The following is a 57671-nucleotide window of genomic DNA, read 5'->3' as shown; positions in this document are numbered from 1 at the left end:
TAGGAAGGGACTCCAAGAACTCGTTTGTGCACTGGTGGATTGGAATGGACAAGCAGGGACAGGCGGGCTTTCAGTTGATCGATGCGGTTTTTGAAGAAAAATACACAGGCAATAGCGGTCCCAAGTTGAACGACGGAAAGTGGCACCAGGTGGTGGCCGTGCGCAACAATGCCTCAAATTTGAACAGTCTGTATGTGGATGGCGAGCGTGTGGCGGAAAAAACTTACCGCTACACAGGGGGCTTCGAGTCGCTGGCCGCAGTGAACATGGGCTATATGAACAGGGAAGCAGGCTATCGCTTTGAGGGCGACCTGGATGAAGTGAAGCTGTACGGCAGGGCTTTGTCAGCGGAAGAAATCAGGAACCGCTACGCAGCCGTGTTTGACGCCTACACCGAACTGATTAGCTTTGAGGCGGAGTACGTCATCAACGCCGTCGACCTTACGTGGGCCACTGCCTCGGAATATAACAACAGCTACTTCGCAATTGAGCGGGCTTCGGCTGACGAAGTGTTCACCGAGATCGGGAAGGTGGATGCCTCCGGAACGACGAACGTGAAAAGCTCCTACTCCTTTAAAGACATACAGCCGCTGGACGGCGTGAACCTGTACAGGCTGCGAATAGTAAAGGGCGATGGGTTGTTTACTTACTCTCCCATTGTGCGGGTGGAGAAGTTCGGGCCTTCCGGCTCCATGTTTTTAGTCTACCCCAATCCGGTTTCGGGGGGGGAAGTGAACGTGGACATCACCAATCTTGATGAGGGCGAAAAAGTCGTCTTCCAACTATCTGATATGGCCGGCCGAAAGTTGCTGGAGCAGCACCTGGAAGTCGGTTTGTACGGAAATCTGCAGTTCAGCCTGCCAGTTCCCGAGAAGCTGCGGTCGGGGATCTATCACCTGACCGTGATCACAAGCAAGAAGTCGTTGAGCCGAAAGCTGATGGTGGTGAGGTAGGAGCGGGTATTTATATATAATATAGGGCCTATATAAATCTATTCGCCTGATTACGGCGCATTCAAACGGGCCACGCATGTACAGCCGCTAGCGGCTGTACATGCGTGGCCCGTTTGATTTTTTCACTGGTAGGTTGTGCTGGTTTACGGGCGACCAGGGCTTGACAACAACCCGTTTCTATTGTGACCTTCTACAGCTTGCTGACTGATCTGCCAATAGGTTCTATATATGGATTTTATTCCTGAAGTGTTCATCAACCCTTGGACACCCAGTAAGACTGATACAGATACCGGTACGGCTTGGCCACGAGATAAAGCAATATGTTCTTGAGATAGGAGCGCTTTTCACTTCTCAGCCCTTTGTCAGAGATTCGCGAAGCGATCACCGCCTGCCCACTAAAACGGTCTGTTCCCCCCTCGAAATGGTTGAACAGGATTTTTAAATTATATTCCTGCTCGTACTGATAGGCAAGTGCCGTAAAAATGCTCTGATCATGCCTGTTGCCCACAAACCGTGGGCTTTCTTTGCTCCGTTCGCTTTCCGGCACATCCATCACAAGGTCCGGCCGGTTGAGCATGATATCCTGCCATCTGCTGATGAATTCTACTGTCGAGGCGGTTTTCTTGATGAGGAAAAAGGTGGCCGCGATCTGGTATCGTTTCTTCCAGTGCTTCCCGATACCCGAGAAGTGGTCGATGATACTGCTCCTGGAATACTGCTCGTTTGTGCCGTTAATCAGGAACACGATCCCGTTGTATTTTTCCAGAAGGCCAAAGTATCTGTTCCACTCCTCGTCTTTAAAAACAGAGCACCCTGAATCAGCATATACCAGGATGTCTCCCTCTTTCATTTCCTTTAGCGTATTCCCGACCACATTGGGTTTCCAGATCCAGTAACCGCCCCCTTTCTTGTTGTTAAACAGGGGCGAGGTGGCGACATCATCAGAGACATCCTCTCTGCCGTAGACAAGTATCTTATCAAAAAAACCGGTTTCTGACGCCTGTTTCGCTATCCTCTTTTTGCTGTTCTCATAAGCCTTATCCCCGTAGGTAACAAAGTATCGCATTGTGATTCGTTAGATTATTTTATAATACTGTCTGATTTTACTATACCTATCTTTTGCAGGATCAACAGGAAAAGATGGTTGAACGGCCTTCTTTCCTCTTTGTTGAACCCAATCAGATAAAGGCTGAGCAGAAAAGTAGCCGAGCTACAAAGGACCGTCTCAAAAAGGCGCAGGGTGCCGGCGGGCATGATATAGAAGGGGACCAGGCTGAAAATAAAGATGAAGGCAAAGGACAGGCTGCATCTGAGCGCCACCCTGTTCAGGTAATCAGCTATCTCCAGCCCGCATATCCGGTTTGCAAAATAGAGGTTCAGTGCAAAGGAGAACACAGAATAGACGATGAACACGACGTAGATGGTATAAGCCGGGTATCCGTTCAGGAATAAAATGTATGCCACCGGCAGGGGTAAAATAGTGAGCAGCGAGTTATAGGTCTCGTACTTGCGGATATTGCCGACCGCCATGATCGAGGAGCTCAGTGTGACATACAACTGGTCGATCAGGATACGGATCAGGTATAAACGGCAAAAGACGACGGCATAGTCCGGCACATCCTTCAGCCACAGGTTCAGAACATACGGCATCTCGATCAGCACCGGAACACAGAAGAACGTCCATAAAAAGAAAGAGATCTTGCTTCCCATAATCGAAGCCCGCAGCATCAGCTTTCTGTCCCCGCCTCCCTCGCTTTTGGCTATAACAGGGTTCAGCGCCCGCAACATGGTGGCAGCGAAGGCGCCCAACTGGCCGCTCACCTGGCTGGCGATTCCCTGGGCCGCGTTAACCACGGTACCAAAAAACACATTCAGTACAATGCCCTGTCCGTATGCAGAGATCATGCTGGTGGAGGAGCCCATAAAAGACCAGCCGGCGAAACTGGTCATCTCTTTCATCAGTTTTTTGTCGTAGTTTTCCCGAATGCTGATCTTACACTCCGGGTATTTTTTCTGGCAGTAGAAGACGCGGAGGAGCAAGAGGAAAATGGAGAGGGCCGCCATCAGAACGCCATATACCACGAGCTTGTCTTCCGTCGTTTGTATCACATAAAAAGCGATCAGCAGCTTCATCACCGACTCCACGATGCCTAAAATGGCGAACAGCAGCATGTTTTCGTGTGCGTTGATCACCGCATCGTAGGGCACTGAGAAAACAGTGAAGATCGTGCTCACCACCATAAAGTGGTAAACCAGTTTGGCTGCCTCCACTCTGTCGGCGGGGATCGTTAGCACCCCGTTGAAAAAGATATACCCGGCGATCTCTAAGACCACGATGAGTAAAGCCGCAATCAGAAGGTGCAGCACGAGGCTCACATTAAAGATATGTTTGGACTGGTCTGTGTTTCCTGCGCCTTCGGCATAGGACATAAAGCGTTGGGTGGCTCCGGCCATGGCGGCGTTCAGGAAGCCCAGCATCGCAATGGTGCCCCCCACCAGGTTAAAGATACCGAAGTCCTTCGCCCCTAATGCCTCCAGTATTAATCGGGTTGTATAGAGAGAGATTAATACGGTTACCGCCATTCTGGCGTAGAGTATACCCGTATTCACCGCTACACGTTTTGCTGCTTGCATCGCTTGTTTAGGTATTGAAAAGGACTTTAGAAACAGGGGATGAACAGGCTGTCATGGTACTTCTAAAATAAGCACAAGCTGTGGTTTGCGGTTTCACTTGATAAGAAGGGTTCAGGATAATTGCTTTAATATATGAAAAGTTGATTATACGCCTGCCTGCCCTTTTAGTTATCTTTTAAAACCTCCTCCCAGGGCTGTTCCTGCCGGAGATCGGTCCCATTCGTTTCGTTGCGGGACTCTGGCCAGGCGCGACGCGGTTTTATACTGTAATTTGAGGTTTTATATACCCCGCGTCAGACCCGCTTGCTTGGCGTCTTCCGGCATTCCTGCAAGTTAAGTAAGTTCGCTGATTGTTTCTCCAAGATTGTCAACTATCCCTCCCGCGGCACCAATAAAGCTCTCTGGGCATCCCATACCCTTTGCGGCTAAATAAGTACAGCAAGTCCATATATATCCTTTGTTATAAAAAGCGTTGAGGTATGTTGCCGCAGCTTGCCTGGCTCCTGCACGGGGAGTACAGAGGGTAGGGTATGGATTACTCCTGCCAATTTCTATATACCCGCTTGTGCAATTGCTTGACTTGTTTTATAAGTGTTTGCAACCACCCGGCACATGTTCCGGCAATGCGACTACCTTCGCCCACGGCTTGCCTTGCTCCCTGCAAAAGGTACAAAAACGGGTGTTATATGTTAGGCCTTTTGCTTTGCAAAACGCGCGGGTTTATATGCCTTAATGCCGCTTCCTTTACTGCTTTATATATAATGTATTGCTAATATATATTTATAAATAATTTATTTTCAATAAGTTGGGTCGTTACGTTTTAAGCTGATGATACGCAGGTATTCCAAAACGGAACAATAAAAAACAACGCCTCGTATGAACCTGTGTTTATAGGCATATCTATATATTATACACATACATCCTAAACTGCTCCCCTTATAAGAGCATATCCATCAACACTTTTACCTACATATGAATCACCTTTATTCACCAGAACCACGATTACCCTTATGTCATTTCCGTGCTAAAAAGAGGGTCGGTAACGCCTTATCATTTTCAGTTTCCAGTAACGTTAAGCGGTTTTTTAGTCTGCTGCTCCTGCTTTTACTTGTACAGGTAACGGTGAAGGCACAGCTTCCTCCGGGCTTTGTGGAAGAACAGGTTGGAGGCGAGTGGAACGCAGCCGTGGGGCTTACCTTTTCGGAGGACGGGCAGAACATGTTTGTGTGGGAGAAAGGCGGGAAGGTATGGGTTGTGAAAAATGGCGAGAAAGCCCCGCAACCGCTGATCGACCTTACCAACGAGGTGGGGGACTGGGGAGACCACGGGTTGCTTGGCTTTGCCCTCGACCCGGCTTTTGCTAACAATGGTTACATCTACCTGCTTTATGTAGTGGACAGAAACTACCTGATGACCGGTGGCACGGGCAGCTACGACCCCGCTGTGACGAGCCAGAGAGAAGCCACCATCGGCCGCGTAACGCGGTATAAAGTAGTGACCCGCAATGGTGACCTGGCTGCAGATTTGGGGAGCCGCAAGGTTTTGCTCGGGGAGACGCCCGCTACCGGTATTCCCATCCTTTACGAATCGCATGGGGTAGGCTCGCTTGCCTTTGGGGAAGACGGCTCGCTGCTGATCTCAGCGGGTGACGGCGCGTCTGCCGGCCTGGTGGATGGCGGTTACCGCGAGGACGATCCGAAGGATATGATCCCGGTTGACACGTATATACCACAGGCACTGGCAGACGGTATCATCACCGAAGCCCAGAACATTGGCGCCTACCGGTCGCAGCAGCTCAGTTCGCTCAATGGCAAAATCCTGCGCATCGACCCGGCTACCGGTAACGGACTCCCATCAAATCCTTTTTATGATGCTTCGAAGCCAAGAGCAGCCTCTTCCAGGGTATGGTCATTGGGCCTCCGCAACCCCTTCCGCTTTACTGTAAAACCCGGAAGCGGCAATGCTACCTCTCCGGGTACAATTTATGTGGGAGATGTGGGCTGGCTGCATTGGGAAGAAATAAATGTGGCGGATAAAGCCGGTCTGAATTTCGGCTGGCCATTCTATGAGGGGCTGGAAGAGCTGCCTGTCTACACCAACCGAAGGATAGATAACCTGGATGCCCCGAATCCGCTTTACGGAAAGGGGAACTGCGATATGCCATACATCGCCTACAATGACCTGATTTATCCTCCCAAGCGCACCGAAGCAGTTTATTTCGGCAATTTCTGCGACTGGACTGTTCCTATTCCGGCGGACGTGCCAACCTTTGTGCATACCCGACCCATTCTGGAGTGGGTGAATGCCGTGGCCAAGGATGGCGTCGCGCCAACCCCCATCACCAGGACAGGTACTTTTGACGGAGAGGATGCCGCTGTGGTAAACGTGGGAGATGCAGACTCGCCCGTTACGGGAGCCCCTTTTTATGGCAGCTCGTCCACGGGCGGTATATGGTACTTTGGGGATGCCCTTCCGGAAGAGTACAGGAACACCTACTTTTTCGGCGACTATGGCGCCGGGTGGATCAAAAACCTGACGATTGACGGAGATAATAAACCAAAGAAGATAAACAACTTCATAGACGAAAACGCCCGTGTTACTGCCTTTGCCACAAATCCGGCGACAGGTGAACTCTACTATGTAAACTACGCTGCTAAAATAATGAAGGTGGCCTTTTATGACGGAAACACTCCTCCTGTAGCAGTTGCCGAGGCCGACAAATTATTTGGGCAGAGCCCGCTGCGGGTAAGTTTTTCCGCTGCTAAATCCACGGATGCAGAAGGGAAGGCCCTGACGTATGAGTGGGACTTTGGCGACGGATCCGAGAAAGCCACTGGGGTGACAGTGCAGCACACCTTTACGGCAACCGGTGCGAAGGCCTTCGAAGTCACGCTGACGGTAACGGACGCTGAAGGGCTTACCGATACCGAGAAGCTGACCATCACAGTGAACAACACCCCGCCTGCGGTTACGATCGTGAGCCCCACCGCAGAGACCAAATACCCCATGGATGCGATCACGACCTATCAGTTGAAAGCAGACGTGACAGACGGAGAGGACAGTGACGCGGAACTCACGTATGAGTGGCAGGTGGCGTTGCATCACAACACCCACAACCACCCGGATCCTGTAATGAACGAGCAAGAGGCAAGTGCGACTTTAACGCCGATAGGTTGCGACGGAGAAACTTACTTTTACAGGGTGAGCCTGAAAGTGACGGATACCGGTGGCTTGTCTGCTTCAGACTTTGTAGATGTTTACCCCGATTGCAGTGCCGGGGTAGTGGCGGCCGTAGCGATGGCCAGCCCCGCTAACAACGCAGCCTTTGACATAAATGAGCCGGTGGAGCTGAAAGTGAATTTTGCAGATGCGGCCAGACAATGGGAAAAGATAGAGTATTTCCAGGGTACAAGTCTTATCGGAACCGTAACTTCAGCCCCATATAGTTTTACATGGCGTAATGTGCCTGCCGGTGTTTACAATATAACTGCTAAAGCCACCGACATCAGCGGTCATAGCGTCACTTCCGGAGCCGTGAGCATTGCGGTCGGCGACGGCGGCATCGTCGAACTGGCGGATTGCCTGCCCGGCTTAATCCACTACTTTGGGTTTGATGAGACAGAAGGCACCACGTTTGATGACTTTACATCGGGCGTTAATGCTACTTGTGAGAACTGCCCAGAGCCCGTTGAAGGCAAATTCCTGGGAGGAGCAAGGTTTAGCAGTACTGCTACCGGTATAGATATAGGGGATGCCAACAGCTTTAACTGGGGCGCGGGTGATAGCTTTAGCATGGGGTTCTGGATCAAGACGGATGCCACGCCGGCTGAAAATGCGGTGATCATAGGAAGAGACGCTTCTGCCGCCGGTTCAGGCCTGCATTGGTGGATCGGCTTAACACCGGAAGGGAAGGCAGTTTTCATGCTGAAGGATATAAACCACGCCGGTGTGCAGGTAGGCGGCGAGCAGGGGCCAAAGCTGAACGATGGCACCTGGCACCATATACTGGCCGTGAGAGATGGGGCAAGCAACATGAACAGACTCTTTGTGGATGGTGCCTTGCTGAAGGAGGAGGCTTACCAGTACAGCAATGGTTTTGAAGGACAAGCGGCTGTTAATGTTGGTTATTTAAACCGCGCGAGCGGCTATCACTACAGTGGTGACTTGGACGAGTTCAAAGTATATGACAGAGCTGTGTCACAAGCAGAGATAGCAGGCATATATAACGGAGGAAGCGGCACCTACTGTGGCCTCACGCCGCTTGGCATGACGGACAACCAGACTTTTGCGGGCACCTATGAAGTTTTCCCGAACCCGGCTTTTGGCGATCAGTTACATTTATATGTTTCAAAACTCTCCCCGGGTGAGGACGTGACACTGATGTTGGTCGATATAACGGGCAAAAAGGTGCTTGAGCATCATACCACGGCGCGTCCTGATGGTATCATACAGCTCTCTCTCTCCCTTAGAGAAGATATAGCGATGGGGTTATATAATCTCCTGCTACTATCAGAGGAGAGAAAGCTCAACCGAAAAATTGTTATTAAGAAATAGAGGCGATCACGCGCCCTTCCATCAAAAAGCCCCGGCCATATGGCCGGGGCTTTTTGATGGAAGGGCGCGTGGCTTACTGCTTTATCACCTTGATTGACTTAGCGTTTCCGGCAGCGTCGTTGTACCTGAGGAAGTACAGTCCGCTCGTCAGGCCCGCGTCTGAAAGGTTGATCGCGAGCTTGTTGTCTTCCGGCAGCAGGTCCTGCTGTTTGTAAACAACTCTACCCGTCTGGTCCAGCAGCACAACCTCCTTCAGTTCCGCGTTCAACCCTGCCGTGTTCATGGTGAGTACATCGCTGAAAGGGTTAGGGTAAGCGGTAATCTCGGTGATGAAAGACGCCGTTTCAGATGTTTCTGCCGCCTGTAAATTACTGGTGCTGGCGAATGTATTGCTGATCGGGGAGAGCCTGCCGCCGGCGATCGGCATTTCCTTGGCGCCGTTCGGCAGCTGCCAGCCCACGGCCAGGTTGTCGCCGCCGCCCATCTCCAGGTGCAGGGCCTCGATGTAGTAGCGCCTGCCCGCCTCCAGGGGCACCTTCACCGACTGCTGGGAAGTATACTTCGACCACTCGCGGGAGTAGGTCCAGCCGTTCACGTAGGCGATCTGCTTTTTGTCTGTGGGGTTATCAGAAGTACTCAGGTAAAGTACTGCGTTGTCGTCGCCGGCGATCCAGAAGGTATACTCGCCGCTCACAGGGGCGGTGACGTAGCCGCGGATGCGCTGGCCGTAGTTGTCGGCCACGTTCGTGGGGGCCTCAAACAGGGTCAGCTCGCCGGCGCTGGTCGGGGCCTTGGTAACCGGCACCGCCGAAAGACCGGATCCCGTCACGGCTGCCCAGTACTCACGCGTTATCTTGCCAGCGACAGGTTCAGAAGGGGCTGGCAGCAAGCTGATTGTCTCCAATTTCGTAATAGTGATACTGACGGCAGCAGAAGTTGTGGCAGCGCCCTGCTTATCAGTCGCTTTGGCCGTCAGGACATAACTTCCGGCTAACAGGTTGCTGCATGCAAAGCTGAACGGGCTGGCTAATGCTTCTCCAAGCTTAGTGGTTCCGTGGTAAAACTCTACTTTGGCTACCGACCCGTCGGCATCCTGCGCGGACACAGTAATCTCCAGAGTGGTGTTTTCAGCCAAAGAAGCACCGGCCTTCGGTGAGGTAATAGCCACCGTCGGGGCCTGGTTGGCTGGCGCAATGCTGGCGCTGGATACAAATGGCCCGAGTACAATCCCATTCTGGCTCAGCTTGCCCTGCCATATCTGGTACTCCTGCTGCTCGTGGGTTTTGGTGATGGTTCCCTGTGGGAGGGTGGCGTTGTCGTAGGCTGCCACGGTGCCGTCGGGGAAGTAGGGGGCGTCGTTGCGCTGGTGGGCGTAGGTGCCCATCACCCCTGTCAGGTTGTGGTGCACGGCGTTGGAGTGGGTGGCCCCGGTCTTGTAGTAGTCGTAGCCGTAGAGGCCGATGTTGTGGGTGCTCACCGGGGTGCCGTCGGGCAGCAGGGCCGAGGTGACGGCGCGGTTGTTGTAGATCTCGATGTTGTTGCCCCCGGCGATGGCGTAGTTGTAGTTGCTCAGGTTCACCGTCTGGTTGCCGTAGACCTTGACGTGGGCCGTGGCCACGTCCGAGGGGTCGCCCATGCCCTGCTGCCACCAGGAGTCGGCGATAATGCCGCCGCCGGAGTAGGTGCCCGACCTGGGGTCCAGGGGGTGGGCCCCCTGGATGTAGTTGTCGTGGACGCGGATGGGGGAGTCGGGGGTGCCGCGGGAGTTGGACAGGTTGATGTTGTCCTCCACCACGGAGTTGCCGGGCTCGTTGATGACCTGGTTCCAGGCGATCTCGGCGTGGCGGACGGGGTTTCGGAAGTTGAGGCCCACGAAGCAGACGCCGGCCACCCCGCCGTAGATGCGGCCGTCGATGTTCCTGGCCTTGTTGTAGCGGATGCGGATGCTCTGGGCGGGGGTGCCGTCGCCCAGGTAGCGGCCGCCCAGGTTGATGCCGGCGGCGCCCTCGATATAGCAGTTCTCGACCACGATGTTGGTGAACTCGTCGACTGCCACGAAGTAGCGGGTGCGCTTGTAGTCGTGCCAGGGGGTGGGGGCCAAGCCGTAGGCATTGGTGTTGCGGACGGTGATGTTGGCGGCCCCGTGGCCGGCGGATCGGATCATACGGCCGGCGCCGCGGATGTTGGAATTCTCGATGATGACCGGCTCGGAGGTGGTCACCTCGACGGCCGAGACGTTGGAATCGCGGGACTCCCAGTTGCCCGTGTAGGTGCCCCGCTTGGTGATGACGATAGGGCCTGAGTATACGATTTGCTCCTTTTTTTGAACAGGCACCTTTCTTTCCGGTAACCCGACATATATGGCAACAAAGAATGCACTCAAACACACAAACGCTGCAAGCCCTGAAATCATCAAATACCTGGATCGTCTGTTACTGGTTTTTTGCATTGGTTTCGTCCATATAGGAAAGGCTACTTAAGAAAATAACCGAATAGCCTGCGTGCGTACCCATTAGCCAGGTGGTAAGGCACATACGGGGGTGGGCAGTTTTTTAAGGTGAATCGTGTGAAGTCCCTCAGGTTGCCCCCACCCTTTATATCGAAAAGGTGCTTGTAATAGTTTTTGAAGGTTTTCGAGCTCCTGATTTGCCTTTCCCCGCTTTCTTCCGGGTAGGTCAGTATTTTTGCATCATAATTCACGAATAACTCGAACCCGGCTCTGCGCGCCGTGTGCGTGTAGTCATAGTCAGCTATATAGTGCGGGAAGCGTTTTTGGTCCAACAGCCCGATTCTATCAAATACAACCCTTGGGATAAGCAGGCCACGGCCGGGCAAGTGGGTCACGGGGTGCAGCCCTTTGCGTTCAGCGTCAGGCAGCACGTGCAGAAGGTGTTCTATGGTGTTGAGTTTCCAGTTCAGGCGCTCGCCGCCAAAGATCGGTTTTTTGTTTGAAGCATCCAGTTCCAGGGCGCCGAGCAATGCCTGCGGCTTTTCCCGGTGCCAGCGATACATCTGCGCTATCATGTCGCTGTCAACCACCACGTCGTTGTTCATGGTCATGATCAGTTCCGCTCCCTGCTCCAGCGCATAACGGATGCCCATATTCACCCCCGCCGTCCAGAAGAGGCCGCCGTCCCCTTTCAGGACCACCACCTCCGGGAACTCGTCGCGGAGCATGGCTTCGGTCCCGTCCGTAGACCCGTCGTCTACGATCACTACGCTGAAGCCTTGGTTTGTCTGAGCCCTTAAAGACTCAAGGCACTCTTTTGTATATTCCTTTCTGTTGAAAACAGGTATAACGATATAGATCATGTTGGGTTGAAGGGTAGGTTGTGACTGAGCAGTGATCCGCTGTCTTGTAGCATATATGCATCAGCGAAGTTGCACTGCTATAAACTGATGCCGAATATGCTTTTCAGTTTTGCGCTTACTTTATTACGCAGCAGGTGGTTGAAATTCCGCTTGTCTGATTCGATGTCCCGGATTACAAACCTGGGATGTCGGAGCGGGATAGAAATTTCCTGCTCGCTTACAAAGGCGCTTTTGTCGTGCATGTTAAAGGTATGGGTGGCGTCTTCCCCGAAGCCTATGTTTCGGACCAGGTTTACCTCCGGTATAACGCACAAGCCGGAGTTGCTGTAAACCGTGAACTCCCACTGATAGTCCCACACATCTCCTTTCGCGATATTGGCAAACGTATCCTCGAGCTTGCTAAGGCGGTAGGCCTCTTCAAACTTGTTCAGGAAGATGCCGCTTAAGTAGCCTTTCTCCTTCAGCTCGGGGTAGCTCGGTATGTTGTAGTCGAAAAGCTGCCAGGCCCTGCGCCAGGTTGCCCAGCCCCATGCATTCACCTTGTCCGAAAAGTAATAGGAGTAGTCGCTGTCGCGGCGCCAGCCGTTCAGGTAGTTGTTGCCGCTCACGTGCATCACGCGCGTGTCGTGCCGGTAGCGCTCCAACACCTCCTGGCAATACCAGAAAAAGCTCCTGGAAGGCACGCAGTCATCCTCCAGGATAATGCCTGTCTCTTCGTGCTCAAAAAGCCACGTGATGGCCTTGGAGGGGCCTATCCCACAGCCCAGGTTGTCCGCATGAAAGAGCGTTTTAACCTCACATTCCCAGTCAACCTGCTCCACAATGCGCCGGGTCTCCTCGCAGCGTTCCGAATCTGTTGCAACATGCGGCCGCGGGCCATCGGCGGCTACGTATAATTTCTGCGGCTTTACCTGCCTGATGCGTTCGAATACCTTCTGGGTGGTGTGGGCTCTGTTAAACAGTATCAGCAATACCGGGGTATGCAGTGGTTCTATTGGGGTACTCATAAAGGCGCTAAGGAGTTAATATATTGTTGTACTGCTATTCTTAGAAGAAGTTTATACTTATATATAAGATTTACTGATACGAAAGAGGCGGATGCAACTGCTGCGTCCTTCTTCTGGCAAGCATGCGCTGCGACGACTGCTTCAGGTAACTCTGATAAGCGTTGTTCTTCTGCTCCAGGATCGTGATGCACCACCCCAGTATCCCGAAATAGAAGGGCGGGAGAATGTACGAGATCCCATACACAAACCCGGTGGAGATAAAGGTCAGGAGGATGATCTGTATGATCGTAAGCTGCGGCTTGCCAAAAGACTTACGGATGGGATGCACCATGGTTAAGAAATAGATCAGCATCCCGGCCATGCCGACATAAAACAGAATGTCCACATAAAAGCTGTGAAAGAAGTGCCCGTTCCCATCCTCAAACACGGGCTTGTCTATATCCTCCTGGTAAAACTGAATGGGCAGCTCAAAACCCTCAAAGCGCATGCCTACCATCAGGTTGTCCTGTATAAAGGGCAGGTAAGAAAGAAACTGCAGGTAGCGCCATCCGCCGGTGCCCTGCGAATTGTAGTTCTCAATATCAGTGAAGTTCTCCTGGAACTTGGCCAGGATATCCGGGTTCATCGAAAAAATGAAGGCACTGGAAATGACACTGACAACGGCGATGATAAAGACCACCGGCAACAACCTGCCAACCAGGTTTATCGGTTTATCTGATTTAAACCTGATGTAGAGGTAGAGGACGCCTATGGCGAAGGCAGAGCAAATCCAGACGGTCCGGTGCTGGAAGAAAATGATCAGCAGCAATACAAAAAAAGTGCCTGCCAGGTTAATGAACTTCCCCTCATACAGGTAACTGCCCAGGAAGTACAACAGGGGAATCATCAGCATATAGACGGAAGTGGCAACGGCTCCACGTTCGTGGCTGGTGAAGGACGACACGCTCAAAGAGTCCGGGTGTACGATGAATATATGGAGCACAAAGCCAATCAATATAAAATAGACGATGTGCTTGAAGTTCAGGTATGGGTTCTTTTTATAGAAGGTATAGATAAAGAAGGTGTGGCTAAGCAGGAAAAGCTTAAGAAACACGTGCGGATACACCAGGAAGGTGCTGTACTTGTAATAGGACTCAAACACCAGGCAGAACACGTAGAGTGTCAGCAGGAAGAAGGCAAACCGCATATAGGGCGACATGCGCTGAAAATTCAAAATGCTGTAAGTGAAGGAAAGCACCGCCGAGCCTTTTATCAGCAGATTAAAAAGGGTGATCTGGAAATCCACATTTTCAGGGGCCAGCAGCTTCACATACATCTCATCCATCATCAGGACGAGCATCAGGGGGAAAGCAAATATGATGGTATAGTTAAACTTCATATCAATTCATACTTAAAAAAAGGCAGGGCATTAATACGCCTTTGCCTCTATAACAGGTGCTGCCTTGCCCTCGGAGCGGTATAGCGACCTTACAGCTTCATACAGCTTTATATGCTGCCCGATTACTACCTCCTCAGAGAAGTTGTCCTGCACAAACCGGTAAGCGCCATCCGCGGTTTTGGTGGCGAATGCATCATCCGTGAGAAGCTTCGCAACCGCCGCCGCTATATGATCGGGTGAAGACACATCACACAGCACACCTGCTTTCCCATTATCCAGCAGGAATGGAACGAAGCCACTCTTATTGCCCCCTACGACCGGCGTTCCGACAACCATCGACTCCAGAACCGCCATGCCGAACGATTCTTCCACAGAAGGATGGAGCAGCACTTTCGCATTGGCTACTTTCTGGATGAGTTCATCGTGGCCCAGCGGGCCAATAAACGTAACGCCCTGTTCCAGGCCGTGTTGCATTGCATAGGTGTTGGCAAGGCCGCCCGGTTCCATGTCTACACCAAGCAGGTGGTACTCTAAGGCCGGGAAGTCTTTGCGAAGCCTTGCAAAAGCCCGGAGGGCCATGGGAATGCCTTTTCGCGTGTTAAAACCGTTCGTTACCGACACGATCACATTTTCCTTCCGCAAGGGTTTGTTTACTTTTTGCTCTAAATCAGGAGTGAAGAAATTATTGATGATGACGCTCTTCTCTTTCAGGCTGGCCGATAGCTGGTTGTAGGTATAGCTGGAATTTGCGACAAGGTGCCGTGCTTTCCAGGTCACCACCTTGTTCATGAGCAGGCGCACAAACCGGAATACATCGCACTGTGTGAAGAAGATCTTTCGTGCGATATCATGTATGCTGACGATCGAGGGGATGCCGCTGTTGAGGGCCGCCCAGGCATACTCGTAACTCCAGAAGGCATAGATGACATCGGCCGGGTGCTGCTGCATCAGGCTTGCCAGTTCCTGAATCTCGTAGCGGAAGAAACGGCGGCCGGGCTGGGGTTTTGTTGGCGCTATGCATACTGTTATATTAGTGCCCCGCAAAATTACCGGCTCCTCTATATGGCCGGAGTTGGTGTAGGCGATCACTTTATACCCGCGCTTTAATAGGGCATTCACTAAATGGGAAACCAGGGGGAACCCGTTTGTATCAGGTAAATCGACAGTACCTAAGTCACATGCAATCAAATTTAAGTCAACTGGCCCGGAAATACCTATCGTCATAAAAAGCTCTTTCTTAAATCTTGATAAAAGTTAAACGACATCTGTCTGGTGTTTCATCCATCAAACTTTCTTCGCTTACTGCCTGCCGTCTTGCGCGCTTCACCATGTACTCTTGTCTAAATCCGCAGCGGCAGCAATCACACGCTGCTATGTAACGGCAATTGTGTGCATGGATATGTGTTCTGCAATAGATGTGTCGGTATAACCGATTTGCAATTAAAGGCCATATATAGCCATTACAAACAACAGCAATATTTTAGCAAGGTACCTTTCCCCCCTGAGGCAGCACCCTGCCTACAGAGGCACCCCATATGGGGACAACTATATAGGAACAGCTAATGTTAAGTCAGCAAGCTAAAACTGCTTCTGAAAATGAAAGCTCAGGGATAGTACGTTCGATAAGACCTTCTGGTTAATACCGATGAACAACATGGCCTGTGTCTAATGGCAACCAGCCGCTGCAGCTAATGCTGAATAAACCCGACTTTTGAACCCGGCATTTGGCCTGTTGAATGAGCCAGAGCGTCTGTCCTCAATCTGTACATCCACTAAATCCGCACCGACAGGTACTGTTATTACATTGTTATCAGGCTTGTCAAGCAAGCGCTTCAATCGGTAAACGCATTTAAGCCGGTCAAATTTCAGGGGCTTGAATGACACGCCTCCAAAATCAGACGTAACGCTCCTTCAGGACTCCATCTACAATCATTTGGGTTATCCGTATTCAGCTTTGATGTTGTACGGAAGCAGCGTCGGGTGGCGAAAATCAGCATTCGCTTCATCAAAATGAAGCGAATGCTGACCCTGATCAATGAGGATAAAGTTTTTGGTGGTGAACTTACAGAAGCCTTATTCTTCCCTGGTAAACCGCCACGTGTACTTTCCTACTTTGGAGGTTTTTTTGTCTTTGTCCTCCACATGTATAGGATAACCGGCCCAAGCCTCCTCGTCTTCCCAAACCATGGCGGTGTCTGATATAGACAGGATCAGGTAATCAGTGGTCCGGCTGCCCTGCGTAAAAGTGATATAATTCGGTTTGCTTTCATCGGGCATCGCATACGTCCATGCCTCCTGCGTAGTATTTCCAGGAGTAGAGATCAGCATCTGATCGCCTTTAAATTCGAAGAAAGCCTGTATGTTAACTGAATCAGCATACACGATCGTATCGGCGTCTCCATAGTACTCCCTCTTAACGAAGTTGTTTATCCACTTTCCCTGGAGTTGATGACTGATTTCACCATCAGGGATCAATACAGGGGCTGGTGTGGGTGTTTCCTCGTCTTTGCATGATAAAAGGAAGAAGAAGGGTACCAGGAATAATAATGACTTTTTCATTTTGATTTGAGTAAGGGTGGTAGATGAATATTTATTCAAAAAGTAACAGTGAATGAACGGTTTAAAATAAAATCACCAGAAAGGTTAGGGTTTGGTTCGGTGCTGAAATTCAGCTTTATAGCAGTATATAGATTTAAGCAACTTTGTAAGCTCAGGTGTCATCATTCTTGGTTACAGCAGGGGGTGGTTCGTACCTGCCCCCTGCTCTATATGACTTTGTGTGGCAGCCGGATTTAAGCGTAATAGTAGCTGCCCTTTTTCTTGTACCCGTATTCGTACGTCTTGTTATAGTTGAGGTCGTTGATGACCATATAGATGTTCTTCATCTTCTTATCGGCATACAGCTCGTTTATCTGGTTCAGCAGGTTTCTCTCCGTGTACTTGTGCTTCACCACGTAGAGCTTCACATCCATGTGCTGCATCAGGATAAAGTACTCTGACACGTAGCCAACCGGCGGCGTGTCGATCACCACGTAGTCATACCGCTCCTTCAGCTGCTCTATCAGCGCATGCATTTTAGGTTGCTCCAGTAACTGCACGGCACTCTCTGGTATCGGCCCGCAGGAGATCAGGTCCAGGTTTTCGACCTCCGTGTGCTGTATGACTTCGTCCAGCGACAGCTCGGGCTGCGACAGGTAAGAAGAGAGCCCGTAAACGTCGGCCACGTTAAAGTACTTGCTGAAAGTAGGCTTTCGCATATCCGACTCGATCAGCGCCACGCGCTTGCCAGACATCGCGAGCTCGGTGCTGAGGTTGACAGAGCAGAACGTTTTACCCTCTCCGGAGATGGACGAGGTAATACCGATCACCTGAAAGCTCTGGTTCCCCATCAGGTACTGCAGGTTAATGCGGAGCGAACGGAAAGATTCGGCGATGGCAGAACGCGGGTTGTGGAGCACCGCCAGCTTATCTGACTTGTTGCCGTGCGCCACCACGCCAAGAAAGGGAATATTGGTGATACTGCTAAGATCGTCTTTCCCCTGTATGGTGTTGTCCACATTGCTCATCAGTATAACAAGACCGGCCGGTATGGCCAGGCCAATCAGCAGGGCCAGCATGTAAATCATCTTCGGCTTCACGTTCACGGGTGCATTGCCTGCCATCGAGGCATGGTCTATGATCTTCTTGTCGGTTGTGTTGGTGGCCAGTGAAATGGCCGCTTCGGCACGCTTCTCCAGCAGGAATTCATACTTTTTGTCGATAAAGGCCGACTGGCTTTGCAGGTCCGCCAGGCGCCGCTCATTCTCAGGCATCTGCGCAATGTCACTCTCTAATTTGGAGATGCGCTCATCTGCATCGGCAATGGATATATCAGCAGAGCGGATCAGGTTCTTCAGGTTCGCCTCAATCGCCTTTCGTGTGCTGTTGATTTCGCTCTCCAGCTTCACCAGCTTCGGGTTGTTCTCCGTCGCGTTCACCTGTATACCGGCTTTCTCCTGGTTCAGCTGCGAAAGCTCAAGGAACAGCGTGCTCAGAATCGGGTTCTGTATGCCCGCCACTGAAGGCGAGACAGACTGCGCTATGCCGTTTCCATTCTGCACCTGGTCTAATATCGTAGCGAAATAAGACCTGTCCGTCTTCAGGCGCGCCTTCTCCGATTCCAGCAATGACAGTTTCTGGAAGTTGAGGTTCGACTGCATGCCCACATCAGAGATGCGCTTGTTGGAGCGGAAAGAGGAAAGGGCCTGCTGGCTCTGGTTGAGAGAGTCCGACAAAGTGGCCAGCTGGCTGTCGATAAACTCCAGCGTTTTCCTGCCGTTTCGGTTTTTCTCTTCCAGGTCGTTAGCCACATACTCGGCCATCAGGGTGTTCAGAAAGTTGATCTGCTTCTCCGGGATGCTTCCTTTGCTCGTAACCCAGAGCATCCGCGACTCCCGTTCGATAGGGGCTACCTGCAGGCTGCTCTTATATTGGTTCACGAGGCTTTGCAGGCTGTTAATCACAAAGTAATATTTTTTGCCCGGCGCCATATCCCCTGCGTCGCTGCGCTCCAGGGTAAAATTCATATACTTGTCACGGTAAGGCTTCCCAAATTCCAGCACCTTGGTGAAGTTCACCTCCGGCAAAGACTCCACCACCGTCTGGTTCCCCAGGTTATAGCGGGCAACATGTTCGCCTTTGGCCGTAAGCTCATACTGTTTGTCGTTCAGCACACGCACCACCAGCGGCAGGTCCACCAACTGGTAAGATCCTGAATCGAGCTTCACGGTGTAAGGAGCGGACTCGTACTGCTCTTCTACCACCAGGTCAGATATATTGTTGAGCCAATGGTCGGTTACCTTATAATAGGCCACGGTAAAGTCAAGCTTCTGGAGGGCCTGCTTCACCATTTCGTCAGACTGCAGCAGCCCTATCTCATCTTCCACTTTTATGCCCTTGCTCTGCACCTGCAGCACCTCCAGCAGTTCCTGGGCCTTTTTAGAGCCTGTTTGCTGGTCGCCCAGCAGGAGGGTAGCCTTGAAGGAGTACACGCTCGGGGATTTCTTTACATACACGTACCCCACCGCCAACGCCACCAGGGTAAAAGCAAGAAAGAGATACCACTTGGACCTGAACTTGAACAGCCAGCTTTTTAAATCTATCTCGTGCTCTTTTTTATTTCGTTTCATTTTTCTATTTCACAAAAAAGTTAACCAACAACGCCGCCGTAGATATAACACCCAACACGGCGCTCACCACGATCAGGTTTTCCCGCTTCAGCTGCGCTTTGCGGGGTTCCACATACAATACATCATTGGGCTTCAGGTAATAATACTGGGATTGTACGAGGTTCGCGTCTGTCAGGTCTAACAACACCACCTCAGCGCCCTCTGGGGTCTGCCTGATCAGCTTTATGTTCTCACGGTTAGCGCCTTGCGTCAGGTCTCCGGCCATGCCCAACACCTCCAGCAGGTTTGCCCTTTCGTTGAACACATAAAAATAGCCAGGCCGGGTAACGTTGCCGAGCACGCTGATTTTAAAGCTGATGAGCTTCACGACAACGGTGGCATCGTTGATGTAGCGGCTCAGGCCACGCTGGATCAGGTCCTGCGCCTGCGTGGTGGTGAGACCCGCCACCTGCAGCTTGCCAACGGTAGGCAGGTTGATAAACCCCTCCGCGTCGATCGAGTAGCCGCTCAGGTACATGCTGCCAGGGTCGGCCACGCCATAGGAGTTGTTCGGGTTGGTGATGTTGAACAGCTCGGACATATCCGGGTCCACGCTCAGCACCTTCACCGACAGCACGTCGTTGTTCTGGAGTTTATAGGTGCTGTAGTTCGTGTTGAAGGATGTAGGGACCTGCTCTTTCAGGTTTGAGTTCTGCATGTATACCATTTCCTTTTTTGTAAGACACGAGGTGGTAACAAGCAGGAGCAGGATGAAATAAAAGATACTTCGCATTTTTCGTTTTTAAGGGTGATGTCAGGGACCTACGCACAGAACCGTGTGTAAGTTGTACAGATATAGTTTCAGAAGATGCTTTCAGAAATCACATAAAATTGATTTAGGCATATATACTTTTACTTGGCTAAAAGGATTCTCTTTTTGAGTAAATATTTTAAAAAATGTATATGTCACCCGAAACAGGCCATCCAGAAGCAGTTTTGCCTATTCAAGGGGGTTAGCTGCACGTGCGGCTTCCAGAAAGTAGCGGTGCTGTCTCTGCTCGCCTGGAGCGAAAAGTGATTTCAGTTTAGAAGCTGGAGCCTTTGGAATTTGTACCGTTTTGCGCGCAGTAACGGCAGCAGGGGATATATAACAATGCAATAGAAGTAACAAGAGGACAAATTTAGTCAATAATCAGCAAAAGGCTGCACATTCATTTCGAGGCGGCCTAAAAGGTTAAACCCCGGAACTGCCGCTTTATTGCCCTCTCAGGCAGAAAAGCGATCCGATGATATAGAGCTTGGTGGGAAAGGGCCTTATGGATGGCGGGAGGAGGGAAGCGGTCATAAAAAAACCATTCCCGGATCTTCTTTTAGAAGAGAACACCGGAAACGGCTCACACTTTGGCTAAAGTGACTGTTTAATATAGGCTTGTTTTTACTGGATCCATTTCGTGCGGCGCTGCCTGGCCGGGGTCTCCACTACCTGCTGCGCCTTCTGCTGCTGCAGGCGGATGCTGTCTTTAGGATGACGCACGAGCTGTTGCGCATAACCGTTTATATGCTCCAAAATGGCACCTTTCAGCTTCCAGCCTTCCGGGATGAAACCGGCAACCTCTGATGCTAATCCTTCTAAAGTGGGGGCGATGATAATGTTGTATTCCATGATCTTAGTGCTAATGAATGATCTAATATATAGAATAACAACATAGGTTGTATACGGGAGCTACGAAAAAAATAATATTTAGGTTACAATCTTCCTAAATTTCATTTATTGGAGCTATTAATTATATTTTTTACAATGATACATGATGGATAAAATACTGTTCGTAATTATTGCTACTATAAATTGCGGATATGGTTTTGAGGCCACTGCATGCAAGCAGCCTGTTTTATTGATTTTCTCCAAATAAATAAAGAAAGGGGAAGAGGCCCGGAAAGCCATCATTCACCCCTTGGGCTGCAGCTTGATCGTGAAGCTCGTCTGCTCTGCCCCGGAGGTCAGGGAGAAGTCGAAACCGTGGTTCACCAGAATGTCGCGCACCATCGTCAGACCGATGCCCTGGCCGTTGCTCTTCGTGGTATAGAACGGCGTGAACAGATGAGGAAGCACATCCGCCGGAATGCCCGAGCCACTGTCGGATATGGTAAGCTGGGGCGGGTGGAGGGAGGTAGCTACTGTTATAGTGCCTTCCGCACCAATGGCTTCCGTGGCATTCTTGAGGATATTGAGCAGCACCTGCTCCATTTGCTGCCCATCCAGCGGCACCACCAGCGGCTGCGTGGCCAGCTGCCAGCACAGGCCTATATGCCTGCGCTCCAGTTCCGGTTGCAGCAGGCGGTGCAGCCGGTGCAGCAGCTCGTGCAGGTCGGTGGGCTCTTTCTGCGGCTGCGGCAGGCGCACCACCTCGGCAAAGTTCGCCATAAAGCGGCTCAGGCTGGTATTGCGCTCCGTGGCCACCTGCAGCACATGGGCAAAGTCCTGGCGGTCTTCGGGGTGCAGTTGCGGGGTATAATATTGCAGCGACCCCAAAATAGAATTGATGGCCCCGGTCGTATTGTTTACCTCATGCGACATCACTCGGATCACTTTTTCATATGCCTGCCGCTCGTTCTTCAGGATCGCCTCCGTCAGCTCCTCTATCAGGATAAAGTAATGCTGGAAGCCCCGGTCCAGGAAGTGAGCGCGGTGGCAGCGGTAAGTCCAGGTGCCGTGGATGCGGAACGTGGTAGACTGGCCGGTGGCAAGCCCCTCCAGCTGCCGGGCCCACACATCGGGCAGCTGGCTGATGTGCTTGCCTGCCAGTTCCGCAGTGGATAGGCCCAGAAAGCGTTCTGCTGCCGGGTTCATGCTCTCCACCTGGTTATCAAACCCCAACAGCAGAATGCCGGCCGGGGAGGCCTGGATCAGTTTATCGAGCAGAAAGTGCTTCTCCGCCTGGCCCACCCGCTCGCGGCGCAGCTGGTCGATCATGCGGTTGTATACATTCACCAGCTCATCCAGGTCCTGCTGGCCCACGGCCATAAACTTCGTGGAGAAATCTTTGTCGCGGATAGACTCAATGCCGGCCCGGATAAGCTTGAGTGGCTTAAAAAAGGAGCGGTAAAGCTGAACGGTGACATATACGGAGCCAAGTATCAGCAGCTCCATCCCCAGGAAAAGGTATTTGTTCTGCTGCAGCAGGTACCACGCGAGCGCCACCAGCAGGCCGTGTATGCCCACCGCGAAAAGCACGAACTTAGTCCGCAGCGTCATACGGGATATTGAATTTGTCGAGGCGCCGGTACAGCGCGGCACGGCTCAGCCCCAGGGCTCTCGCCACCTTGCTGATGTTGTTGTGGTAATAGCCCATCGATTTTTTGATCATGGAGGCCTCTAGCTCATCCAGCGTCATGGTGCCAACGGCCGGCAGGGACTTGTCGCCTGGCTTGGCTGGGCCCTGCTGCGCCTGCGCCTGAAAGTCCTCCGCCTCCAGCACATCCGTTTCCGCCACCAGCACCGTGCGCTCCACCAGGTTCTTCAGCTCCCGGATATTCCCCGGCAGGGGCAGCTCTTTCAGCCATTGCAGCGCCCGCGGGCTTACCTGCAGCTCGGGGCGGTTGTAGTTTTTCTTCAGGTTGTTCACGAAGTGCTTCACCAGCAACGGGATATCGTCCTCCCGCTCCCGAAGGGCGGGGAGCTTTACCTTGATCAGGTTGATCCTGTAGTACAAGTCCTCCCGGAAGCGCCCTTCCTCCACCAGCTGCGCCAGGTCTTTGTTTGTCGCGCACACCACCCGGATGTCAAGCTTGCGGGGGCGGCTGTCGCCCAACACCTCGTAGGTGCGGTCCTGCAGCACGCGCAGGAGCTTTACCTGGCTGTTCAGGTCCAGTTCGCCGATCTCGTCCAGAAAGATGGTGCCTTTGTTGGCCATTTCGAAGCGGCCCATGCGGTCTGCTTTCGCATCGGTGAAGGCACCCCGCTTGTGGCCGAACATCTCGCTCTCGAACAGGGAGGAGGAGATACCGCCCAGGTTCACTTTCACGAACGGCTGGCTTTTGCGGCCGCTGTTGCGGTGCACGGCCTCGGCAATCAGTTCCTTGCCGGTACCGCTTTCGCCCTCGATCAGCACCGAGGCGTCCGTAGGCGCAATCTGTCCTATCTTCTTGAGGATCTTCAACAGCTCCTGGTTCTGCCCGACTATATAGCTGATGTCGTACTGCTGGTCCAGCTTTTTTCGGGAGAGTTCGCTCTCGGCCACTACAGCTTGCTGCGACAGGCTCAGCGCCGTGCGCGCCGCCTGCAGCAGGTATTCGTTGCTCCAGGGCTTGGTAATAAAATCAGCGGCACCCAGCCGCATGCCCTCGACCGCCAGGTTGATGGAGCCCCAGCCGGTGATCAGGATGACCGGCACCTGTGGCATCAGTTGCTTGAACTGCCCCAGCAGTTGCAGCCCGTCGTGGCCGGTGGTTTCGATCGAGTAGTTCATATCCATGATCACGAGCTGGAACTGGTGCTCCCGCGCCAGCTCCAGCGCCTGGGCAGGCGAAGATGCCTCCTTGGTTTTATAGCCGTTCTGCTTCAGCAAAAGACTGAGAGAAGCGCGGATGGCAACATCATCATCAATAATAAGAATCATCTGATGGGTAGGTTATGGGCTGCTGATTTTATGATATAAAGATAATTTTTTTTGCTTATATATAGTACCCTACTCCTCGTGCAGCGCGGTGGCCGGATGGATGGCGGCCGCCTGGCTGCTGGGATAGAGGGCACAGCAGGTCACCAGTATATATATTAGTGAGATGGCACTGAGAATTGCCAACCCATACACCTCGTTGGAGAGATCGAACACGCCCAGCAGCGGGAACTGCCCGGCAAAGAAGCAGCCCAGCAAAAGCCCGAGTGTGGTGATGACGATTACCTCGCCCAGGAACTGCTTATATATCTGTCCGGCCGTAGCCCCCATCGCCCGCCGCAGGCCAATTTCCGCATACCGCTTGTTGATGTTGTACCACAGCACACCGAACAGGCCCAGCGCCACGTTGAATATCAGGAAACCGCACACCAGACCCAGCGCCACCATCGGCACCAGCGTGAGTTTGGCTTTGCTCTGGCGCATCTTCTCAAGCGTCGATACTTCCAGCGTCCAGTCTTTTGCGATGCCGGAAAGCTCCTTCACCATCTTCTCCTCAAACGCCACTCCTGTGCCTGGCTTCACGCGGAGCAGGAGGCTGTTCCACAGGCGGTCGTCGTTTTGGCTGAGGTTGATGCGGGTGAAGAAAGCCGGTTCGTCGGCGTTAAACTCACTGTAGGCCCGGTAATAATCCACCACGCCCAGCACGAGATAACTTGTCGAGTCGTTGGCGGGGATTAGCTTGCCGACAGCCTCCTCTTCCCCGAACAGTTTCTCCTTCAGCATCCTGTTGATGACGATCGGCATATGCCGCGAAGCGTCGTCCTGCGGATCAAACCACCTCCCCTCGCGCACCTGCAGCTGCATCACGTCTTTAAATTCGTCCTGCACTTCATAAAAGTTGGCCAGCAAATCTTTCGTCTTGCCGTAGGAAAGGCTTGTATTCATTTGGCTGAAGGCAAAGGGGGCGTTGGTGCTGGAGAGCGAGGCGCTTTCCACTTCCTCGAAGTCCCGCAACCGCCGGAGCAGTTGTTCCTGAAGCTGCACGTTCCGGGCGGTGGAGTCGGAATTTTGACGGAGCGAAAGCTGCCACACGTTTTCATGGTTGAAGCCCAGCGGCTTGGCGTAGTTGCTGTAGTTATAGATCACCAGGCTCAGCACCGCGAACAGCACCATGAACGAAACGAAGATCTCGGTGATAAGCAGGAAGTTGCTTTTCCTGCGGTTCCAGATGAGTTTAAAGAGATGGCGTATCATTTTGAACCTCCTTTCAGTGCCTCCACGGCGTGTAAACGTGACATTTTAAAAGCGGGGTAAACCCCGGATATGAGCCCGAACACCAGGCAGAGCAGCAGCCCCCAGCCAAACACACGCAGGTTGAGGCCCAGGTTGGCGTAAGTGATGATGCCGCTGTCGTTGATGAGCGCAAGTACCGCCGCAGACAGGGCAAAGCCCAGCAACCCGCCCAGCAGCGTCAGGAAGATGTTCTCGACGATAAACTGGCCGATGATGGTGGAGGAGGAGGCGCCAAAGGCCTTCCGCACCCCAATCTCTGAGGAGCGCTCCATGATGCGGCTGATGTTGATGTTGACCAGGTTGATGGTAGGCAACAGCATGAACAGCAGCGTGATACCAGCCAGAATGCCATATAATAGCCCAACTTTGTCTTCGCGGCCTTTGCCCAGCAGCGTGCGTGCGAAGCTCTCCAGAATGGAGTCGGAGAAGGAGTGGAGGGCTTTTACCTCCTTTGGATTCTGAATTGGTACTTGCCGCATCATCTGGGCGTATTCCTCTTTTATGGCTGGTATATCGGAGGCTTTGTGCGCTTTGATGGTGGCAAAATATTCGCCGTGCATCCCGTTGTTCTTAAAATCCTTGCTGCGCAGTGTGATAGGCACCCAAATGTCGGCGTAGGAATGGAGGCGGAGCACAGGCACGTCTTCCACCACACCCATCACACGGTACTTCACCTGGTCTACCTCTATATCTTGCCCAACGGCGTCGCCTGTGCCGAAGTACTGCTTTCGGGTGCTCTCGTTGATGACGGCCACACGGCTGGCATATTCCACTTCCTGCTTCCCAAAGGGCTTGCCCTCCACGAAATTGAAGTTAAGGATTTCCCAGAACGCGGCATCCGTGAACTTAATGTCGAGGGCCAGTTTCCTGTTGTCCACGTAGCTGTTCACGCTCACATACACCGAGTTGATGGATACCTGCTCGGGCATTTCCAGCGGGCGCACGTAGCGGTCAAGGAAGTAGTAGCTGGGCGGGCCGCTTTGGGTGCCTTGTTCTAACTCCGAACGCATCATGTTCACAAAAAGCAGTTTGTCCATTTCCCGCTCCGGCATCTGCGGACCGAAGGCATGGTCGAAGAGCGATGTCGCCACCATCAGCACCATCAGGGTAAAGCTGATGCCGAAGAGGCTGATGAAGGTAAAGAACTTGCGCCGCAAGAGCACCTTCCAGGCTATTTTAAGATAGTTCTTGAGCATGGCTTTAGGCTTTCTGGAAGTCGAACAGCTTTGAGTCGGATACCTGCTGCCCGTCGAAGAAGCGCACCAGGCGCTCTGTTTTCAGGGCCATGTTCTCGTCGTGCGTCACCATCACGATGGTGGTGCCTTCCAGTCGGTTCAGGTCGAGGAGGATTTGCATGATTTCCTCACCCATCACTGAGTCGAGGTTACCTGTCGGCTCATCGGCCAGGATGATCTCGGGCATGCCGATGAGGGCGCGGGCGATGGCCACCCGCTGGCGCTGGCCGCCGGATAATTGGTTCGGATAGTGTTCGGTGCGGGAGCTGAGGCCCACTTTCTCGAGGGCCACCTGCGCCCGTTTGCGGCGCTCGGAGCCGCTCACGAAGCTGCGGTAAAGGAGGGGCAGCTCCACGTTGTCCAGCACGCTGAGGTCGTTTATCAGGTGGTAGCTCTGGAACACAAACCCGATCTTCTCGTTGCGGATATGCGCCAGCTCTTTGTCTTTGTAAGAGCGGATGGGCTGCCCGGCAATCTCCACGGTACCGCTGCTGGGCGCGTCCAGCAGGCCCATGATGTTGAGCAGCGTACTCTTGCCGCACCCGGACGGCCCCATAATGGACAGAAACTCCCCCCTCGGAATGCTCAGGTTCACGTTCTGCAGCGCCACCGTCTCGATTGACTTCGTCTGGTAGACTTTTTCTATATTGATTAGCGTGATCATAGTTTTATCTCCTTCGTTCTATATGTCTTTTTGATTGCTAATTGATGATTGTTGCATGGCTTGATTGTACAATGGTTGATTTGAAGCGCCGGGTCCAACCACCCCTGCCCCTCCTTGTCCTTTTCGAGGGCCCCTATCCCCAGGAGGGGAGTTACCCTACTCCTTCTCCTTTCTTCCACACCTCAAGGGCCTATTTATATGAAGTTATATATGCTGGGCTTCATTTATAGCTATTTCTTTAACTATAGTCTTCAAAGTTTGAGGATGCAGCAGCAGGCCCCCCTCCCCTTAGACAAGGAGGGGCAGGGGTGGTTGGATATATCACTCGACCTTCGTCAGCTTCAGCCCGCCCTGCATCTGCACCAGCATGTATTTTACCTTGCCGTCCTCTTTTACAAACTCAACTTCTGTCTCCGGTCCTTTGATGATGAACTTGTTCTCAGAAACCGGCGTGAACTCTGTCTTTTCCGCGTCGCCGGGTGCCAGGCCATAAAGCTTTTCGCCTTCTACAGACACGGTGATCGCGAACTGCTCATCTAATTTATATATACCGGCAAATTGTTGCAAGGCCCCGTTGGTGGGGGTTGAGGCGGTGGTAAGGGGCAGATGGCTGTTTACCCCTCGGGCATCTTGCGGAGTTGGCGCTGCCAGCAGCAGGGTAGGTGATAACACCAGCATTACAATCAGATTTTTCATAGTGGTAAGGTTTAGGTTTATAGATAGTTTTCTGTTCTGGATTTTCAATTGTTAGGGCGCAGGCCTTATTCCTTGTCTGCCTTGCTGGCCAGCACTTCCTGTTTCTCAAAGTCATAAAGTGTCAGCTGCCGCAGGCCGTAATAGGCACCCCAAAACTCGCTGAGCGAGGCGATAAAGGCCCGCTGCGCCTGGTCTTTCTCTGCCAGGGCAATGTTCAGATCCGTGATGCTGATGCGGCCGATCAGGTACATGCTCTTCGCGATTTCGTAGCGCTCCTGGGCGATGGCGTCGGCTTCGGAAGTGGCCTTGATACGGTTTTTGAGGGTGTTGTACTGGTTCACTTGCGTGATAACCGCCTGCTCAAAGCTGGCTTCTTCCTGGGCTACCGTGTGCTGCACCAGCTTCTGGTTTAGCTCCGCCACTTTGTAGTCGGCGCGCTGGCGGCCCCAGTCCAGCAGCGGCATACTGAACCCGATCTGGGCGCGCTGCTGGTTGTCGGGCTGCTCATAGATGTCGCGCCATTTCTCGCCGCGGTTGGTGAGGCCGAAGGTGGCGTACACGCTGGCGTTAAAGCCGTTGTCTCCTTTGGCTTTGGCCACCCCGCTCTCGGCCTCCAGCAGGCGGCGCTGGAAGTTGAGGCTTTCCTTCCTGTTTTTATGCGCCTCCGCAAGGGCAACCACGGGCTGAATGTCGGCGGCCGGAACTTCCTCGGGCACCTGCAGTTGCAATTCCAGGCTGTCGCGCAGGCCTACATAGGTTTTGAGGGCAAGCAGGGCTGTTTGCGCGTCCAGCACGGCCTGCGCCTGGTCCAGCCCTGCGTTCAGGACGGCGAGGCGCAGCTGCAGCAGGTCGTTTTTGGAGAGTCGGCCCAGCTTGTATTTCTCCTGCGCCACCTGGTACAGCGTGTCGTTGTTGGCCAGGTTCTTGGCGGCGATACTTTGGTTCACCTGGGCCAGCAGCAGGTCGAAATAAAGGCCGGTGGCGGTGACGGCAATCTCCTCCAGGTCCTCCACATACTGCTTCCGCGACTCCTCGTAGCGCAGCGGCGCGATGCGTTTTGCCCAGCGCAGCTTGTTGTAGGCAAACAGCGGTTGCTCGAAACCGATGATAGCCGGGTTGCCGTTGTAGCGCGTTTGTGTCCGGTCAAAATCATCGAAGCGCTGCATCAGCGAGGTCACGAAAACACTGCCGCCCGTCGGGCTGATGACCTGTTGCAGGGTCAGGCCCATCTCCGAGAAGTTATTGGTCACTGGCTTGAACTCAAGGGTGCCGTCCGGCTGCGTAACGGGGTTGAAGGTTCGGCTGAAGTCGGGTAGGATGCCCTCTACGCTCAGTTGCGGCTTGTAGGCAGCCTTAAAACTGCGCCACTCCCAGTAGCTGGTTTCGCGCGTGGTCTCCACCTGCCGCGCCACCGCCGACTGCTCCTGCGCCAGCGCAATCACCTCCTGCAGGCTTAGTTGGCGCTCCGCTGGCTGGGCATGGCTTAGCGCAGGCAGCAGGGACAGCCACAGCAACAATAACCGGTATATAGATTGGCTTTTCATAGTTTTAGTTCTGGGTATGGGTATTCGTTTCAAGGCTCATGTAGCACGAAGTTTTATATATGATAGAGGGTGTTTCATAGCTTGGAAAGGCATTGCGGATAATGGTGTTGTGATAAGCGTATTGTGCTACTTTATGCGTCTATTTTATTTCAGCTTCACTTTCTCCAGGTGCTCGTAATCTTTTATGGAAGAAATCACCACTTCATCGCCGGGTTGAACACCGCGCTCGAGCTCCACATAATCCACATTGCTGGCGCCTATATCCGCTGGTGTCCGGATCAGTTCATCGCCCTGCACCACATACACCATGTCGCTGTTGCTGGCACTGTTGAAGTAGGGGCCGTTCTTCACGCGGAGGGTGTTGGGTTTAGTGGCCGTGGTCACGTACACATCCACGCGCAGGTTGGGGCGAAGCAGCGTGTGGGCGTTGTCCTGCAGGGCCACGTAAAAAGTGACGGTGCCGTTGGTGACGGTGGGCTCTACAGCGGCGATGGTCCCTTTCAGGTCGGTGTTGTTGATGCGCACGGTGGCCTCACCACCCGGCTGCATCTGGTCGGCGAAGGCATCCGACACCGAGGCTTTCACTTTAAAGCTGCTCAGGTCGGCGAGGCGCACGATGACATCTCCGGCGTTTACCGTGCTGCCGATTTCGTCCTTTACCCAGGTCACCACGCCCCGGTGCGTCGCCCGTACCTCGGCCTGCTGCATCTTGCGTTCCAGTTCTTCGATGGAGCGGCCCTGCATGGCCAGTGTGAAGCCAAGTTCCTGCTCGTCGGCCTGCAGCAACTGCCGCTCACTGGCGATGTCTCGCTCCAGTTGGGCCAGTTCCTGCTGCGCGATTTTCAGGTTCAGGTCGGCTTGCTTTACCTGCTCCTGGGTGCCGCCGCCTATTTTCAGGAGGTATTGCTCGTCTTCGAGGCGGGCCTGCAGGCTTTTCACGCTCATGCGCTTAATGGCCAGCTGCGACTCCAGGCTGTTCAGCTTTTTCTGCAGCTGCAGCCGGAGCTGCACCCGTTTGTGCTGGTTCATCTCCTGCTCGTCCTTCATTTTGTCGTAGGCCAGCTGCGTGAACGATCGGTCCAGCAGCAGCACCTGATCGCCGGGTTTCACTTCTTCGCCGGAGGTGCGTAGCACCTGCTCTACGCGGGCCTGTATGGGGCTGGTGATGGCCTGCTCATGCTCCGGCACCACCTCGCCGGTGGCGGTGAGGGTAGCCTGCACCGGGCCACGCTCCACCACCGCCGTCCGGATTTCGCTCCGCTCCAGGGAAGGGGTAATCAGGTTTCTGAAACCGAAGACGGCGGCTGCCACCAGGGCAACGGCTATCCCGATTTGCCAGATGCGTTTCTGCTTTTGGGCTTGCCGGGTAGTGGCTGAAAGTTCACGATCCATAGTTTTATCTGGTAAGGCTCGTGAGGGTATAGCCAATTTGGATGCCAGTTATATATAGTATTGATTTACAATAGTTTATGTTGTAAAGTAATGGAATTTAAGCTGTTGAAGGTGTTCAATAGTGAACAGTTTGTTCGGTTTTGGGAGGGGGAGAGGAAGGGATGTTTTAAAAGAATAGATAAAAGATGATGTTCTACTATTAAACTCAAGTTCGCTATATAAACTTGCCCAAATTCTTATAACGAGAAACCCACCCCTCCCAAGAGGGGAATAATACCTCGTCTCCGAGAAGATTCCTCTGTTGGCGTTCGGCCCCATTGTCAACCCAGGGGTAGAGGTGGTTTATGACACAACAGCGAAAGTAAATCGCGACTTGGGTTATATATAGGTTGCATCATGTACATTTGAAGAACCCGCTCTTTGTGTTGAGTGGAAGCTGAATTAAACTTCTGTTCAGGCTATATATAAATCAGCCAAACTTGATATTCAAATGCAGGAAATTTTTAAATACAAGTATGATGACCTGTTCAATCCTACTTTAGTAGCGCTTCAAAAATTAGGTGGTTCCGGTTCTGTCTCTGAAATTGAAGAGGAAGTGATTTCCATTCTTAAGCTTTCAGAAGATGAAATAAACGATATTCATCGTGAGAGCACCACAAAATTGAGATATAGGTTAGCCTGGGCTCGAAATTACCTGAAGCGGTACGGCCTGGTAGAAAACTCTGCCAGAGGTGTGTGGTCTCTGACAGAAAAAGGAAATCAGCTTCCATCGGTTGAGAAAGATAAAATAAAAAAAGCAGTAGCAAAGCTTGATCGGAAGGAGAATGGGAACGAAATCAATGCTCCCGGTCAGGTTAATAATTTAACTGATGAGTTGGTTGAATTATCCTGGCAGGAAGAGCTTCTAAAGGTTGTGAAAGCAATTACGCCGGAGAGTTTTGAAAGGCTTTGCCAAAGGATGCTACGGGAGCTCGGCTTCATCAATGTTGAAGTAACACAACGCACGAATGATGGCGGAATAGACGGTAATGGAATCTTAAGAATTGGCGGAGTACTGTCATTTCATGTTGTGTTTCAGGCCAAGAGGTACCAGGGAAGTGTCGGCTCAAGCGTTGTAAGAGACTTCAGGGGAGCTATGATTGGCCGTGCTGAAAAGGGTTTGATCATTTCCACAGGAAGCTTTACGCGTGAGGCTAAAAAGGAAGCAAACAGAGATGGCGCTCCGCCCATTGATTTAATTGATGGGAATGATTTTGCTGAGAAGTTGAAAGAACTTAGGCTGGGAGTGAATGTTGAAATGATAGAGAAAGTCGAAATCAACAACGAGTGGTTCAGTCACTTTTGATTAAGCTGTATTAACGATCCAGCGCTTAGACTTTAACATACACATCCGTCTTTTCTTTATGGCCGATATCCAATTATGTACAAAAACGGCCTCCCTGCCATCGGATCTTAAAAAGGAGGTATCTGATTTCGTAAATTTTTGAAAACAAAGTCAAAGGGAAAAAAGCTATCAGAAGAACGGAAGTTTGGAAGTGCCCAAGGGTTCTTTATAATGGCCCCTGATTTTGATGAGCCATTAGATAATCTTAAAGAATAAATGAGAAAGCATAAAAGATAGTTATACATAAAAGCAGGAGCCGGCCCTCTATAGAGCCGGCTCCTGTGTTTATGTAAATCATATATAAATCAGCTGGTCATTTCCTTGTACCGCTTCAGGGCCTCTATATAGTAATAGTCGCCGTAGGTGAGTGGGGTGTCCACTTCGGTGCCTGCGGGCTTATGGCCCACGCCGTGTTTCAAAATAAAGCCCCCGTTGGTGCCGGGCGCGGCTTTGTACTCGGCGGTAGAGAGGTTTTGCAGGATGGTCTCGGCAGCGCTGACATATGCCTTGCCTTTCGCTTCATCCACATACCCGCTCAACTCCAGCAGGGCAGAGGCCATGATGGCGGCGGCAGAGGCATCGCGCAGCGCATTCGGAACGTCCGGCGCGTTGAAGTCCCAGTACGGGATCAGGTCGTCGGGCATGTTGGGGTGGTTCAGCATAAAATCCGCGATTTGCTGCGCCTGCTGCAGGTACTTTTCATCTTTTGTCTCGCGGTATACATCCGTGAAGCCGTACAGGCCCCAGGCCTGCCCCCGCGCCCAGGCCGACTCGTTGGCTGCGCCCTGCGCCGTTTTCTTCTCCTGCACCTCACCGGTGGTGGGGTTGTAGTTGATGACGTGGTAGGTGCTGTGGTCGGGCCGGAAATGGTTTTCCATGGTGGTGTTGGCGTGCGTCACAGCGATGTCGTAGTACGTGGAATCACCGGTCACCTCCGTGGCCCAGAAAAGCAGGTCCAGGTTCATCATGTTATCGATGATCACGATAAAGTCATCGGCATCGGAGTCCCAGGAGCGGATGGCGCCCACTGCCGGGTTAAAGCGCGTGGCCAGCGACTTGGCGCTGTTGAGCAGGATCTCCCTGTACTCCGGCTTTGGCTCTATGCGGTTGGCGTTTCCGAAGCTGTCGAACATCATGAAGCCCAGGTCGTGTGTGCGGGTGTTGTGCTGTTCCTTTTCCAGCAGTTTCAGCACGCGCATGGCCTCGTCATACAGCACCTTGTCGCCGGTTTCCTCATACAGGTAAAGGAGCGAGCCCGGGTAAAATCCGCTGGTCCACCACCCGGTATTGCTCGTTTCCAGGCTGTCTGTCTCGGCATAATAGGTTTTCGGCAACTTGTCCTGCGGCAGGCGGGCCATCAGCACCTTGTATTGGGCGGCCGCGGCCTCAAAACTGGAGTCGGGCTGCAGCGTTACGGCTTCTGTTGGTGTCTGGTCCGTTACCTGCGCCTTTTCGCTGCTGCTGCAGGCGGTGGCCAGGCAAACACCCGCAACAAGCAGGGCTTTGGCATATGCATTTTTTTTCATGTTCGGTTTCGTGTGTTTATATATGATTTTGCGAAAGGTTCTGTTCAGGATCCTGCAGAACGGCTTTTGTTCAGTATGCGACAGCGCAACAGGAAAGCATTTCCATATATGGTTCGAGCTGCCTTGAACAACGTAAGCTGAATGCGAAAATTAAATATAGGGCTTTTCAGTAATTATCACCCCAGAAGCCAGAATTTTAACTATGGGTTATATGTAAATAGGCGTTTCATAAAGTCTGAAGCGTTGCGCTTTTCCGCGCATCTTTTCTTAATTTGCCTTTAACCAATAGCGACATACCATGACCTACACAGAAAAATTGACTGCCATCCGGAGCCAGATGAAAGGAGAGGGCGTGAGTGCCTATATCATTCCCTCGGCCGATCCGCACATCAGCGAATACCTGCCTGACAGATATAAGTGCATTGAGTTTGCCTCCGGTTTTACCGGCTCGGCGGGTACGCTGGTGATCACGGACGATTTTGCCGGCCTCTGGACCGATGCCCGTTATTTTGTGCAGGCGAAGGAGCAACTGGAAGGAACGGGCTTTGAGTTGGTACCCCTGCAGACACAGCATGCGCCCGAATATATAAGCTGGCTGGCAGAGCGCCTGCCGGAGGGCGCCACCGTGGCTTTCGATGCGAAGCTGATTTCTATCGGGCTGGCACAGCTGCTGGAGGCGCAGCTCTCGCCGCTCGGGATCCGTCTGAACAGCGACCGCGATTACCTCGACCCGCTTTGGCAAAACAGGCCCCTGCTGCCTACCGCCCCGGCCTTCCTCGTGGGAGAGGAACTGGTGGGAGAGTCGCTGGAAAGCAAACTGCAACGGCTGCGGGCCGCCCTCAAAAAGCACCGCGCCGACTACCACCTGATTTCCTCCCTCGACGACATGGCCTGGCTCTTCAACATGCGGGGCGCTGATGTGAAGTGCAACCCGGTGGTGCTGAGCTTTGCCCTCATCACCCAGGAAACAGCTATCCTCTTCATCAACACGACCAAGCTGAGCCAGCAGGACCAGGCGAAGCTTTTGGCGGCCGGCGTGGAACTGGAGGCATATGACCTGGTGGAGCGGGCCATCGCCTCGCTGCCGGATGGCGTCAGCATCTTCATCGACCCGAAGCGCAACTGCTTTGCGCTCTATAAACAGCTCCCGAAGTCGGTGCGCGTGGTGCAGGAGACAAACCCGACCGCGTTCTTCAAGGCAGTGAAGAACGAGACGGAGGTAGCGAACACCCGCAAAACTATGATTAAAGACGGGGTGGCGCTGACACGCTTCTTCAAATGGCTGGAGGAAAACATCGGTAAAACAAAGATAACGGAGCTTTCCGTGGCCGGGAAGGTGCGGGCGTTCAGGGCAGAGCAGGAGGGTTTCGTGGGCGAGAGCTTCGATACCATTGCCGGCTACAAAGCGCACGGTGCCCTGCCGCATTACCGGGTGACGCAGGAAAGCGACGCGGAGCTTCAGGCCGATGGCTTGTTCCTGCTCGATTCAGGAGGCCAGTACCACACCGGCACCACCGACATCACCCGCGTGGTATCGCTGGGAAACCTGACGGAAGAGGAACGCATTGACTATACCCTTGTGCTGAAAGGCATGATAGACGGGGCCACCGCCCGCTTTCCGAAAGGCACGCGCGGCTACCAGATCGACGCCATCACGCGCAAGCCGCTCTGGGATTATGCCCGCAATTACGGCCACGGCACCGGGCACGGCGTCGGCTTTTTCCTAAACGTCCACGAGGGGCCGCATGTGTTCAACCCGAGCCCGACGCCCGTGGATATAGAGCTGGGGATGATCACCTCCGTGGAGCCCGGCATCTACCGCCCGGGCAAGCACGGCATCCGCCTCGAGAACCTGGTGCTGACGGTGGCCGATGAGGCAAACGACTTCGGGGAGTTCTACACCTTCGAGCACCTGACACTCGCCCTCATTGACACGGCACCAGTGAAAAAAGAGCTGCTGGAGGCGCACCAGATCAAGTGGCTGAATGCCTACAACCAGCAGGTGGTGGAGCAGCTCGGACCGCATTTATCAGAGGCTGAACGAAGCTGGCTGAAGGAAAAAGGAAAGGCGATATAATGGCTAAATGGCTGGATGGTTAAATTGCTGGGTGCCGTCAGGTGCTTGATTGCACCCAGCAATTTACCTGTTTGTAATCCTGAAAGGATCCTAGTGGCGAGTGGCGATAGCTGATGAAAGGTGGCGACGGTTAAGCTACCTGCTAACCAGGTCTTTCCAGAGGACGGCAGCGGAATCAGTCTTGTACTGTTCATTTATGTACATTTGTGGGGAGCGGCTTTTCTGTGAGTCTCGTTTCCGCAACACCCTCCTCCATATATAAATCCCGGGCCTGTTTTTCTACTTGCTGATTTTATAGGTACTTTCAGGCCGTGAGAGACTATTTGCTGTTTGTAGACACGGAAACCACGGGCTTGCCGAAAAACTGGCGCGCGCCTTACACCGAAAAGGAGAACTGGCCCTGCTCGGTGCAGGTGGCCTGGGCCATTTATACCAAAGCGGGCGAGGAGGTCAAAACAGAAAACTTTTACGTGCGCGACGATGACTTCAACATTTCACCGGAGTCGATCAAAATCCACGGCATCACCCATGATTACCTGAAAAAGCACGGGGTGCCGCGCGAGCAGGTGCTGACGCAGCTCTCCGCTGACCTGAACAAGTACCAGCCCCTGGTCGTCGCCCATTACATGCAGCTCGATTATCACATGATTGGGGTAGGGTATCATCGGGCGGACATGCACAACCCGCTGCCGGGCCTGCCACTCTTCTGCACCATGAAGGCCTCCAGCCGCTTTCCGCTTCAACAGCACCAGCGCTTTCTGCGTTTGGGGGAGCTGTATGAGCGGTTGTTCCAGCGGCCGCTGGAGCGCCAGCACGATGCGCTGGTAGACGCCATGGCTGCGGCAGCCTGCTTTTTTGAGCTGGTGAAGCGCGGCGACATTGACGAAGCTATGATCGAAAAGCAGAAAGCCCTGGATGTACCGAACCCATATCCATCCTTAAAAAATAGAACTGGTTGCGGGGTTGGTTTTTTCTTAATGTTCTTACTGACCCTGTTGCTTACGTACTCGATATATGGATAAGCTTGAATTTCTGAAAACGGCGAAGCCTTTTAACGTGCTCTCGGAGGAGGTGCTGCTCGGTGTGGTGGAGCTGCTGCAGGAGGTGCGCTACACCAAAGACACGCCCATCTACCACCAGGAGGTGACCAAAATGCGGGGCGTGGACATTATCGCGGAAGGGGAGTACGAAGCCTTTTTCTATGACAGCGAGCAGAACAAGCGGGTGATTGAACTGCACCATACGGGCTACTGCTATGGCGGCGTGTCGGTGCTGCTCAACCGGAAAAAGTCGCTGCGCTCGGTAATTGCGAAAAAGGGCACGGTGGTGTACTTCCTGCACCGGAAAGATTTCAGGGCGCTCTGCCAGACAAACGAGGAGTTCTTCCAGTTCTTCACCGCAGAGTTCGGTAAGCGGATGATGGACGACGAATACGCCCACTTCGTGAAGCGGCCTACCACGTTCGAGCAGAACTACATTGCCTCCGACCAACTGTATTCCCGCAAAATCGAGAGCCTGGAGTACCGAACATTGGTCAGCTCCGCCCACGACACGCCCATATATGAGGCGGCCAGGTGGATGAGTGCACAGAAGGTAAGCTGTCTTTTTGTAAAAGATGACCGGGGTAACATCATCGGCTACGTCACCGACATCACCCTCCGCGACAATGTGGTGGCGCGGCAGGTGGATGTGCAGGCGCCCATCAGCAGTGTGATGGACAACCCGATAGTGTCCATCAGCACGCAGGCTTATGTATATGAGGCTATCCTGCTGATGTTCCGGACGCAGACGCGCTACCTGCTGATAGAGGAGGAGGGGCAATACTTGGGTTTCATCAGCCGCAACAAGCTGCTGAGCGAGCAGGCGCAGTCGCCGTTTATGTTCATCCAGTCTGTGAAGCTGGCGCGCTCGGTGGAGGAACTGCGGCGGCGCTGGCAGAAGGTGCCGGAGATTGTGTACCAACTGCTGAGCCGCGGCGTAAAACCGGAGATCGTAAACCAGGTGATCACCACCGTGTCGGACACCATTGCCCTGAAAGTGATTGAGGGCGTGATTGACGAGATGGGCACGCCGCCAGCCAAATTCGCCTTCATTGTGCTGGGCAGCGAGGGCCGCAAAGAGCAGACCCTTAAAACCGACCAGGACAACGCCATCATATATGAGGACAAGGCCAACGAGCAGCGCGAGCTGGTGCGGGCGTATTTCCTGAAGTTCGCCGACCAGGTGTCCGAACGGCTCGACATGATCGGGTTCAGCTTCTGCACCGGGGGCTATATGGCCAAGAACACCAAATGGACGCACTCGCTGTCGCACTGGAAGCGCAATTATGTGGCCTGGATAAAAGAGCCTGACCCGGATAAAGTGATGAAGTTCGCGGCCTTCTTCGACTGCCGGTTTATATATGGCGAGCCCGCCATCGTGGACGAGCTGCGCGAGTTCCTGGACGAGGAGCTGCAGAAGCCGCTGGGCCGCTTCCTGTACCATATGGCCAACAATGCCATGCAGTACGTGCCGCCGCTGACCTACTTCAAGAACATTAAAACCTATACGGTGGGCACCCAAGAGGTATTTAACATAAAAAAAGCAATGACGCCGATTGTGGACCTGGTGCGGGTGCATGCTTTGCAGAACCGGATCTTCAAAACCAATACCGGGGAGCGGCTGGAGGCCCTGATGGCGCAGGGGGTGTTCACGGAGACAGAGTACCAGGAACTGATGCAGTCGTATTATTACCTCATGAGCATGCGCCTCAAAAAGCAGGCGGTGCAGATCATCAACGACAAGGCGCTGCCCGAAAACCTGATTGACATCCGGAGCCTGACAAAGATTGAGCAGGTCACCCTGAAGGAGATTTTCAAGACCATCGCCAACTTCCAGACCAACATCAAAGTCAAATTCACGAACGCGTTGTTCGGGTAGAGGAGGGGATATATAACAGCAGGAGCAGCATGAACCTGGAAAAGCACTACAACGGCTTGTGGGAAAACGCGCTGCAGCAGTTTAAAGCAGGCGCTTTTGAACTGGATCCTTTCCTGAGCTCCGGCGATGATGACCGGTTTGGCCTCACGCTGCTTTTCCGCCCGGATGAGGCCGTTAAAGAATCCATAGGGGCTTTCCTGCAGGAGCTCCGGCAAGTGGAGCCAGCGCAGTATTATTATCCTTCCTCGGACTTGCACGTCACGGTGATGTCGGTCATTTCCTGCCACGCCGGGTTCAGACTCAGCCATATAGACCGTGCAGCATATATAAACGTGCTGCGGGAGTGCCTCGCGGATATAAAAAGCTTTCGCGTTGACTTCAGGGGCATCACGGCCTCCCCCTCCTGCATCATGGTACAGGGCTTCCCGGCTTCGGGGCAACTGAACGACCTGCGCGACAAGCTCCGGGAAAGCTTCCGGAAATCCTCCCTGCAGCAGACAATGGACAGCCGCTATATACTCCGGACAGCGCATATCACCGCCGCCCGGTTTAAGGAGCCGCTCCACAATCCCGCTGCTTTTTTGGACAGATTGCAGGCCAACAGGAGCCATTCCTTTGGCAGCACCGAGGTGCATCATATCGAACTGGTGTATAACGACTGGTACCAACGGCAGGCGGCCGTGCAAAATGTATGCAATTTCAGGTTAAATTAAGCCCCTTTCGTTGCAACCTTTCCGCCTGATTTTACTACAAGTAAGAGGTAAATTACCCCTACACGTTATGCTTATTCCTAAACTACGATTTCAGCCTTCCTTCATCGCCCTGGCACTTTTTGCCACGGCAGGCCTGACCAGGGCACAGTCCGCGCCACCCGCAGCGGCCTCGGTTACGGTGAAAATAGAGGTGCCCGAGGGGATGCGGACAGCGCCTTTCGACGTGGACCGCTTTGCCACGGTGCCGCCTAACTTTGAACTGGAAGTATATGCCCGCCTGAGCGGTGCCCGGTTTATGGCCGTAGCCCCCAACGGCGACCTGTTCGTGTCGATGCCCTGGGGAGGAAAAGTATACATACTCCGGCCCGATGAGAACGGCAAGGCAGTTATCCATGACAGCTATGTGCAGGACCTGCAAAGGCCGCACGACATCGTGTTCCACAAAATAGGCGATAACCAGTATGTATATATAGCCGAGAAGAACCAGATAAACCGCTACAAGTACAACGACGGCGACCTGAGGGCGCACGACCGGGAGATTGTGGTGGCCAACCTGCCCGATGAGACGCTGCCGGAGCTGAAGGGAACCTACGGGCACGTGCTGAAAAACATTGCCCTCGACCGGAACGACAAGCTATATGTCTCCATCGCCTCTACCTGCAACGCCTGCATCGAGGACACGCAGAGTAACCCAAAGCGCGGGGCTATTTATATATATGATCCCGACGGGAAGAACCGCAGGCTGTTCGCCGAGGGCATCCGCAATGCCGAAGGCCTGGATTTCGTGCCGGGCACCGACAACCTGTGGGTGACCATCAACAACCGTGACCAGGTGGCTTACCCTTTTAAGGACGATACCGGCCTGTATGGGCAGGTGGTGCAGGCATATGTAGACAACAATCCGCCGGAAGGTTTTACGCTGGTGCAGGATGGCGCCAACTACGGGTGGCCTTTCTGCAACCCCGACGCGCGCGGAGGGATGGACGACATGCCCCTGATAAACGACGTGCAACTGAATGCCAGCGGAGCCGTGGACTGCAGCGGCATGCACCCCGTCAGCAAAGGCATACAGGCGCACTCGGCCCCGCTGGGCTTTAACTTCACGCAGGGCACGGCAATGCCGGAAGCCTACCGCAACGGCGCTTTGATTGCGCTGCACGGCTCCTGGAACCGCTCCAAAGCCACAGGCTACAAAGTGATCTACTTCCCCTGGGAAAATGGCAAGCCCGGCGAGCAGCTTGATTTGGTCGGCGGCTTCCTGAACAGCGATTCCACGGAGGCATATAGCAGGCCGGTGGATGTGGCCATCGGGAAGGAGGGCGAGCTTTATATATCCGACGACAAATCCGGCACCATCTACAAGCTTACGTACAACGCCCCGCTGGGCACGAAAAACGATGAACTGGCGCGCGCCATCCAGGTATTCCCCGTGCCCGCCGCCGGCGACCTGCGGGTTTCGCTCAATGGCCTGAAAGGCAGAGAAGCGAGGTTTGTGCTCACCAATGCGCAGTCGGCCAACGTGCTGGATGTGCGCAAGCCGCTAAAGGCCGGGGAGAATAACCTGACCCTGGACACAGGTAAGCTGGCCCCTGGTGTTTATTTCCTGCGCATCACGTCCGGCGACGCCCAGGTGGTGAAGCGGGTGGTGCTGCAGTAGCAGGTTCGGCATCCCTATATACCTCTCTAAAAGAAGTGGCCTTCCCGCTAGGAGGCCGCTTCTTTTAGAGAGGAGCTTGCCATATATAAAGCGGGCTGCCTTACCTTTGGGCGCAGCCCCGGGGCTGCTGCAACTATCAAAAGGTTTATGAGTAGTTTGATTTTGTTATTCGGTTGCCTGGCGCTGGGCATCCTGCTGCAACGGGTCCGTGATTTCCCGCACAATTCCCCGCTGGTGCTCAACCAGTTCATCATCTATATATCCCTGCCTGCGCTTGCCCTCTACTATATCCCCGATATCAAGCTGGACAGCACGGTTTTGCTTCCGGTGGGGGTGGGGTGGATCTGCTTTGCCGCCTCGGCGCTTTTCTTCTGGAGCCTCGGCAAAATGTTCGGCTGGTCGCGCAAGCTGGTCGGCTGCCTCATCCTCACTGCCGGCCTCGGCAACACCTCTTTTATTGGATTTCCGGTGATCGAAGCGCTCTACGGAGCCGAAGGCCTGAAAACAGCCATCCTCGTTGACCAGCCGGGCACTTTCGTGGTGCTCTCCACGCTGGGCATCGCGCTGGCCGCTGTCTTTTCCAAGGGGCAGCCTGATGTAAAAGTTATCACCAAAAAGATCCTTTTCTTTCCGCCGTTCCTGATGTTTATCCTCGCGGTGCTGCTGAACGTGCTGCACCTCAGCTTCCCCGATATGCTGAAGGACGTTTTTCAGCGGCTCGGCAGCACCGTGACGCCGCTGGCGCTGGTGTCGGTGGGCATGCAGCTGCGCATCGAGCGGCGCAGCAAGCACTGGCGCTTCCTGGCGTTGGGCCTGCTGTTCCAGCTGGTACTGGCGCCGCTGCTGATTTACCTGCTCTACGTGCAGATGCTCGGGGTAAAGGGCGAGCTGGCGCAGATCACGGTGATGGAGGCGGCCATGGCCCCGATGATCACGGGGAGCATCGTGGCGGCCTCGTACGGCCTGAAGCCCCGCCTGGCCAACATGATGGTCGGCTTCGGTATTCCCCTCTCCTTCCTCACGCTGCCCATCTGGTACTGGATCATTCGGGGGATATGATTTCGTTGTCCGTGTTTGGTGTTCCGTTGTTCGTATTTGGTGTTTTGGCAGCGATATATGGTACGGGTTGAAGCTACACCTGTCTCCGTGAGGCAAAAATTCTGTAGTTCATAATTGCCTCTTCTACCTAAACCCCGAAAAACGAAACACTAAAAACGAAAAACGAAACTACTCCTCCGGGTAAGTGTCCAGCTTGATTTTTTCGATCAGGAGGTAGTTCTTGAACTGGTGGATAAGGCGATCCATTTCGCTCTCTTTTTCGGTAAGCGCCTCTACTTCCTCGTTGGAGGTCTGCAGCACTGGGCGTAGCCGGAAAAGGCTGTCCTGCAGCTGCGGAATGGCGCCTTCTATATGCTCCTGCATCCCCTCCGGCTGCGCTGTCTGCAGGCTCTGCTCCAACTCCTGGATGTAGCGCTCCAGAAACGACACCATATCCCAGGGGTTGTTCGGGCGGTTCCAGGTAAAGTTGGTGTTGCAGCGGCGGCAGCGGTAGGTGTTGCTCTTCCAGCCGTGTTCGTTTGTCGCCACGCCGGTTTTCTTGAGCATATCCGCTTTGTGGCATTTGGGGCACTGCGCCTTGTCCTCGATGATTTTCTCTAAGCGCTCGCGCTTCTCCAGGATGGCAGCGCGGTTTTCAGCGTGTTTGTACAGCTGCGTCTCCAGGTTTTGGCAGGCGCTGGTCAGCTGCTCATGCTGCTCACTCAGTTCGCCGGATGCTACCAGTTGGGCACCACGCTTACTAAAAAAGCGGATCAGTTTTATCAGTTCTCTCTCGTTTGCCTTCAGTGCTGCAGTATTCATGTCACAAAAGTAGGAGGATTTGTTGGAGTTAGAAAGTTGGAGAGTGAGAGGGTTAGAAAGTTGTGGCGTTAGAAAGTTAGAAATTCAAGACTATTTGTAGCCGTAGATTATATAGGGTGGAGGTCAATAGGAGACGAGGATTTTCAATATATGATGGCGTGTATCTCACTAACGTACTAACTCCTCAACTTTCTAACTCTAAAACTTTCTAAATTTCAACCCGCTCCGCGCACGCGCTTATATATCCGGATGGCCAGCATGAGGATGGCCGAGAAGAGAAGCAAGCCGATAATTCCCCAGAGCATACTCAGCGAGCTTTTCAGCACAACCAGGAACACGATGCTGATGAGGAACAGGGTGGCTACCTCGTTCCAGATGCGGAGCTGGGTAGAGCTGTATTGCAGGATGCCCTGCTGCTGTTGTTTAAAGATGCGGTGGCAGAGGAAGTGGTAGATATAGAGCCCCACCACAAAACAGAGTTTCCAGACGAGCCAGCCGGGGATGGAGCCGTACAGGTGCAGGATGGTTAAACCGAAAATGAGCGTGAGCACCGCGGAAGGCCAGGTGATGCCGTACCACAGCCGCTTCTGCATCAGGGCAAGCTGCCGCTGCAGGATCGTTTTCTCCGGCTCCGGCTTCTCTGCGGCCTCCGCATAATATATAAACAGCCGCACGATATAGAACAACCCTGCAAACCAAGTAACGACGAAGATGATATGCAACGCCTTGACGTAGTAAAAGCCCATGCCTTTGATGCTTGTTTCAGCAAAGGTAAGGGATATACGGCACAAATCAGGGTGGTATGATATGCTACTAACGGCAAATCGCTTAGACCGACCTGCTGAACACCGGCGTAGTCGGTTTGTCCGCCCAAAGCCTGGCATCCAGGCACATGGCGATGTTGCGGAGGAAGGGGCGGCCCGCCTCCAGCACCTGTATATGGTTCCGGCTGTAATCCACGAGCCCGTCCTCTTCCAACGGCTGCAGCCGGATAAGCGCATCCACAAAGTAGGGCAGGTCTTCTTCTGTCCAGTTCGTTGTCAGGCGGCACATCAGGTTTAGGATGTGTTTCCGGATCAGCAGGTCTTCTTCCGTCAGTTCGTGGCCCTTCAGCAGCGGCAGGTTGCCCGTGGCCACGGCTGCTTCATAGGCCTCCACTTCTTTTATGTTCTGCATAAAGGCCGTTCCGGTGTCGGAGATGCTTGAAGCGCCCAACCCGATCAACAGCTCGGTGTGGCGCGCCGTGTAGCCCATAAAATTGCGGTGCAGGTTGCCGCTTTGCGCGGCTATATATAAGTCGTCGTCCGGTAGTGAGAAATGGTCCAACCCGATCTCCATATAGCCGGCCTCCTCCAGCAGGTTTCTGCCCAGCTCATACAGGGCGCGCTTCTCGGCCGCCTCCGGCAGGTCGGCTTCGGAGTAGCGGCGCTGGCCTTTGCTTTTCCATGGCACGTGGGCATAGCTGTAAAAGGCGATGCGCTCCGGGCGCAACTCCTTTACTTTCTCGATGGTGTGTCGGATGCTGTTGGCCGTCTGGTGAGGCAGGCCATATATGATATCGCCGTTGATGGAGGTATAGCCGATGGCGCGGGCGGTGTCGAAAGTTTCCTTTGTCTGCTCAAACGTCTGGATGCGGTTGATAACCAGTTGCACGTAGGGGTCGAAATCCTGGATGCCCACACTCAGCCGCCGGAAGCCCAAATCATACAGCACCTGCAGTTGCGCGGCGTTGGTGGCGTTCGGGTGCACCTCCACGCTGAACTCGGCGTCGGGCGTTACCTCCGCTTTCACCAGTATAGCCTCCAGCAGTTGCTTCAGGTTCTCGGCGCTGAAAAAAGTGGGGGTGCCGCCGCCCAGGTGCATTTCTGCTATGCGGGGCTTCTCCTCAAACGTGGCTACGTACTGGTCCCACTCCTCCAGCAGGGCCTTCATATAGGGCTCCTCCACGGCATGGTTTTTTGTGATGCGCTTGTTACAGCCGCAATAAGTACACAGTTTCTCACAAAAAGGCAGGTGCAGGTACAGGCTGATGCCCTTAGAGGTGTTGGTTTTCCGGAAGGCCTGTTGCACATGCAGCATCCAGCGCTCTTGTGTCAACGGGGATTCGTCCCAGTAAGGCACCGTGGGGTAGCTGGTGTAGCGGGGCGACGGCACATCGTACTTGGCAAGAAGCGCGGCGGGGGTGTAAAGAACAGGTACTGCCATGATTTTATCCTTTTATGATCCTCTGTATTTCGTTTACAAAGGTCGGGGGTGCGAGCGGTCGCAGAAATGACATTTGTCACCTTAATAGGCTAAAAGGCGTGACTTTTTGCATAATACTGTTTAACTTCACAGGATTTGCTACAAAATTTGTGTAGAGTATCATGAGATTAACCACACCAACACTACTACTGGATAAGAAGAAATGCCTTGGCAACATTGAGCGGATGGTGAAGAAGGCGAGGGAGAACGGAATCAGGCTGCGGCCGCATTTCAAGACGCATCAATCAGCGCAGGTGGGGGCGTGGTTCCGTGATTATAACATCGACGCCATCACCGTATCCTCTGTGAGGATGGCCCGGTATTTTGCCAACCACGGCTGGAAGGACATCCTGATCGCCTTCCCGGCAAATGTGCTGGAGATAGACAGCATCAACGAGCTGGCCTCCCGCATCAAACTGCATTTGCTTGTCGTGAATGTGGAGACGGTGGAGATACTGGCCAAGAACCTGCGGCACCCGGTGCAGCTTTGGATAAAGATAGACACCGGCTACCGCCGCACGGGCGTGCTGGCCAACAACCACAAAGACCTGAATAAACTGCTGCAGAAGGTACAGGAGAGCGATAAGTTTCAGTTCGCCGGATTTTTGGTGCACGATGGGCACACCTACAAGCAGACCGACACCTATGCTATCCAAACCATCCACAATACATCGGTGTACCTGCTGCAACTGCTTCGGGAGCGCTACAGCGGGCAATTCCCGAACCTGCAGCTCTCCATCGGCGACACGCCCTCGTGCAGCATCCTGCATGACCTGAGCGGCATCGACGAGATACGCCCCGGTAATTTCGTGTTTTACGACCTCACCCAGCAGCGCATCGGTTCCTGCACCTTCGACGACATTGCCGTGTGCGTAACGTGCCCGGTGGTGGCCAAACACCCCCGCCGCAGGGAGATCATCATATATGGCGGCGCTGTACACTTCTCAAAAGACGCCCTGCCGCAGGGTGACAGCTCTCTGGTATACGGCCGGGTGGTGGAGTTTACCAACGATGGCTGGACCTCACCCGTGCCTGGCATTGAACTGGTGTCGCTGTCGCAGGAGCATGGCATCCTGAAAGCATCGCCGGAGCAGTTTGCAAAGTACAATATCGGGGATATGATCGGCATCCTGCCCGTTCACTCGTGCCTGACCGCCGACCTGATGAAAGGGTATATGAGCACGGACGGGGAGATGCTGGAGCATCTGTCGGGGGTGCCGCAACGGGAACTGGTATCGTTGTAGAACGTGAACCGGAAGGGAAAATCCGCAGCGGACAAGGCGATGGGTGTCATTTTGAAACACCCGCCAAAACGCGTACCCCGCGCCAAACCAGCGACCAAGCCGGTCACGAAATCCACAAGGACCCGGAAAAAAGCAGCAAAGCCATCTCCCTATAAGTTTTGGCTGGGGCTTGCTGCGCTTGTAACGCTGGTGCTGGTGGTGCTGTATGTGGAGCTGTTTGTGGAGAAGCGCAAATCCGCGTGGCCAGCGGGTTACAGTGTCTACGGCGTGGACGTGTCGCATTACCAGAAGGAGATAGACTGGCAGCAGGTGCGGGAGAACGAGGTAAGCTTTGCCTTTGTGAAGGCCACGGAGGGCAAAACACTTAAAGACAAGCAGTTCAGTAACAACTGGGCAGGGGCGGGGAAGGTCGGCATTGTGCGCGGCGCCTATCATTTTTATGTACCCCACGTGAAGCCCGAGGTGCAGGCGGCAAACTTCATCTCCACGGTAAGGCTTGTTTCCGGTGACTTGCCGCCCGTGCTGGATGTGGAGGTGAGGGGCCGCAAGCCGGTGGCGCAGCTGCGCGCGGATTTAAAGGTATGGCTGCGACTGGTGGAGGATGCCTACGGCGTGAAGCCAATCCTGTACACCGGTTACTCCTTTTACAAGGATTACCTGGAAGGGCACTTCGACGACTACCATCTCTGGATCGCGCATTACAAAGTGCCAAAACTGCAATTGGAGAAAAGCAGCAGGCGCAAGCTCGCGTTCTGGCAGCACACCGACGGAGGGGCCATCAAAGGCATAGACGGAATCGTGGACTGTAACGTATTTTACGGCAGCATGCGCGAGTTGCGCAGCGTTTGCGTGCCCTGAGCTTCCCCGAAGACGATCAAGTGCTATGCTATATAACCAGCAGCGGCGCCACATCAATGTGGCGCCGCTGCTGGTTATATAGGTTTCTTTCTTTTAGTATCTGTCGCCATATCCACGTTCACGGCTGTCGCCTCTGTCGCGGTTGAAAGTACGGCCACGGTTCTCACTCTCAAAGTAGTTGCTGCCGGGGCGGCTGCTTCCCCATCCCTGGGTTCGGTCGCCATAGCCGCCGCTGTAGTAGCCACTCATGCCGTACGGCTGGTCGTAGCTGTAGCCACTGCCCTCGTATAGTCCGGAGGAGTCGTAGTCTCCGCGGTTCCCGCTGTTATACTCCTGCTGCGAGCTGCGGCTGTACCCGCTCCCCATGTAGTTGCCCTCGGAGCCGCCGTAGTTAGGGGAATTATAGCCGCCCCGGCCGCTGCTGCCCCTGTACGAATTGCTTCCGGCATTGTAATCATCCCGCTTAAAATCATAGCGCCCCTGACCAGGGCCACCGAACCTTCTGAAAGTATCGGAGCCGTACAAGTCGCGGCTGCTGCCGGATGATGCCGGCCTGTTTCTGTCGGAGCCCCAGCGGTCTTCGGAGCGGTAGCCGCCTCCGGAGCTGCCACCCCGATCGCGTGTTCCCTGGCCTGCCGAACCCATGCCGCTATAGTAGTTGTAGCCGGATCTGCTCTCGTCCGGGTGCTGCGATGCGTAGCCGCCCCTGGATGTTCCGAACCCTTGCGCCCCGCCGTAGCTGCCCATGTTGCCGTAGTTGCGGGAGCCGCCCATCTCATTCCCCCGGTTTCCCCAGGTGCCTGTGTTGCCCTCGTTGCCGTAGCCGCCCCGCGCAGTGCGCCTATCGTCATCAAACCTGTACCTGTCCTGCTCCGGGTGTCGGTATCGTTCGGAGCGGTGCGTCTGGAAACTGCCGTCGTGGCGGTCAGAGAAATTCCTGTTCATAGCTTTTTAGATTAAAGGTAAAACATGCTCTTACAGTATTTCTAACGCGCACTGCCAACAGGGGTTAAGCCACCGCGGCATTATTGGCTCAGAAGCTCTTTTTTATTTATTGATCGGTATTGGGGGCCTGTGCATACTTCCCTTCGTAGAGCCTTCGCTGTTCATGATGTCTGCAAAGGAAGGAACAGGAAACTCCACCAGGCGTTCTTTTTTCAGGACATAGCCTGCCGATACCATAATGGCAATAAACACTGCCAGCAGGGCCACATAGCGGATACCGTCATAAAACCCATGTCGGGTGCGCCAGATAAGCAGGCGCAAGGGCATGAGCACGGGCTGCAACAGGCTGGCATGCAGCAGGTGCTTGCGGATCCACTCCAGGAACCGCTCCTGCCCGATCAGCACAATCGAGAATAGGATGGCCACGTTGGTGAGCGCAAAAGCAGCCATCATCTGCACGTAAGGGTTGTTGTATAGGTGGCCGTAAATCATCTGGCTGTAAGCGATGGCGCCTATGCTCAGCGCGCAGACCAGGAGATTGGGGAGGCTGAGCAGGAAATTGTTTTTGGGCTTGTCGTCTTTCGGGGTAGGGATATAAGGCACCTTGACGCGCAGCACGGCATATATAAACCCGAGTGTGAACACCCACCAGGTGCCAGTGCGCAGAATGCCGCCAAACAGGTGGAAGCCTTTCTCGCTTTTTTCGTGGTACCACCGCTGCGCATATAGCCGGATACAGATGGAGATACAGAGGAAAGGCGTGAACATGAGCAGAAACTCCCCCAGCGACACATACCACGGAAACTCCACCAGCACCAGCGCCAGCACCGGGATCAGGAAGTCGATCAGGTTAAAGAGGCCGAACAGGTAATAGAGCGGCAGCGTGAGGTAGTGGATTTTCTGGCGCGTGGTAAACTGACGGAACAGCTTCGGGTACACCTCGAACAACAGTTCGAACGTTCCCCGCGCCCACTTGATCTGCTGCTTGTAATAGGCGGAGAGGGTGCCCGGCACCAGCCCGCGCGTCAGTATTTTGGGAACATAAACCGATTTCCAGCCCTTGGCGTGCAGCTTCATTGCCGTGTGCATGTCCTCCGACAGGCCCGCCGCGTGTCCGCCGATGCTGTCGAGCGCCTCCCTCCGGAAAGTGCAGTTGGCGCCGATGGCCTGTGCCGTGCCGTACGCGTTCATGCCCATCATCATTGGGCCATAAAAGCTATAGGTCTGTTCCGCCGCGCCATAGGCCACTAGGCTCTCCTTGCGGTTGCTGTAGGCTTGCACCACCTGCACAAACCCGACTTCCGGGTTCTCAAAATAGGGCAGCACCTCATCCAGGAAGTCGGGCTGCGGCACGTGATCCGGGTCAAGGACCAGGCAGATGTCGCCGGTGGCCTGCTGCAGGGCATTGTTGATGTTGCCTGCCTTCGCGTTTACTTTCAGGGTCCGGGTTACGTGTATTACGCCGAGGCGCGCGCAGGCGGCCTTTAGCACAGGGTCGTCGCCCTCGTCGCAGAGGTAAGCCGTGTGGGGGTAGCGGATTTGCTGGATAGCCTCCAGGGTGTTGATGATCATGCTGTGCGGCTCTCCCGGGCAAGCCGTGGTGAGCACATCCACGGTGTAGGTGGAGCGCAGGGTGGGTCTAACAGGAGCCGAAACCGCATAGTAGTGGTACCACTCGTGCAGCGTGCGCAGCAGCTTGAATGCCAGGGCTGTGGTCAGGAGCCAGAACAGGGGCGGATAGCCAATGTGTTCTTCGTCGATGAACCAGTACAGAAAGAGTGCCATCGACAAAAGCCCAAGCCAGATCATGACGCGTATGGTGCGCACATCTTTCGCTTCAGGTGCAATGTCAGAGCTCTTTATGTCAGGTGGTATCTTTTGATCAGTAATGGGTTGTTCTAGCATCACAAGGGTGATTTTTGTGCTAATAGGGTTGAGGCCGTGAAAATATTAAGCTGTTTTTTAAAGTAGTGCAGGTGCGAAAGTGTTTATATGCTTCAGGATAACATGTTCGGTTTATACTCGTATCTTGGGTGAAAGTTGTAGCTTTAGGTACAATTTTTTCATCGCATTTTGCTCCTTTTCCACATAGCTTATTTTAATAGCCCCGATTATCACCCTATATGCCAGTACATTCTGTAACATTATGTAAACGTAACGTTTTTTCTGCAGCTGTTCTTATCTTATCGTTCCTTTTGATGGGTTGTGGCCACCAGCCGGACCCGAACAAATACACCCGTCAAGGCCGAAAAGTGGAGATCGTTGCACAAGACGGGCAGTATAAGCTGCTCCGCAACGGCGAGCCTTATTTTATAAAGGGCGCGGCGGGTTATGAGCATTACGGCAGGCTGAAGCGCTACGGTGGAAACTCGGTGCGGGTATGGCATACCGATAACGCGCAGCAGGTGCTTGATTCGGCGCAGCGGCATGGGCTGACCGTGACGCTGGGTCTCTGGCTGGCACGCGAGCGCGAAGGCTTTAACTACTACGACAAAGACCTGGTGGCGCAGCAACTGGAGGGCCTGAAACAGGTCGTGCTGAAGTACAAGGACCACCCGGCCCTGCTGATGTGGGGCGTCGGCAACGAGTTATATGCCGAGGGCTCGAACGTAAAGGTATGGGACGCGGTGAACCAGGTGGCCGAGATGATCCACGAGGTAGACCCCGACCACCCCACCACCACCACGGTGATGCATGTGCCCCAAAAGGTCGTGAACCTGATCACGCGGCGCTGCCCGGCCCTGGACGTGCTTTCCATCAATGCCTTTGGCGCCATGAACAATGTGCGGGAAGAACTGGCGCAAACCGACTGGGAAGGCCCTTATGTGATATCGGAGTTTGGCGCGCGGGGTTACTGGGAGTCTTACGTCACCTGGTGGCTGGCACCCATCGAGCAGACAAGCTCTGAGAAAGCGGAGTTTGCCCGCCAGCACTACCTTCAGACGGTGGCGGCCGACACCGGCCGCTGCCTGGGCTCTTACGTGTTTATGTGGGGTCAGAAGCAGGAAACCACCCCCACCTGGTTCAGCCTGATGTCGGAGCGGGGGGAGGAGACGGGCATCGTGCACGAGATGCGTCAGCTTTGGGGCGATACCACCGAGCTGAACAAAGCCCCCTACATCGCCTATGTCACGCTCGACGAGCGCTTTGCCTACGACCATATATACCTGAAGCCAGGCCAGACATACGAGAGCACTGTTTTCACCTTCGACCCCGAGCAGGACTCGCTCCAACTGAAGTGGGAATTGCTGCCCGAGGCAGAGGTGCAGGATGGCAATGCCGACAAACAGCAGAAGCCTAAACCCCTGAAGGGCCTGCTGCAGCGAAAGGATAACCGGAAAGTAGTGCTGCAGACGCCAAAGAAAGAAGGGGCTTACCGCCTTTTTGTCTATGTGTATGACGGCCAGAATAACTTCGCCACAGCCAATATCCCTTTTTATGTCTCAAAGAACCCGCTGCACTAACAATATTTGTATAGTTCAATTATTCGGTATGAATAATCTTGTATCTGTTTTTGGGGCGCATATAAATTACGCCCTTTAGAAGATCAGAACAAAACCATTCGGGCCATTCTGAAGTAAATGCTGGTTACGCACATTGGTGAGTGTAGTACAATAAAGCCGCTTTCGTGGCTGTAGATGCTGCCAGTGCCTGGCCTCATTCCTGTGGCCATTGTTACATCAGAAAGCATAGAAGCAGAATGGCAAAAGTAATTGAAATCAACGAAGGCATACAGCGGCAGGCGGCTCACGAATTTTATAAGGATGTCTTGACCCTGTTGTCAGAGAACAAAGCAGATTTTTTAGTGGGGGGAGGGTTTGCCCTGCGCCTGTACACTGACCTGATGCGTGACACCAAGGACCTGGATATCTTCTGCAAGTCCGGCGACTGCCCGCGCATTTTGAAGCTATTCACGGAGAACGGGTTTGAGACGGAACTGACCGATGCCCGCTGGCTGGCGAAAGCCATCAAAGGCGACCACTTCATGGACATCATCTTCAACAACCCGGGCAACCACTGCCACGTGGACGACAGCTGGTTCGAGCGGTCGGTGCAGAGCGAGATGCTGGGCATACAGGTGCGCGTGATCCCGGCCGAAGCGCTGATTTGGTCGAAGCTGTATGTCCAGAACCGGGAGCGCTACGACGGTGGCGACATCAACCACATCATACTCCGCTACGGCCAGCACCTCGACTGGAAATGGCTATGGCAGCATATTGAGGTGCACTGGCAGCTGTTGTTGGCGCAGTTCCTTTCGTTCCAGTTCGTCTACCCCTCCGAGCGTGATATGATCCCCAAGTGGCTGTTCGACGAATTGCTGATACGGGCAAAGGAGCAGTATGATATGCCGCTCCCGAAAGAGAAAATCTGCCGGGGGCCGCTCATCGACCAGACCCAATACGCAACCGATGTTACCGAATGGGACTATAAGGTAGTAACCATCAGATCAGTTTGAGAATGGAAGAAACGACTATACAGGACAAAAAAACACGAATCGCAGCGGTAGGGGATATACATGTGCGGGAAACCGACAGCGGGAAATGGAAGGAGTTTTTTACGCAGGTGTCGGAAAAGGCAGATGTGCTGCTGCTCTGCGGCGACCTGACCGATACCGGGCGTACTGCCGAGGCAGAGGTGCTGGCAGAAGAACTGAAAGCCTGCTCCATCCCGGTGGTGGCGGTGTTAGGTAACCATGACTATGAGCGTAACCATCAGAAAGCCATCCGCAAAGCCCTGGTGAAAGAGAACGTGCACCTGCTGGACGGCGACTGCGTGGTGTTCGGGGATGTGGGCTTTGCCGGGGTGAAAGGCTTTGGCGGCGGCTTCGACAGGGGCATGTTGGGTATGTTCGGGGAGCAGATGATCAAGGATTTCGTGCAGGAGGCCGTGGACGAGTCGCTGAAGCTGGACGGCGCGCTGGCCCGCCTTGAGAGCGAGTATACTAATGTAAAGAAGATCGCGGTGCTGCACTATGCCCCGATCCGGGCGACGGTGGTGGGAGAGCCGGAGCAGATTTTCCCGTTCCTGGGTTCTTCCCGGTTGGCGGAGCCCATCAACCGCAGGGGCGTGGTGGCCGCTTTTCATGGCCATGCCCACATCGGCACCTTAGAGGGCGAGACGACCAAGGGCGTGAAAGTATTCAATGTCTCGAAACCCATTTTGGTGGATCAGGGCTTTGATCCGCCTTTTTACCTGTTCGAGGTATAGCACAGATTCAACATCATTATATATAAAGCAGAAGCCTGGGCAATATGATTTGCCCAGGCTTCTGCTTTATATATAATGTTAAGGTTTTAGTGGTAGGTTAAACAGCCTGCCTTGGCGTTTGGCTATATATAAAACGCACAAAGTCATCGACCGAGTAAACCGGCACCTCATCCGGGATAACCACACCAAAGGATTTCTCTACCTTCAGGATAATATCCACCACATCAAGGATGTCGAAGTTAAGCTCTGTGAAATCCTTCGCCCTGAGTAGCTGGCTGGGTTTTATTCTTTTGATGGAACAGACAATTCTTACGACTTCATCGCGGATGGTTTGGGTGTTGTAGACTAATGTAGCCATAGTTGTATATAAAGTGAAGAAGCGAGATCAGGTTGTTTTGAGCTGGGTGTAAACTGCCTGATCAATGCCGCTTGAGTTGATAGAGGCTATACAGGCGGGGCCGGAGCCCCGCCTGTATAGCTCCTGTTATATAAGATGATTTCAGCCTGCGCTTAATGCGCGAACTCGTGCGCCATTTTCTTTTCCTCTAACTCTTTCGTTTCGAGTTCCAGTTCTTCCAGCGTCTTGTCCTCCAGGTAGATCACCGTTTTCTTGTCCATGCCGAACTTGGCCAGTATACGGTCGAAGCCATAGTAGATAATCGGCACCACGATCAGCGTCAGGAACATAGAAGAGCTCAGGCCACCGATGAGGGCCCAGGCCAGGCCGTTTTTGGTGGCAGCCACCGAGCCGCCCGCCAGTGCGATCGGCAACATACCGATCACCATCGCCAACGTCGTCATCAGGATCGGGCGGAAACGGATCCGCACGGCCTCAATCAGCGCGTCTTTCACGAACACGCCCTCGTCTTTCAGCTTGTTTGTGAAGTCCACCACCATAATCGCGTTCTTGGCAACCAGACCGATCATCATGATGATACCCAGGATTGAGAAGATACTCAGTGACTGGGCAGCCAGCGCCAGGGCAAGCAGGGCTCCGATGATCGCCAACGGAATCGAGAACAAGACCACCAGCGGGTACACGTAAGAGTCATACAACGCCACCATGATCAGGTACACGAAGATGATGGACGCCAGCAAGGCGATCCCCAGCGTGCCGAATCCTTCGCTCTGGTTTTTCAGGTCACCGCCAAACTCAACGCTCACCCCTTTCGGCATTTCCACTTCTGCCAGCTTTGCCTGGATATCGGCCCCCACCGAACCAGACGGGCGGCCGATTACCTGGGAGTTCACGTTCACGGAGGTTACGCGGTTGTAACGCTCTAACTGTGAGGGGCCGGTAGACTGCCTGATATCGGCAAACTGCGCCAGGCGCACCAGTTGTCCCTGGTTGTTCACGAAAGACAGGTTCCCGATGTCGGTCACGCTGCGGCGGTCAAACTCGTCGAGGCGTATGTTGATGTCGTAGTCCTCGGTGCCGGATCGGAATGTTACATCGGAGTTGCCGCTAAAGGCCAGCTGCATGCTGGCCCCCACGCTTTCCAGGGACAGGCCCACATTGGCCATTTTATCCCGGTCCACTACCACCTCGATCTCCGGGTTACCGCCCTCCACCGAGGTCTCCACGTCGACAGTACCGTCCACGCCTTCTGCAATCTGCATCACCTGCTGCGAGAAAGCCATTACAGAATCCAGGTTGGAGCCGGAGATGATGATCTGAATCGGTGCCTGTGCGTTCCCGACCAGGCCGACGGGCACCGGCGTTACTTCCACATCCGGGATCTTACTCTCTATATCGGCTTTGGCCTGGCGACTGAACTGGTTCGTGCTGAAAGCACGCTCCTTCACATCCACCAGCGTTACGGATACATCCGCTTTATATGCTGTATTCTGACCAGCCTGTGCCGATGAAGTGGTACCCACGGTGGTGAACACCTTCTCTACTTCAGGTATGGTCTGAAGATATTCCTCTACCTGCCGTGTTGCGAAGTTGGTTTGCTCCACGGTCGCGTTCTTCGGAAGCTCCAGTTGCAGGCTTACTTCCCCGCGGTCGCCGGCAGGGATAAACTCAGAACCGATAAAACCGAACGGCACCAGCGCAAACGAAGCGAACAGCAGGAGGATAGTTGCAGCCAGCGTGATGAATTTGTGGTTAAACGCCCACTTCAACGCAGCTGTAAAACCATCAATGATCCGATCCAGGAAGCGCTCGAACGCGAGGATAAACCGTCCGAAGATGTTATCATCCGACACATGCTCCAGGCGTGAGAAACGGCTGGCCAGCAATGGGATCAGGGTGAAGGCCACGAACAACGAGATCATCGTCGCCACGGCTACCACCACCGCAAACTGACGCAGGATATCAGACACCAGACCGGATGACAGCGCAATCGGCACAAATACCACCACGATTACCAGCGTAATCGAAGTAACCGTAGCCGATATCTCCCGGATACCATCGTAGGCGGCCTGTGCCGGTTTCTTGCCCATCTCCATGTGGCGGTGTATGTTCTCTATCACCACGATCGCGTCATCCACCAGAATACCCACCACCAGCGAAAGCGCCAGCAAAGACATCAGGTTAAGTGAGTAACCCAGCAGGTACATCGCGATAAAAGTGGCGACCAGCGAGGCCGGGATAGAGATCATCACGATCACGGCGTTGCGCAGGGAGTGCAGGAACAGCAGCATCACAACTGCCACCAATATAACCGCAATCAGCAGGTCGTGCATCACTGAGTCGGCGGCCTCCAGGGTAAAGTCAGAAGAGTCGTTGGCGACGTTAAAGGTCAGGCCTTCGGCAGCATAGGTTTTCTCCAGGCTGGCAAGCGCCTCTTTGGTGAGGCGGCTCACTTCCACGGCGTTGGCATCGGACTGCTTCTGGATGGTGATACCTACCGAGGCTTTGCCGTTGATACGGTTCATCACCTCCACATCTTTCTGTGTATCCTGCACTTCCGCAACATCCCCGAGGCGAACGATGCCGTTCTGGTCTTCGCGGATGATCAGGTTGCCAAGCTGCTCGAGCGACTCGAATTTTCCTGCCAACCGGATCTGCGTCTGCCCGCTTTCCTGCTTGATCTTACCCGTTGGGAAGTCAAGGTTGGAGTTGCGGATCTTCTGCTGCACCTGCAGGATGGAGATGTTGTAGGCTTCCAGCTTGTTGGCGTCGATGCTCACCTTGATCTCACGCTCCTGGCCACCCAGAATCTTTATGGCAGCCATACCGGGCACGCGCGACAGCTCCGGTTTGATCCTTTTATCTATCAGGTCATAGAACTCGGTTGCCGACATGTTGGCCGTGGCACCCATCTTGATGATCGGCAGGTCGTCCAGGTCAAATTTGTTCAGCGTGGGCGCATCCGCGTCTTCGGGCAGCCTGGCCAGAATGGTGTTGATCTTGCGCTGCGCCTCCTGCAGGCTCAGGTCCACGTCCGTGCCCTGGTTCAGGTTGATCACGATCATGGAAAAGCTCTCCAGGGAGGTGCTCTTCATCTCCTTCACGTTTTCCAGTGAGGCAAGGGCGTCTTCAATCTCTTTCGTCACGGAGTTCTCCACCTCGTTCGGCGAAGCGCCCGGGTAGATAGTGCTCACGGTGAGCACCGGCGGGTTGAACTTAGGCAGCAGCTCGTAGTTGAGCGACTGGTAACTGACAACCCCGAGCAGCGTGAGGACGGTAAAAACCACCACCACCAGGGTCGACCGCTGTATTGATATTTTGGTTATGTTCATTTTCTAATTTTCTCTGTTGAAGAAATCGTTCAGTTCTTAAAGCACCGACACCTTGATGCCTTCGCGCAGGTTGATCTGGCCGCTCTGCACTACTTTTTCGCCAGGCTTCACACCATCTAAAATCTCCACCTGGTCCTGTGTTACAGTGCCCACCTTCACTTTCTGGATATATGCTTTTCCGTCTTTCACCACGTACACGCTTGGGTTCTGGATGCTGCCTACGATAGCTCCGCGAGGCAGTAATAGCGCGTCGCGCTGCTCGGCGGCCTCAAACGAGGCAGTGCCGTACATACCGGCTCTCAGGTTGTTGTCTGCGGAGTTTTTTACTTCAATTTCCACATCAAACTTAAGGGTAGGGTCAGCCTGGGCGCCGATGGCTGTCACAGTTCCTTCGTATTCCTGTCCGGCGCCGGCGTCAGCTTTCACTTTTACCTTTTCGCCCTTCTCCACCAGCAACACCTCGCTCTCAGACACTTTTACCTGCAGCTTCAGCTTGTCCACGTTCACGATGTCATATAGCTTCGTGCCGGAGTTCAGGTAGGAACCAACCTCTATGTACATCTCATTGATCTCGCCGCTGATCGGGGCGGTGATGCGGGTTTTGTTCAGGCGCTGGCGTGCCGCCACCAGTTGGCCCTGCGTAGACTTCACGGCTAACCGGGCATCTTCCAGTTGCCGCTGTGTGATGGCGTCGCCGGCAGCCAGGTTCTCGAAACGCTCCAGGTCCCGCTTCGCTTTCTCAGCGTTGGTCTGCGCGGTGGCCAGGTCAGCCGCCATGGTGTTGCTTTCAACCTGCAACAACAGCTCTCCGGCTTTCACCTTGTCGCCTTTGCGCTTCAGCACACGCTGTACCTGCCCCTGCGTCTCCGACATCAGCGTCAGGCTCTGGATAGGGGCAAAGTTACCCTGGGCGGTAAACGACTT

Annotated in this window: 43 protein-coding genes (2 of these 43 only partly in view); 15 read left to right on the top strand and 28 right to left on the bottom strand. The window is 53.8% G+C overall.

Annotated features, from left to right (window positions below):
- Positions 1–953 carry the 3' end of a LamG-like jellyroll fold domain-containing protein gene (locus tag ABD920_RS16635; RefSeq protein WP_345160615.1) on the top strand. The gene continues 1378 nt to the left of window position 1, outside the view, so only the last 953 of its 2331 coding nucleotides appear in the window; its start codon lies off the left edge, out of view; its stop codon occupies positions 951–953.
- 253 nt (positions 954–1206) lie between these two features.
- On the opposite strand, the gene ABD920_RS16630 is transcribed toward ABD920_RS16635, so the two are convergent.
- Positions 1207–2019 carry a hypothetical protein gene (locus ABD920_RS16630; RefSeq protein ID WP_345160614.1) on the bottom strand — a complete coding sequence of 271 codons (813 nt, stop codon included), beginning with the start codon at positions 2017–2019 and terminating at the stop codon, positions 1207–1209.
- A gap of 14 nt (positions 2020–2033) precedes the next feature.
- Positions 2034–3587 carry an MATE family efflux transporter gene (locus ABD920_RS16625; protein ID WP_345160613.1) on the bottom strand — a complete coding sequence of 518 codons (1554 nt, stop codon included), beginning with the start codon at positions 3585–3587 and terminating at the stop codon, positions 2034–2036.
- 1149 nt (positions 3588–4736) lie between these two features.
- Here ABD920_RS16625 and ABD920_RS16620 point away from each other — a divergent pair.
- Positions 4737–8141 (top strand): PQQ-dependent sugar dehydrogenase, encoded by a 3405-nt coding sequence (locus tag ABD920_RS16620; protein WP_345160612.1) that lies wholly within the window; start codon positions 4737–4739, stop codon positions 8139–8141.
- 73 nt (positions 8142–8214) lie between these two features.
- Here the strand turns inward: ABD920_RS16620 and ABD920_RS16615 are convergent, their stop codons facing one another.
- From ABD920_RS16615 to ABD920_RS16535, 17 genes are all read right to left on the bottom strand, one after another.
- Positions 8215–10476: an Ig-like domain-containing protein gene (locus ABD920_RS16615; protein ID WP_345160611.1), complete on the bottom strand. Its 2262-nt coding sequence runs from the start codon at positions 10474–10476 to the stop codon at positions 8215–8217.
- 137 nt (positions 10477–10613) lie between these two features.
- On the bottom strand, positions 10614–11453 hold the full coding sequence (locus tag ABD920_RS16610; RefSeq protein WP_345160610.1) for a glycosyltransferase family 2 protein: 840 nt from the start codon (positions 11451–11453) through the stop codon (positions 10614–10616).
- Between the two features lie 77 nt (positions 11454–11530).
- Positions 11531–12460 (bottom strand): nucleotide-diphospho-sugar transferase, encoded by a 930-nt coding sequence (locus ABD920_RS16605; RefSeq protein WP_345160609.1) that lies wholly within the window; start codon positions 12458–12460, stop codon positions 11531–11533.
- A gap of 70 nt (positions 12461–12530) precedes the next feature.
- Entirely contained in the window at positions 12531–13838 is a 1308-nt protein-coding gene (locus ABD920_RS16600; protein WP_345160608.1) for an O-antigen ligase family protein, read from the bottom strand.
- Between the two features lie 30 nt (positions 13839–13868).
- On the bottom strand, positions 13869–14957 hold the full coding sequence (locus ABD920_RS16595) for a glycosyltransferase family 4 protein (RefSeq protein WP_345160607.1): 1089 nt from the start codon (positions 14955–14957) through the stop codon (positions 13869–13871).
- Positions 14958–15911: 954 nt separating this feature from the next.
- Positions 15912–16397, bottom strand: a complete 486-nt coding sequence (locus ABD920_RS16590) for a hypothetical protein (protein ID WP_345160606.1) — start codon at positions 16395–16397, stop codon at positions 15912–15914.
- A gap of 233 nt (positions 16398–16630) precedes the next feature.
- The gene (locus ABD920_RS16585) at positions 16631–19006 is read right to left on the bottom strand and encodes a GumC family protein (RefSeq protein ID WP_345160604.1); all 2376 of its coding nucleotides are present in this window, start codon (positions 19004–19006) and stop codon (positions 16631–16633) included.
- 4 nt (positions 19007–19010) lie between these two features.
- Positions 19011–19703 (bottom strand): polysaccharide biosynthesis/export family protein, encoded by a 693-nt coding sequence (locus tag ABD920_RS16580; protein ID WP_345160603.1) that lies wholly within the window; start codon positions 19701–19703, stop codon positions 19011–19013.
- A 717-nt stretch (positions 19704–20420) separates the two neighbouring features.
- A complete protein-coding gene (locus ABD920_RS16575; protein ID WP_345160602.1) occupies positions 20421–20648 on the bottom strand; it encodes a hypothetical protein in 228 nt (75 codons plus the stop codon).
- 282 nt (positions 20649–20930) lie between these two features.
- The gene (locus ABD920_RS16570) at positions 20931–22238 is read right to left on the bottom strand and encodes a sensor histidine kinase (protein ID WP_345160601.1); all 1308 of its coding nucleotides are present in this window, start codon (positions 22236–22238) and stop codon (positions 20931–20933) included.
- Positions 22222–23601, bottom strand: a complete 1380-nt coding sequence (locus ABD920_RS16565; RefSeq protein ID WP_345160600.1) for a sigma-54-dependent transcriptional regulator — start codon at positions 23599–23601, stop codon at positions 22222–22224. The genes ABD920_RS16570 and ABD920_RS16565 overlap by 17 nt, the downstream gene beginning before the upstream one ends.
- A gap of 69 nt (positions 23602–23670) precedes the next feature.
- Positions 23671–24852, bottom strand: coding sequence for an ABC transporter permease (locus ABD920_RS16560; RefSeq protein ID WP_345160599.1), 1182 nt, complete (start codon positions 24850–24852; stop codon positions 23671–23673).
- Positions 24849–26087: an ABC transporter permease gene (locus tag ABD920_RS16555; protein WP_345160598.1), complete on the bottom strand. Its 1239-nt coding sequence runs from the start codon at positions 26085–26087 to the stop codon at positions 24849–24851. Before ABD920_RS16555 ends, ABD920_RS16560 begins: the two co-directional genes overlap by 4 nt.
- Positions 26088–26091: 4 nt before the next feature.
- Complete coding sequence (locus tag ABD920_RS16550) at positions 26092–26790, bottom strand: ABC transporter ATP-binding protein (RefSeq protein ID WP_345160597.1); 699 nt, start codon at positions 26788–26790, stop codon at positions 26092–26094.
- Positions 26791–27111: 321 nt separating this feature from the next.
- Positions 27112–27486 (bottom strand): DUF3471 domain-containing protein, encoded by a 375-nt coding sequence (locus ABD920_RS16545; protein WP_345160596.1) that lies wholly within the window; start codon positions 27484–27486, stop codon positions 27112–27114.
- 65 nt (positions 27487–27551) lie between these two features.
- On the bottom strand, positions 27552–29030 hold the full coding sequence (locus ABD920_RS16540; RefSeq protein ID WP_345160595.1) for a TolC family protein: 1479 nt from the start codon (positions 29028–29030) through the stop codon (positions 27552–27554).
- A gap of 144 nt (positions 29031–29174) precedes the next feature.
- Positions 29175–30422: an efflux RND transporter periplasmic adaptor subunit gene (locus ABD920_RS16535; RefSeq protein ID WP_345160594.1), complete on the bottom strand. Its 1248-nt coding sequence runs from the start codon at positions 30420–30422 to the stop codon at positions 29175–29177.
- 490 nt (positions 30423–30912) lie between these two features.
- On the opposite strand from ABD920_RS16535, the gene ABD920_RS16530 reads away from it, so the two are divergent.
- Both ABD920_RS16530 and ABD920_RS24985 read left to right on the top strand, forming a co-directional pair.
- Positions 30913–31767 carry a restriction endonuclease gene (locus ABD920_RS16530; RefSeq protein WP_345160593.1) on the top strand — a complete coding sequence of 285 codons (855 nt, stop codon included), beginning with the start codon at positions 30913–30915 and terminating at the stop codon, positions 31765–31767.
- Positions 31768–31905: 138 nt separating this feature from the next.
- Positions 31906–32022, top strand: coding sequence for a DUF2281 domain-containing protein (locus tag ABD920_RS24985; protein ID WP_425568632.1), 117 nt, complete (start codon positions 31906–31908; stop codon positions 32020–32022).
- 89 nt (positions 32023–32111) lie between these two features.
- On the opposite strand, the gene ABD920_RS16525 is transcribed toward ABD920_RS24985, so the two are convergent.
- Positions 32112–33332, bottom strand: a complete 1221-nt coding sequence (locus ABD920_RS16525; protein WP_345160592.1) for a glycoside hydrolase family 88 protein — start codon at positions 33330–33332, stop codon at positions 32112–32114.
- Between the two features lie 298 nt (positions 33333–33630).
- On the opposite strand from ABD920_RS16525, the gene ABD920_RS16520 reads away from it, so the two are divergent.
- The 6 genes from ABD920_RS16520 to ABD920_RS16495 all read left to right on the top strand — a co-directional run bounded on the left by ABD920_RS16520 (position 33631) and on the right by ABD920_RS16495 (position 41757).
- Positions 33631–35409, top strand: coding sequence for an aminopeptidase P family protein (locus ABD920_RS16520; protein ID WP_345160591.1), 1779 nt, complete (start codon positions 33631–33633; stop codon positions 35407–35409).
- Between the two features lie 311 nt (positions 35410–35720).
- Positions 35721–36431, top strand: a complete 711-nt coding sequence (locus ABD920_RS16515) for a 3'-5' exonuclease (RefSeq protein ID WP_345160590.1) — start codon at positions 35721–35723, stop codon at positions 36429–36431.
- Complete coding sequence (locus tag ABD920_RS16510) at positions 36424–38328, top strand: DUF294 nucleotidyltransferase-like domain-containing protein (RefSeq protein WP_345160589.1); 1905 nt, start codon at positions 36424–36426, stop codon at positions 38326–38328. The genes ABD920_RS16515 and ABD920_RS16510 overlap by 8 nt, the downstream gene beginning before the upstream one ends.
- A gap of 29 nt (positions 38329–38357) precedes the next feature.
- On the top strand, positions 38358–39041 hold the full coding sequence (locus ABD920_RS16505; RefSeq protein ID WP_345160588.1) for a 2'-5' RNA ligase family protein: 684 nt from the start codon (positions 38358–38360) through the stop codon (positions 39039–39041).
- Positions 39042–39108: 67 nt separating this feature from the next.
- Complete coding sequence (locus tag ABD920_RS16500) at positions 39109–40698, top strand: PQQ-dependent sugar dehydrogenase (RefSeq protein WP_345160587.1); 1590 nt, start codon at positions 39109–39111, stop codon at positions 40696–40698.
- A gap of 147 nt (positions 40699–40845) precedes the next feature.
- On the top strand, positions 40846–41757 hold the full coding sequence (locus ABD920_RS16495; protein ID WP_345160586.1) for an AEC family transporter: 912 nt from the start codon (positions 40846–40848) through the stop codon (positions 41755–41757).
- Between the two features lie 168 nt (positions 41758–41925).
- Here ABD920_RS16495 and ABD920_RS16490 read toward each other — a convergent pair whose 3' ends face one another.
- From ABD920_RS16490 to hemN, 3 genes are all read right to left on the bottom strand, one after another.
- On the bottom strand, positions 41926–42558 hold the full coding sequence (locus ABD920_RS16490) for a hypothetical protein (protein WP_345160585.1): 633 nt from the start codon (positions 42556–42558) through the stop codon (positions 41926–41928).
- Positions 42559–42773: 215 nt separating this feature from the next.
- On the bottom strand, positions 42774–43304 hold the full coding sequence (locus ABD920_RS16485; RefSeq protein ID WP_345160584.1) for a CopD family protein: 531 nt from the start codon (positions 43302–43304) through the stop codon (positions 42774–42776).
- An 82-nt stretch (positions 43305–43386) separates the two neighbouring features.
- Complete coding sequence (gene hemN, locus ABD920_RS16480) at positions 43387–44763, bottom strand: oxygen-independent coproporphyrinogen III oxidase (RefSeq protein ID WP_345160583.1); 1377 nt, start codon at positions 44761–44763, stop codon at positions 43387–43389.
- Between the two features lie 161 nt (positions 44764–44924).
- On the opposite strand from hemN, the gene ABD920_RS16475 reads away from it, so the two are divergent.
- The gene (locus ABD920_RS16475) at positions 44925–46046 is read left to right on the top strand and encodes an alanine racemase (protein ID WP_345160582.1); all 1122 of its coding nucleotides are present in this window, start codon (positions 44925–44927) and stop codon (positions 46044–46046) included.
- A 3-nt stretch (positions 46047–46049) separates the two neighbouring features.
- A complete protein-coding gene (locus ABD920_RS16470; RefSeq protein WP_345160581.1) occupies positions 46050–46904 on the top strand; it encodes a glycoside hydrolase family 25 protein in 855 nt (284 codons plus the stop codon).
- 93 nt (positions 46905–46997) lie between these two features.
- Here the strand turns inward: ABD920_RS16470 and ABD920_RS16465 are convergent, their stop codons facing one another.
- Together ABD920_RS16465 and ABD920_RS16460 are read right to left on the bottom strand one after the other, a co-directional pair.
- Positions 46998–47849 carry a hypothetical protein gene (locus ABD920_RS16465; protein ID WP_345160580.1) on the bottom strand — a complete coding sequence of 284 codons (852 nt, stop codon included), beginning with the start codon at positions 47847–47849 and terminating at the stop codon, positions 46998–47000.
- 102 nt (positions 47850–47951) lie between these two features.
- Positions 47952–49754: a glycosyltransferase family 2 protein gene (locus tag ABD920_RS16460; RefSeq protein ID WP_345160807.1), complete on the bottom strand. Its 1803-nt coding sequence runs from the start codon at positions 49752–49754 to the stop codon at positions 47952–47954.
- 293 nt (positions 49755–50047) lie between these two features.
- Here ABD920_RS16460 and ABD920_RS16455 point away from each other — a divergent pair, with 293 nt between their 5' ends.
- From ABD920_RS16455 to ABD920_RS16445, 3 genes are all read left to right on the top strand, one after another.
- The gene (locus tag ABD920_RS16455; protein WP_345160579.1) at positions 50048–51313 is read left to right on the top strand and encodes a glycoside hydrolase family 2 TIM barrel-domain containing protein; all 1266 of its coding nucleotides are present in this window, start codon (positions 50048–50050) and stop codon (positions 51311–51313) included.
- Between the two features lie 236 nt (positions 51314–51549).
- On the top strand, positions 51550–52305 hold the full coding sequence (locus ABD920_RS16450; RefSeq protein WP_345160578.1) for a nucleotidyltransferase: 756 nt from the start codon (positions 51550–51552) through the stop codon (positions 52303–52305).
- Between the two features lie 2 nt (positions 52306–52307).
- On the top strand, positions 52308–53057 hold the full coding sequence (locus ABD920_RS16445) for a metallophosphoesterase family protein (protein ID WP_345160577.1): 750 nt from the start codon (positions 52308–52310) through the stop codon (positions 53055–53057).
- 97 nt (positions 53058–53154) lie between these two features.
- Here ABD920_RS16445 and ABD920_RS16440 read toward each other — a convergent pair whose 3' ends face one another.
- The 3 genes from ABD920_RS16440 to ABD920_RS16430 form a co-directional block, all read right to left on the bottom strand.
- Positions 53155–53415 carry an acyl carrier protein gene (locus ABD920_RS16440; protein ID WP_345160576.1) on the bottom strand — a complete coding sequence of 87 codons (261 nt, stop codon included), beginning with the start codon at positions 53413–53415 and terminating at the stop codon, positions 53155–53157.
- Between the two features lie 152 nt (positions 53416–53567).
- On the bottom strand, positions 53568–56747 hold the full coding sequence (locus tag ABD920_RS16435) for an efflux RND transporter permease subunit (protein WP_345160575.1): 3180 nt from the start codon (positions 56745–56747) through the stop codon (positions 53568–53570).
- 36 nt (positions 56748–56783) lie between these two features.
- Positions 56784–57671 carry the 3' portion of an efflux RND transporter periplasmic adaptor subunit gene (locus ABD920_RS16430; protein ID WP_345160574.1) on the bottom strand. The gene runs 165 nt beyond the window's last position, so the window shows 888 of its 1053 coding nt (coding positions 166–1053); its start codon lies off the right edge, out of view — the gene reads right to left on this strand; it ends in the stop codon at positions 56784–56786.

The organism is Pontibacter saemangeumensis, assembly GCF_039541895.1.
Lineage (GTDB): Bacteria > Bacteroidota > Bacteroidia > Cytophagales > Hymenobacteraceae > Pontibacter > Pontibacter saemangeumensis.
The sequence above is the reverse complement of the archived record's forward strand: the minus strand, read 5'-3'. Positions and strand labels throughout refer to the sequence as shown.

Coding starts and splice junctions, on each gene's coding strand:
- ABD920_RS16455 (WP_345160579.1), top strand. CDS start 50,048: ATGGGTTGTGGCCACCAGCCGGACCCGAACAAATACACCCGTCAAGGC.
- ABD920_RS16545 (WP_345160596.1), bottom strand. CDS start 27,486: ATGAAAAATCTGATTGTAATGCTGGTGTTATCACCTACCCTGCTGCTG.
- ABD920_RS16530 (WP_345160593.1), top strand. CDS start 30,913: ATGCAGGAAATTTTTAAATACAAGTATGATGACCTGTTCAATCCTACT.
- ABD920_RS16505 (WP_345160588.1), top strand. CDS start 38,358: ATGAACCTGGAAAAGCACTACAACGGCTTGTGGGAAAACGCGCTGCAG.
- ABD920_RS16560 (WP_345160599.1), bottom strand. CDS start 24,852: ATGATACGCCATCTCTTTAAACTCATCTGGAACCGCAGGAAAAGCAAC.
- ABD920_RS16590 (WP_345160606.1), bottom strand. CDS start 16,397: ATGAAAAAGTCATTATTATTCCTGGTACCCTTCTTCTTCCTTTTATCA.
- ABD920_RS16475 (WP_345160582.1), top strand. CDS start 44,925: ATGAGATTAACCACACCAACACTACTACTGGATAAGAAGAAATGCCTT.
- ABD920_RS16460 (WP_345160807.1), bottom strand. CDS start 49,754: ATGCTAGAACAACCCATTACTGATCAAAAGATACCACCTGACATAAAG.
- ABD920_RS16570 (WP_345160601.1), bottom strand. CDS start 22,238: ATGACGCTGCGGACTAAGTTCGTGCTTTTCGCGGTGGGCATACACGGC.
- ABD920_RS16575 (WP_345160602.1), bottom strand. CDS start 20,648: ATGGAATACAACATTATCATCGCCCCCACTTTAGAAGGATTAGCATCA.
- ABD920_RS16600 (WP_345160608.1), bottom strand. CDS start 13,838: ATGAAGTTTAACTATACCATCATATTTGCTTTCCCCCTGATGCTCGTC.
- ABD920_RS16605 (WP_345160609.1), bottom strand. CDS start 12,460: ATGAGTACCCCAATAGAACCACTGCATACCCCGGTATTGCTGATACTG.
- ABD920_RS16500 (WP_345160587.1), top strand. CDS start 39,109: ATGCTTATTCCTAAACTACGATTTCAGCCTTCCTTCATCGCCCTGGCA.
- ABD920_RS16445 (WP_345160577.1), top strand. CDS start 52,308: ATGGAAGAAACGACTATACAGGACAAAAAAACACGAATCGCAGCGGTA.
- ABD920_RS16550 (WP_345160597.1), bottom strand. CDS start 26,790: ATGATCACGCTAATCAATATAGAAAAAGTCTACCAGACGAAGTCAATC.
- ABD920_RS16490 (WP_345160585.1), bottom strand. CDS start 42,558: ATGAATACTGCAGCACTGAAGGCAAACGAGAGAGAACTGATAAAACTG.
- ABD920_RS16610 (WP_345160610.1), bottom strand. CDS start 11,453: ATGATCTATATCGTTATACCTGTTTTCAACAGAAAGGAATATACAAAA.
- ABD920_RS16630 (WP_345160614.1), bottom strand. CDS start 2,019: ATGCGATACTTTGTTACCTACGGGGATAAGGCTTATGAGAACAGCAAA.
- ABD920_RS16625 (WP_345160613.1), bottom strand. CDS start 3,587: ATGCAAGCAGCAAAACGTGTAGCGGTGAATACGGGTATACTCTACGCC.
- ABD920_RS16485 (WP_345160584.1), bottom strand. CDS start 43,304: ATGGGCTTTTACTACGTCAAGGCGTTGCATATCATCTTCGTCGTTACT.
- ABD920_RS16435 (WP_345160575.1), bottom strand. CDS start 56,747: ATGAACATAACCAAAATATCAATACAGCGGTCGACCCTGGTGGTGGTG.
- ABD920_RS16510 (WP_345160589.1), top strand. CDS start 36,424: ATGGATAAGCTTGAATTTCTGAAAACGGCGAAGCCTTTTAACGTGCTC.
- ABD920_RS16555 (WP_345160598.1), bottom strand. CDS start 26,087: ATGCTCAAGAACTATCTTAAAATAGCCTGGAAGGTGCTCTTGCGGCGC.
- ABD920_RS16440 (WP_345160576.1), bottom strand. CDS start 53,415: ATGGCTACATTAGTCTACAACACCCAAACCATCCGCGATGAAGTCGTA.
- ABD920_RS16580 (WP_345160603.1), bottom strand. CDS start 19,703: ATGCAGAACTCAAACCTGAAAGAGCAGGTCCCTACATCCTTCAACACG.
- ABD920_RS16535 (WP_345160594.1), bottom strand. CDS start 30,422: ATGGATCGTGAACTTTCAGCCACTACCCGGCAAGCCCAAAAGCAGAAA.
- hemN (WP_345160583.1), bottom strand. CDS start 44,763: ATGGCAGTACCTGTTCTTTACACCCCCGCCGCGCTTCTTGCCAAGTAC.
- ABD920_RS16495 (WP_345160586.1), top strand. CDS start 40,846: ATGAGTAGTTTGATTTTGTTATTCGGTTGCCTGGCGCTGGGCATCCTG.
- ABD920_RS16450 (WP_345160578.1), top strand. CDS start 51,550: ATGGCAAAAGTAATTGAAATCAACGAAGGCATACAGCGGCAGGCGGCT.
- ABD920_RS16585 (WP_345160604.1), bottom strand. CDS start 19,006: ATGAAACGAAATAAAAAAGAGCACGAGATAGATTTAAAAAGCTGGCTG.
- ABD920_RS16540 (WP_345160595.1), bottom strand. CDS start 29,030: ATGAAAAGCCAATCTATATACCGGTTATTGTTGCTGTGGCTGTCCCTG.
- ABD920_RS16520 (WP_345160591.1), top strand. CDS start 33,631: ATGACCTACACAGAAAAATTGACTGCCATCCGGAGCCAGATGAAAGGA.
- ABD920_RS16565 (WP_345160600.1), bottom strand. CDS start 23,601: ATGATTCTTATTATTGATGATGATGTTGCCATCCGCGCTTCTCTCAGT.
- ABD920_RS16525 (WP_345160592.1), bottom strand. CDS start 33,332: ATGAAAAAAAATGCATATGCCAAAGCCCTGCTTGTTGCGGGTGTTTGC.
- ABD920_RS16465 (WP_345160580.1), bottom strand. CDS start 47,849: ATGAACAGGAATTTCTCTGACCGCCACGACGGCAGTTTCCAGACGCAC.